Annotated in this window: 57 protein-coding genes and 1 pseudogene (1 of these 58 running past the window's edge); 26 read left to right on the forward strand and 32 right to left on the reverse strand. The window is 68.1% G+C overall.

The features are described 5' to 3' along the window. Positions 1 to 404 precede the first annotated feature (404 nt). The 3 genes and pseudogenes from GIY56_RS11975 to GIY56_RS19000 form a co-directional block, all read left to right on the forward strand. Entirely contained in the window at positions 405 to 2,507 is a 2,103-nt protein-coding gene (locus tag GIY56_RS11975; RefSeq protein WP_154765095.1) for a calcium-binding protein, read from the forward strand. 278 nt (positions 2,508 to 2,785) lie between these two features. Next, positions 2,786 to 3,028 carry a hypothetical protein gene (locus tag GIY56_RS11980; protein ID WP_154765096.1) on the forward strand — a complete coding sequence of 81 codons (243 nt, stop codon included), beginning with the start codon at positions 2,786 to 2,788 and terminating at the stop codon, positions 3,026 to 3,028. A 367-nt stretch (positions 3,029 to 3,395) separates the two neighbouring features. Beyond that, positions 3,396 to 3,524: pseudogene (locus tag GIY56_RS19000) on the forward strand (IS256 family transposase); the annotation flags it as partial. Positions 3,525 to 3,823: 299 nt separating this feature from the next. Here the strand turns inward: GIY56_RS19000 and GIY56_RS11985 are convergent. From GIY56_RS11985 to GIY56_RS11995, 3 genes are all read right to left on the reverse strand, one after another. Next, positions 3,824 to 3,976, reverse strand: coding sequence for a hypothetical protein (locus GIY56_RS11985; RefSeq protein ID WP_154765097.1), 153 nt, complete (start codon positions 3,974 to 3,976; stop codon positions 3,824 to 3,826). Positions 3,977 to 4,050: 74 nt separating this feature from the next. Beyond that, positions 4,051 to 5,247, reverse strand: coding sequence for a Hint domain-containing protein (locus GIY56_RS11990; protein WP_154765098.1), 1,197 nt, complete (start codon positions 5,245 to 5,247; stop codon positions 4,051 to 4,053). Positions 5,248 to 5,311: 64 nt separating this feature from the next. Continuing rightward, positions 5,312 to 6,280 carry an IS3 family transposase gene (locus GIY56_RS11995; protein WP_154765099.1) on the reverse strand — a complete coding sequence of 323 codons (969 nt, stop codon included), beginning with the start codon at positions 6,278 to 6,280 and terminating at the stop codon, positions 5,312 to 5,314. Positions 6,281 to 6,363: 83 nt separating this feature from the next. Here GIY56_RS11995 and GIY56_RS12000 point away from each other — a divergent pair, with 83 nt between their 5' ends. Continuing rightward, positions 6,364 to 6,624 (forward strand): hypothetical protein, encoded by a 261-nt coding sequence (locus GIY56_RS12000; protein ID WP_154765100.1) that lies wholly within the window; start codon positions 6,364 to 6,366, stop codon positions 6,622 to 6,624. 217 nt (positions 6,625 to 6,841) lie between these two features. Here GIY56_RS12000 and GIY56_RS12005 read toward each other — a convergent pair whose 3' ends face one another. From GIY56_RS12005 to GIY56_RS12020, 4 genes are all read right to left on the reverse strand, one after another. Then, positions 6,842 to 7,513 (reverse strand): sugar transferase, encoded by a 672-nt coding sequence (locus tag GIY56_RS12005; protein WP_154765101.1) that lies wholly within the window; start codon positions 7,511 to 7,513, stop codon positions 6,842 to 6,844. A gap of 467 nt (positions 7,514 to 7,980) precedes the next feature. Next, positions 7,981 to 8,856: an NAD(P)H-hydrate dehydratase gene (locus GIY56_RS12010; protein ID WP_154765102.1), complete on the reverse strand. Its 876-nt coding sequence runs from the start codon at positions 8,854 to 8,856 to the stop codon at positions 7,981 to 7,983. Further along, entirely contained in the window at positions 8,853 to 9,614 is a 762-nt protein-coding gene (locus GIY56_RS12015; RefSeq protein ID WP_154765103.1) for a histidine phosphatase family protein, read from the reverse strand. The genes GIY56_RS12010 and GIY56_RS12015 overlap by 4 nt, the downstream gene beginning before the upstream one ends. A 70-nt stretch (positions 9,615 to 9,684) precedes the next feature. Beyond that, positions 9,685 to 9,858: a hypothetical protein gene (locus tag GIY56_RS12020; protein ID WP_154765104.1), complete on the reverse strand. Its 174-nt coding sequence runs from the start codon at positions 9,856 to 9,858 to the stop codon at positions 9,685 to 9,687. Between the two features lie 94 nt (positions 9,859 to 9,952). On the opposite strand from GIY56_RS12020, the gene GIY56_RS12025 reads away from it, so the two are divergent. Beyond that, the gene (locus tag GIY56_RS12025) at positions 9,953 to 10,528 is read left to right on the forward strand and encodes a TetR/AcrR family transcriptional regulator (RefSeq protein ID WP_154765105.1); all 576 of its coding nucleotides are present in this window, start codon (positions 9,953 to 9,955) and stop codon (positions 10,526 to 10,528) included. Positions 10,529 to 10,832: 304 nt separating this feature from the next. Continuing rightward, positions 10,833 to 11,135 (forward strand): Cif family virulence factor, encoded by a 303-nt coding sequence (locus GIY56_RS12030; RefSeq protein WP_230312464.1) that lies wholly within the window; start codon positions 10,833 to 10,835, stop codon positions 11,133 to 11,135. A gap of 103 nt (positions 11,136 to 11,238) precedes the next feature. Here GIY56_RS12030 and GIY56_RS12035 read toward each other — a convergent pair whose 3' ends face one another. The 9 genes from GIY56_RS12035 to GIY56_RS12075 form a co-directional block, all read right to left on the reverse strand. Continuing rightward, on the reverse strand, positions 11,239 to 12,342 hold the full coding sequence (locus tag GIY56_RS12035; RefSeq protein ID WP_154765106.1) for a Fic family protein: 1,104 nt from the start codon (positions 12,340 to 12,342) through the stop codon (positions 11,239 to 11,241). Between the two features lie 62 nt (positions 12,343 to 12,404). Beyond that, positions 12,405 to 13,769, reverse strand: a complete 1,365-nt coding sequence (locus GIY56_RS12040; protein WP_230312466.1) for a Coenzyme F420 hydrogenase/dehydrogenase, beta subunit C-terminal domain — start codon at positions 13,767 to 13,769, stop codon at positions 12,405 to 12,407. After that, positions 13,766 to 14,821, reverse strand: a complete 1,056-nt coding sequence (locus GIY56_RS12045; protein ID WP_154765214.1) for a polysaccharide pyruvyl transferase family protein — start codon at positions 14,819 to 14,821, stop codon at positions 13,766 to 13,768. The genes GIY56_RS12040 and GIY56_RS12045 overlap by 4 nt, the downstream gene beginning before the upstream one ends. A gap of 1 nt (position 14,822) precedes the next feature. Next, positions 14,823 to 15,806, reverse strand: coding sequence for a Gfo/Idh/MocA family protein (locus tag GIY56_RS12050; protein ID WP_328288533.1), 984 nt, complete (start codon positions 15,804 to 15,806; stop codon positions 14,823 to 14,825). Further along, positions 15,803 to 16,768 (reverse strand): MDR/zinc-dependent alcohol dehydrogenase-like family protein, encoded by a 966-nt coding sequence (locus tag GIY56_RS12055; protein ID WP_230312467.1) that lies wholly within the window; start codon positions 16,766 to 16,768, stop codon positions 15,803 to 15,805. Before GIY56_RS12055 ends, GIY56_RS12050 begins: the two co-directional genes overlap by 4 nt. A 32-nt stretch (positions 16,769 to 16,800) precedes the next feature. Continuing rightward, positions 16,801 to 17,925 carry an inositol-3-phosphate synthase gene (locus GIY56_RS12060; RefSeq protein ID WP_230312468.1) on the reverse strand — a complete coding sequence of 375 codons (1,125 nt, stop codon included), beginning with the start codon at positions 17,923 to 17,925 and terminating at the stop codon, positions 16,801 to 16,803. Positions 17,926 to 17,935: 10 nt separating this feature from the next. Beyond that, complete coding sequence (locus GIY56_RS12065; protein ID WP_154765107.1) at positions 17,936 to 18,868, reverse strand: glycosyl hydrolase; 933 nt, start codon at positions 18,866 to 18,868, stop codon at positions 17,936 to 17,938. Beyond that, entirely contained in the window at positions 18,865 to 19,632 is a 768-nt protein-coding gene (locus tag GIY56_RS12070) for a TIGR04290 family methyltransferase (RefSeq protein ID WP_154765108.1), read from the reverse strand. Before GIY56_RS12070 ends, GIY56_RS12065 begins: the two co-directional genes overlap by 4 nt. After that, positions 19,601 to 20,236, reverse strand: coding sequence for a histidine phosphatase family protein (locus GIY56_RS12075; protein WP_154765109.1), 636 nt, complete (start codon positions 20,234 to 20,236; stop codon positions 19,601 to 19,603). The genes GIY56_RS12070 and GIY56_RS12075 overlap by 32 nt, the downstream gene beginning before the upstream one ends. Positions 20,237 to 20,371: 135 nt before the next feature. Between GIY56_RS12075 and GIY56_RS12080 the strand changes: the two genes are divergently transcribed. From GIY56_RS12080 to GIY56_RS12140, 13 genes are all read left to right on the forward strand, one after another. Further along, positions 20,372 to 21,487: an NAD-dependent epimerase/dehydratase family protein gene (locus GIY56_RS12080; RefSeq protein WP_154765110.1), complete on the forward strand. Its 1,116-nt coding sequence runs from the start codon at positions 20,372 to 20,374 to the stop codon at positions 21,485 to 21,487. Then, positions 21,484 to 22,572, forward strand: coding sequence for an SDR family NAD(P)-dependent oxidoreductase (locus GIY56_RS12085; protein WP_154765111.1), 1,089 nt, complete (start codon positions 21,484 to 21,486; stop codon positions 22,570 to 22,572). Before GIY56_RS12080 ends, GIY56_RS12085 begins: the two co-directional genes overlap by 4 nt. Before the next feature lie 11 nt (positions 22,573 to 22,583). Further along, on the forward strand, positions 22,584 to 23,630 hold the full coding sequence (locus tag GIY56_RS12090) for a glycosyltransferase (RefSeq protein ID WP_230312469.1): 1,047 nt from the start codon (positions 22,584 to 22,586) through the stop codon (positions 23,628 to 23,630). Next, positions 23,627 to 24,733 (forward strand): CgeB family protein, encoded by a 1,107-nt coding sequence (locus GIY56_RS12095; RefSeq protein ID WP_154765112.1) that lies wholly within the window; start codon positions 23,627 to 23,629, stop codon positions 24,731 to 24,733. The genes GIY56_RS12090 and GIY56_RS12095 overlap by 4 nt, the downstream gene beginning before the upstream one ends. Further along, positions 24,730 to 25,812: a CgeB family protein gene (locus GIY56_RS19005; protein ID WP_154765113.1), complete on the forward strand. Its 1,083-nt coding sequence runs from the start codon at positions 24,730 to 24,732 to the stop codon at positions 25,810 to 25,812. The genes GIY56_RS12095 and GIY56_RS19005 overlap by 4 nt, the downstream gene beginning before the upstream one ends. Further along, complete coding sequence (locus GIY56_RS12105) at positions 25,809 to 26,894, forward strand: CgeB family protein (RefSeq protein WP_154765114.1); 1,086 nt, start codon at positions 25,809 to 25,811, stop codon at positions 26,892 to 26,894. Before GIY56_RS19005 ends, GIY56_RS12105 begins: the two co-directional genes overlap by 4 nt. 5 nt (positions 26,895 to 26,899) lie before the next feature. Then, positions 26,900 to 27,937, forward strand: coding sequence for a UDP-glucuronic acid decarboxylase family protein (locus GIY56_RS12110; RefSeq protein ID WP_154765115.1), 1,038 nt, complete (start codon positions 26,900 to 26,902; stop codon positions 27,935 to 27,937). 5 nt (positions 27,938 to 27,942) lie between these two features. Continuing rightward, complete coding sequence (locus tag GIY56_RS12115) at positions 27,943 to 28,824, forward strand: glycosyltransferase family protein (RefSeq protein WP_230312470.1); 882 nt, start codon at positions 27,943 to 27,945, stop codon at positions 28,822 to 28,824. Next, positions 28,821 to 29,231, forward strand: coding sequence for a DUF6165 family protein (locus GIY56_RS12120; protein ID WP_154765116.1), 411 nt, complete (start codon positions 28,821 to 28,823; stop codon positions 29,229 to 29,231). The genes GIY56_RS12115 and GIY56_RS12120 overlap by 4 nt, the downstream gene beginning before the upstream one ends. A 124-nt stretch (positions 29,232 to 29,355) precedes the next feature. Next, positions 29,356 to 30,408 (forward strand): quinolinate synthase NadA, encoded by a 1,053-nt coding sequence (nadA, locus tag GIY56_RS12125; protein WP_154765117.1) that lies wholly within the window; start codon positions 29,356 to 29,358, stop codon positions 30,406 to 30,408. A 4-nt stretch (positions 30,409 to 30,412) separates the two neighbouring features. Then, the gene (locus tag GIY56_RS12130) at positions 30,413 to 31,954 is read left to right on the forward strand and encodes an L-aspartate oxidase (protein ID WP_154765118.1); all 1,542 of its coding nucleotides are present in this window, start codon (positions 30,413 to 30,415) and stop codon (positions 31,952 to 31,954) included. After that, positions 31,951 to 32,796, forward strand: coding sequence for a carboxylating nicotinate-nucleotide diphosphorylase (gene nadC, locus GIY56_RS12135; protein ID WP_154765119.1), 846 nt, complete (start codon positions 31,951 to 31,953; stop codon positions 32,794 to 32,796). The genes GIY56_RS12130 and nadC overlap by 4 nt, the downstream gene beginning before the upstream one ends. A gap of 285 nt (positions 32,797 to 33,081) precedes the next feature. Next, positions 33,082 to 33,273 carry a hypothetical protein gene (locus GIY56_RS12140; protein ID WP_154765120.1) on the forward strand — a complete coding sequence of 64 codons (192 nt, stop codon included), beginning with the start codon at positions 33,082 to 33,084 and terminating at the stop codon, positions 33,271 to 33,273. Between the two features lie 14 nt (positions 33,274 to 33,287). Here GIY56_RS12140 and GIY56_RS12145 read toward each other — a convergent pair whose 3' ends face one another. Genes GIY56_RS12145 through GIY56_RS12155 form a run of 3 tightly spaced genes read right to left on the reverse strand, consistent with a single transcriptional unit; the run spans position 33,288 to position 35,662 of the window. Continuing rightward, on the reverse strand, positions 33,288 to 34,631 hold the full coding sequence (locus GIY56_RS12145) for a sensor histidine kinase (protein ID WP_328288534.1): 1,344 nt from the start codon (positions 34,629 to 34,631) through the stop codon (positions 33,288 to 33,290). Further along, on the reverse strand, positions 34,628 to 35,287 hold the full coding sequence (locus GIY56_RS12150; protein ID WP_154765220.1) for a response regulator transcription factor: 660 nt from the start codon (positions 35,285 to 35,287) through the stop codon (positions 34,628 to 34,630). The genes GIY56_RS12145 and GIY56_RS12150 overlap by 4 nt, the downstream gene beginning before the upstream one ends. Positions 35,288 to 35,311: 24 nt before the next feature. Next, entirely contained in the window at positions 35,312 to 35,662 is a 351-nt protein-coding gene (locus tag GIY56_RS12155; RefSeq protein ID WP_196053615.1) for a PepSY domain-containing protein, read from the reverse strand. A 126-nt stretch (positions 35,663 to 35,788) separates the two neighbouring features. Between GIY56_RS12155 and GIY56_RS12160 the strand changes: the two genes are divergently transcribed. The 5 genes from GIY56_RS12160 (at position 35,789) to repC (ending at position 40,307) form a co-directional block, all read left to right on the forward strand. Beyond that, positions 35,789 to 36,034, forward strand: coding sequence for a PepSY domain-containing protein (locus GIY56_RS12160; protein ID WP_154765122.1), 246 nt, complete (start codon positions 35,789 to 35,791; stop codon positions 36,032 to 36,034). Positions 36,035 to 36,062: 28 nt separating this feature from the next. Then, entirely contained in the window at positions 36,063 to 36,671 is a 609-nt protein-coding gene (locus GIY56_RS12165; protein ID WP_154765123.1) for a calcium-binding protein, read from the forward strand. Positions 36,672 to 36,904: 233 nt separating this feature from the next. Next, entirely contained in the window at positions 36,905 to 38,089 is a 1,185-nt protein-coding gene (gene repA / locus GIY56_RS12170) for a plasmid partitioning protein RepA (RefSeq protein WP_154765221.1), read from the forward strand. After that, entirely contained in the window at positions 38,089 to 38,994 is a 906-nt protein-coding gene (repB, locus tag GIY56_RS12175; protein WP_154765124.1) for a plasmid partitioning protein RepB, read from the forward strand. The genes repA and repB overlap by 1 nt, the downstream gene beginning before the upstream one ends. A 182-nt stretch (positions 38,995 to 39,176) precedes the next feature. After that, on the forward strand, positions 39,177 to 40,307 hold the full coding sequence (repC, locus tag GIY56_RS12180; protein ID WP_154765125.1) for a plasmid replication protein RepC: 1,131 nt from the start codon (positions 39,177 to 39,179) through the stop codon (positions 40,305 to 40,307). Positions 40,308 to 40,614: 307 nt separating this feature from the next. Here the strand turns inward: repC and GIY56_RS12185 are convergent, their stop codons facing one another. From GIY56_RS12185 to GIY56_RS12230, 10 genes are all read right to left on the reverse strand, one after another. Then, positions 40,615 to 41,511, reverse strand: a complete 897-nt coding sequence (locus GIY56_RS12185) for an FAD:protein FMN transferase (protein WP_154765126.1) — start codon at positions 41,509 to 41,511, stop codon at positions 40,615 to 40,617. A 3-nt stretch (positions 41,512 to 41,514) separates the two neighbouring features. Further along, entirely contained in the window at positions 41,515 to 42,078 is a 564-nt protein-coding gene (locus GIY56_RS12190; RefSeq protein WP_154765127.1) for a nitrous oxide reductase accessory protein NosL, read from the reverse strand. Next, positions 42,075 to 42,896 (reverse strand): ABC transporter permease, encoded by an 822-nt coding sequence (locus tag GIY56_RS12195; RefSeq protein ID WP_154765128.1) that lies wholly within the window; start codon positions 42,894 to 42,896, stop codon positions 42,075 to 42,077. Before GIY56_RS12195 ends, GIY56_RS12190 begins: the two co-directional genes overlap by 4 nt. Next, positions 42,893 to 43,789 (reverse strand): ABC transporter ATP-binding protein, encoded by an 897-nt coding sequence (locus GIY56_RS12200; protein ID WP_154765129.1) that lies wholly within the window; start codon positions 43,787 to 43,789, stop codon positions 42,893 to 42,895. The genes GIY56_RS12195 and GIY56_RS12200 overlap by 4 nt, the downstream gene beginning before the upstream one ends. After that, entirely contained in the window at positions 43,755 to 45,083 is a 1,329-nt protein-coding gene (locus tag GIY56_RS12205) for a nitrous oxide reductase family maturation protein NosD (protein ID WP_154765130.1), read from the reverse strand. The genes GIY56_RS12200 and GIY56_RS12205 overlap by 35 nt, the downstream gene beginning before the upstream one ends. 2 nt (positions 45,084 to 45,085) lie before the next feature. Next, positions 45,086 to 47,029, reverse strand: coding sequence for a TAT-dependent nitrous-oxide reductase (nosZ, locus tag GIY56_RS12210; RefSeq protein WP_154765131.1), 1,944 nt, complete (start codon positions 47,027 to 47,029; stop codon positions 45,086 to 45,088). A 17-nt stretch (positions 47,030 to 47,046) separates the two neighbouring features. Continuing rightward, a complete protein-coding gene (locus tag GIY56_RS12215) occupies positions 47,047 to 49,263 on the reverse strand; it encodes a NosR/NirI family protein (RefSeq protein WP_154765132.1) in 2,217 nt (738 codons plus the stop codon). Beyond that, entirely contained in the window at positions 49,260 to 49,604 is a 345-nt protein-coding gene (locus tag GIY56_RS12220) for a hypothetical protein (protein WP_154765133.1), read from the reverse strand. The genes GIY56_RS12215 and GIY56_RS12220 overlap by 4 nt, the downstream gene beginning before the upstream one ends. Before the next feature lie 187 nt (positions 49,605 to 49,791). Beyond that, positions 49,792 to 50,340 (reverse strand): cysteine hydrolase family protein, encoded by a 549-nt coding sequence (locus GIY56_RS12225; RefSeq protein ID WP_154765134.1) that lies wholly within the window; start codon positions 50,338 to 50,340, stop codon positions 49,792 to 49,794. Between the two features lie 93 nt (positions 50,341 to 50,433). Then, complete coding sequence (locus tag GIY56_RS12230; protein WP_154765135.1) at positions 50,434 to 50,745, reverse strand: ArsR/SmtB family transcription factor; 312 nt, start codon at positions 50,743 to 50,745, stop codon at positions 50,434 to 50,436. Positions 50,746 to 50,969: 224 nt separating this feature from the next. On the opposite strand from GIY56_RS12230, the gene GIY56_RS12235 reads away from it, so the two are divergent. Continuing rightward, entirely contained in the window at positions 50,970 to 52,817 is a 1,848-nt protein-coding gene (locus GIY56_RS12235; protein ID WP_328288535.1) for a heavy metal translocating P-type ATPase, read from the forward strand. On the opposite strand, the gene GIY56_RS12240 is transcribed toward GIY56_RS12235, so the two are convergent. Together GIY56_RS12240 and GIY56_RS12245 are read right to left on the reverse strand one after the other, a co-directional pair. Further along, positions 52,809 to 53,309 (reverse strand): isoprenylcysteine carboxyl methyltransferase family protein, encoded by a 501-nt coding sequence (locus GIY56_RS12240; protein ID WP_154765137.1) that lies wholly within the window; start codon positions 53,307 to 53,309, stop codon positions 52,809 to 52,811. The genes GIY56_RS12235 and GIY56_RS12240 overlap by 9 nt on opposite strands. After that, the gene (locus GIY56_RS12245; RefSeq protein ID WP_154765138.1) at positions 53,310 to 54,365 is read right to left on the reverse strand and encodes a type III polyketide synthase; all 1,056 of its coding nucleotides are present in this window, start codon (positions 54,363 to 54,365) and stop codon (positions 53,310 to 53,312) included. A 159-nt stretch (positions 54,366 to 54,524) separates the two neighbouring features. Between GIY56_RS12245 and GIY56_RS12250 the strand changes: the two genes are divergently transcribed. Then, on the forward strand, positions 54,525 to 54,686 hold the full coding sequence (locus GIY56_RS12250; protein WP_154765139.1) for a hypothetical protein: 162 nt from the start codon (positions 54,525 to 54,527) through the stop codon (positions 54,684 to 54,686). Here the strand turns inward: GIY56_RS12250 and GIY56_RS12255 are convergent, their stop codons facing one another. Then, positions 54,687 to 55,196: the final stretch of a PQQ-dependent sugar dehydrogenase gene (locus GIY56_RS12255; RefSeq protein WP_154765222.1), read on the reverse strand. 780 nt of this gene lie beyond the right edge of the window; the window shows 510 of its 1,290 coding nt (coding positions 781–1,290); its start codon lies beyond the right edge, outside the window; the stop codon is at positions 54,687 to 54,689. It abuts the gene before it with no gap.

Consider the following 55,196-nt stretch of genomic DNA (forward strand, 5'->3'; position numbering starts at 1 on the left):
CCGGCATCATCGCGCAAGACCCTGCGCCCCGTCTTTGCGGTCGATCAAACAAGGGGGGCTGCGTGATGGCGGGTGGCGCGCTTACACAGCAGTCAAGGTCGTGTTTGGAGTAGCGTCTTCATTTTCCCCACATGCTCGGGCTTTCTGAGTTTCATACCACCCGCATGAAATCCCACCCTACAGCGGGAGCGGAAAAACGGCTGCTCGCTTGCCCCTGCGTTGGCAGAAGGCATGTCTTGCCGACGCGTTCTTACCGTCACTCCGCTCGCGCTTGCGCGCGGTCATGCACTTGGGAAGCAGGCAGCATCGAACATGACGCTGTTTGATGATCCCTTCCATGCTAGCCTCATGCCCGCTGCCCTGTCAGTCTGTTGGGGGAACAGAAGCACGAGGGATTGGGTCGGATGGTCGAATATCGGGTCAATGGTTACCAAGGCAACTGGCAGCGAGAGCCGCATGTCGCCGCGCTGCCTTCCGGCGGTTGGATCATCGTTTATGAAGGCTACTTCAACAATTACGACGACTCGGACCTGAACTTCACCTATGTCGCGGCCCAGCGGTTCAACGCCGATGGCACGCTGCACGGCCCCGAGACGGTCATCAGCGCCATCGACGACACCGCCTCCGGCGATGCCAGCGTGGCGGTCCTGAAAGATGGCGGCTATGTCGTTACATGGACCTTCGCCGACCAGGACGACATCTTCACGAACGGCGCGCGCACCCGGGCGCGGGTGTTCGATGCCGACGGCACCGCACGCTCGCCGGTGATTGCCGCCGATGTGGCTGGCTCCTTTCGGACCATCGCCCCGGATGTCGCGGCTCGGGGGGATGGCGGCTTCACCCTGTCCTGGGGCATCGACTCCTCGGGCGGGCCGACCTTCGACGACGTGAGGGTGCGTCATTACTCGGCCAGCGGGCAGGCCATTACCGGCGACCGGCGGTTGAACACGCAGGAGGCCGCGTTCGACCAGCTCGTCACCCGCGCGGCCACCCTTGCCGATGGCCGCGTCGTCATCGTCTGGGGGTCCGAGGCGACGATCGACGATGGCGGCGCGGGCGACAACGACATCCGCGCCAGCCTGTTCGCGGCGGACGGACGCCTGCTGAACAGCGACTTCCACCTGCTGCGCACTACCGGCAGCGCGGGATACGAGACGAACTCGGGCTATGACGTCACCGCCCTGGCCAATGGCGGCTTCGCGGTCGTGGCCGAGGATTACGCCTTTCGCTACGACGATGCCCTGGACGGCCGCTTCCTGATGCTGGCGACCTTTGACGCGGCCGGCCATCGCGTCACGCTGAGGCAGGCGGTCCACATCCCCTCGCACAGCTTCGAGGACGCCAGCCTGACGCAGCTGGATACCGGCGAGATCATGCTGGCTTGGAGCACCTATGGCCCCGACAGCGGCGACGGTAGGGACGTCTTCGGGCGGCTGTTCTCGGCCGCGGGCACGCCCGTGACCGGCGCGTTCGAGATCGGCACCAACCGCTTCGACTACGACGACCAGGAAACGCCCGAGGTCGCGGCGCTGCGCGGCGGCGGGTTTGTCGTCACCTACACGAGCGACAGCATCGACAATGACGACGACGGCGTCGCCATGCGCGTTTTGGGGCGCGGAACTGCGGGCGACGATGTTCTTGGCGTGGACGTGACCGGAACGCTGGCCGGCCTGGGCGGCAACGACCGCCTGACGGGGACCATGCGGGCCAATGTCCTGGAGGGCGGCGGGGGCAACGACCGGCTGTTCGGGCTTGGCGGCAATGACCGCCTGCGCGGGGGCCTTGGCCATGACGGGGTGGAGGGCGGCGCCGGCAACGACACCCTGGCGGGCGACGATGGCAACGATCTGCTTGCGGGCGGCGCGGGACACGATCTTCTGCAAGGCGGAGGGGGAAACGATGTCCTGAACGGTAGCCTGGGTGTGGATACCGCCGTCTATGCCGGCTCGGTTGTAGTAACGGTGCGGCTGGCTATGACCGCGCAGCAGAAAACCGGGCACGGACTGGACCGGCTGGTCGGCATCGAGAATGTCACCTCCGGCTCAGGCAGGGATGTGCTGGTCGGCAACGGCCTTGCCAACAGCTTGGCCGGAGGGGCGGGGAACGACAACCTCCGGGGTGGCGATGGTGCGGACCGGATCACCGGCGGAACGGGAGCCGATACCTTGTGGGGCAGCCTGTCGGCCTTGAAGGACGGCGACCGCGATACCTTCGTCTTCACCTCCCCTGCAGATGCCCGCACCGGCGCGTCCGGCGCGGACCGCATCATCGGCTTCGAGCGCGGCGTCGACCGCATATCGTTGTCGGCCATCGACGCCGATCCGGGAATGGCCGGGAACCAGGCCTTTGACTGGGGTGGCGCCAAGCCCGTGACCCATGGTGTTTGGGTGACCGCCACCGGATCGACACGCGTGGTCAACATCGACGTCTCGGGCGATGCCCGCGCCGACATGCAGATCTATCTGGCCGGCATGACCGGGTTCAGCGCAGGGGATCTGCTGCTGTGATCCGGCAGGGGCCAGCTCTCGGGCAAGGCGCCGCAACAGGCCTCGATGTCGTGCTTGGGCTGCTGAAAACCTGGCGAAATCTCGACCTCTCCCTCCTCCCCGACCTGGGAGATCGCCCCGGCCTCGACGGCTCGGCCGGGCGGATCCCGTTTCTCCCGGAACGCGTTGCCGTCCGGCCAGCCTGAACCGAACTACCCGGGAACCTGCCCCAGTTAGCAACCGGGGCAGGTTTCGGGCATGATCGTTGCGCTTGTGACGGATGTCTGATTCAACATGGCATGAGCCCGCTTTCGGACGATGGATCTGGGACGCTGCCGCCCAACGCCTTGCGCCGGCTCGTTGTCAATCTGTCGCAGTGGCTTGGCGCCCTCAAGGCGCAGGTGGCCGAACCAGAGGGTCAGCTCGACAGGGCCGAAACGGCCCATGCTGCTTTGCAAGCCGAGACCCAGGATCTGCGCGACGAGAGCGCGCGGCTGAAGAACCTGTCCCGCAGCGGTCGCCGTTCAAACAGTCCTTCATAGAAAAGACGACGAACCGCAACCCCGGCCAAGCCAGGCGGGACACGTCGGCCAAGGGGTCCCAAGCACGATACGGACCGTGTCAGCCGAGAGGGGGTGCTGACGGTCGAGGCTCCAGCAGGATCGCGCTTCAGGGACTCTGAAACTTGCCTGGCCCGCGAACTGGCAATCTCGGCCGAGCTTGTCCGCTACCGGCGCGAACGCTGGCTGACACCCGGAAGCGCGCCGCAGTCGCGCGATGTAAGGAACCTTCCTCGATACAGGCTACTTAGATTGGCCCAGCGAGACGCACGTCATTACAAAGGCATTTTTCATGTCAGCGTAAAGATCTTGATCGCTGTTGTTTGACCTCGGACGTTAACATCGCCCAGAGGAGGCCGCCACCAAGCTGATCTTCCTGGCCATCTGCAACTTCGAGAAGCGCGGCCGTACCGTCCGGGACTGGGTTGCCGCCCGCAATCAACTGGCCATGATGTTTGCAGGACGCTTCGACGCTTGACCGTATCTGAAAACCGCATGGGTCCGATCAGATACACAGAGCTTCAGATACTCCCATAACTTGGGTCGCATAAGCGGCCTCGACCACGGCGAAGCCTGCGTCCGCTGTACGTCGGATCACCGACCTGCTGCAGACCGCGGACGTGCAGTAACCTGAGATCCCCATCACCCATTTCCAGCCATATCCCTGTCAAGAGACTGGAACTGTAATTCAATCCGCCGGCATGTGCGCGCTGCTTGGCGCTCAGAGGACTGGCGGCAATGGACAATGAACCGTTGCGATTACTGCGGGAAGTTGCGTCATGCTAGGATCGGCATGGTATTGCAGTTTACCGTTCCGGCGGATGGTGTGTGCTTGACCTCGCCCGTCTCCACAATGACGCGGCGGTTGGTCATACCGATCAGCACCCGCAGCCGGTCAGCCACTGTATCGAACCCGGCGAGTACCGGCATGACAGCCAGTTGGTAGCAAAGTGCACCAAAAACATTCACTTGTGGATCACTTCTGGGCGGAAATCTACGCCCACCTATAGCGAAAGAAGATCCTTTTCATTCTTCATATGCCGTCGGACCAGTTCCTTTTGCAGCATACGCGATGGAATTGTATGTGCTGGGGTTCCAGAAGAACCGATTTCACGAACCTCCGGAAAAAGTGACACAAATTCTTCCCGCTGCGCCTTGCTTAGTGTCTTTTGGGTTTCAAAGTTCATCAAGAAGCTTTCGGTTGGTGCACCTTCAGCAAATATCACCTCGTGTCTTTTGAAGACGAGGTGAAAATATTCTACGCTCTCGACAGCGTTCTCGACATGAACTCCTGGCAACTCGGTTAATCTTATTGCAGCAACGAGAGCGGTCGCTGATCCGAACATGCGTCTGACGATATCGGACTTTACGGCCATGCGGTGTTGGCGTGACACAACCAAATCTCTTTTGGGCAACCCCGAGCCCAATGCTCCAGCAGTGATCCGTATCGGATAAAGCTTTGCGTTCTTTCGAAGCTCATTTGCTCCTATGATCCGGCTCATCGTTAAGACAAGCTCTTGAAAGCCATTATCCTGAGTCAGCACTTTGCAGCCTGATTTCAAGTTCTCGATGGGCACATCACCGCAGTCCGTAGTGATCAACGTTCCACGGACGAAACAAGTCACAGGGGATGGTACCAAGTCACCGGCATCCCTCATGGTGTCGATGTCAGAGTTCCATCTCAGGTCACCCACAAGGCCGCCAGCAGCGAGCCTGGAGAAGTCTATAACCATGGTCGTATAAAGATCTCCGACGGCTGGACTTCCCGTCAGGTTTACAATCCCTGAATAAGTTACCGTCAAGTTACCGGTAATTTCTTCATACTCTGGAGCCAATCTGAAAGGATAGCCACTCAACGAACTGGGCGTAGAATTTCCAACCGGATGATCATCACTGTCTAAATTCGTATCGAATACGGAACTTGCAGGCTGCAAGTCAATTTGAAGTGACTTCAGAAGTTTGGTTGTAGATAAATCATGCCAATCAAAACCGAAGGACATGTCGATGTTTGTGCCGGTAGCTCCGCCAAAGGTGTATGGGTCCAATGCACGCCATGTCAGGATTTCGGTAGAGCCGTCAGCATATGTGGCCGTGATCGCAGCACCGTCTAAATCGACTCCGCGCGAGGTCGTATCGTTCCGAATGCCACTGACGGTTTCGTGTGGGTTCTCGTCCAGCCTGACAATATCAATTGAGGGCATTCAATAATTACCTTCTACAATTTCCATTACAACCAACCAACTTCGATTGCAAATTTATGTATTTTTACAAACATATCCTAGCGCAACTTGCCAACCTTATGCACTGCCACAAACTTACCGGGTTAAGACCCTCATGTGGCCTGATTTTACACATGACCGGAACCTCTCGCAATAGGATTGTCAGATTTCCACTCAGAACTGAGCCGGATATGAACCCCTTGGGCTGGACCACATTACGCCATCTGAACCAAGCCGCCTTTTGGGCGAACAGGGTGTCGAATTCCTCGGGGGTTCGATAGCCGAGGGCTGAGTGCAGTCTTTTCGCGTTGTAGAGCTGCTTGATGAACATCGGCAAGCGGGCGGCCACATCGGCAAAGGTCTCGTATCCGGCCCGGTAGACCTCCTCGACCTTCAGGGTCTTCATGAAGCTCTCGGCATTCGCATTGTGATAGGCGTTACCGGCGCTGCTCATCGAGCCGCGCAAGCCTGCAGCCTCAAGAACATCACGAGAGGCGTATTGGCAGCCGCGGTCGGCATGATGGATACAGCCCCTGGGAGGGTTTCTGCTCATGACCGCCGCGTGCACGGCAGCAAGCGCCAGTTCCGTGTCCAGGTGCCGCGACAGCGCATGGTCTATGACCTTGCGGCTGCAGGCATCCAGAATGATGGCCAGGTAGCAAAGGTCCGTGGCGACACGGATATAGGTGAAGTCCGCGACCGAGACCTGGTCCGGCCGATCGGGAATGATGTTGCGATACAGGTTGGGGAAGATCGGGCCGTCCTGTCGGCTGTCGGTGGTGCGCACGAAGCGCCTGCGGGGCTTGATGCCCAGTCCCGCCTCTCGCATGACCCGCGCTACCTTCTTGTGGTTGATCCCAAGTCCCCGGCGCCGAAGCTCGTGGGTCACGCGCCGATAGCCATAGCAGGGCAGCTCATCCTGAATGTCTTCGATGATGGCGGCAAGTTCGGCGTCCGTCAGCGTTCCATGCTTCCCGGTCAAACGATAGTGATACGTGCTGCGCGGCAGGGTCATGGCCTTGCACCCCGTCTGACGGAGCAGCCTGCGGGCCACTGATCGCGAAGGTTTCTCGCTGCCGTTCGCGCCCAGGCTCCGCGATGTTTTTTGGCAAGATCCGGATCCATCGTGAACTGACCCACCTTCCGCTCAAGCGCGGCGATCCGGGCTTCATGCTCGGCGATGACGCTTTCTTCGGCTTCCTCGTCATTCAGCTCGCCCCGGTCAAGACTTCGGTCAGCCACAGCTGGATGAGGTTGGCGGAGAGGCTGTGGCTGCGTTGCGCATCGCGCCGCCCCAGTACGCCGGCGCGGATGTCCTGGCAGAGTTGCAGCTTGAATGGCGCGGAATGCCGGCGGTAGGAACTGCGTGTTGTCATGGGCCTTCTCCGATCAAGACCCGTCCAGCGTATCAGTTTGTCAGGGTCCTGTGGTCCAGCCCATGGGGTTCACTCCACTTGTTGGTCAACGTTGAAGCAGCTTGGCTTGATGCTTGGGTCAGACTGATTTGAAAATCGCCGGTTAGGGGGCGAGCTACTCCTGAAGATCTGGCCCCTGGTGAGACTTTCGTTGTTCATGGCTAGAGGCCAGTCGCCCCCATGACAACGCCGACAGTGCGCCAGATAACCAAGGCATCAGTGCGCAAGCTGATCGATCGCTCGTAATCATCATCGTACCTGGCCCGAGATGCGAAGGTAGACTGGTTGCGTTCCGACACCTGCCATAGGCCGGTGAGGCCCGGCCGCAGTCCATAGTAGCTGGAACCCGGATACATGGCCTGCTGTTCAGGAAGCATCGGACGGGGACCGACCAGGCTCATGTGACCGATCAGGACGTTCCAAAGCTGAGGAAGCTCATCCAACGAGCTTTTGCGCAGGAAACGACCGAACCGCGTAATGCGTGGATCGTGGCGCAGTTTCTGGGTTTCATCCCATTCGGCGCGCGCCTCGGGATTGGTGTCGAAATGGTCCTGCAGCCGATCGTCGGCATCGACCACCATGCTGCGGAGCTTCCACATCCGGTAGCGGTGCCCATCACGACCAACCCGCTCCTGCGAGTAAAAGGGACTGCCGCCATTAATAACAACCACCAGTGCCAGCACCAGAACAAGTGGCAAGACTATCGGTAATGCCATCAGCACCAAAAGGATATCAAGCGAACGCTTGAAAGAGTCGCGATAAAGCCTGTGAAGTGGGTCAAAGAAGAAGACATGGGCCGGTATTTCGGCCAAGAACCGCTGCTGAAAAAACATGACAAATCACTCGTTACAAACCAAATTCTTTAAAGTCTTAAGTAAGCTTTCGAAATCAGCAGACTTCGGTGGGTTCTCAACTCTTGACGTTTAAGCTGCTACATCGTTCAACTAGCGCATGATCTTTCCGGAAGGAATTTGGCTTTTCGGACAGCTATCCAAATGGGCAAGTTTGACTTTGCGCCATGTCGGCAAATCGTAAGCGCGACGCCGGCCCCCCCCTGCCATTGCTAAGCTGAACCGGCCATTGTTCGTATGGGTCGGTTTGAAGGCTTGCGATTTTGCAAGAGACAAAGAAGTGGGCGTCCATCTGGACAGCTCCTGTAAGGCTCGGTTTCCCGGCTGTCCAGCAGCCATTCGGCGACGAGATGATAGCGCCCTTGCCGCGTGCCTCGGATCGACAGATAGGTGGCCCGCACCGCTTCGCGGTTGTCGGCGGTGCCTTTAGAAAGAGCACGACCTTGTAATTAGATCCCGCGCATCAAGCTTGGCGTCTCGGCGGGAAGCTGCCGCGCCAGAAACCCCATCGGCCCGTGACGCTCGGACAATCTGCGGCCCGCCTCGCCGTGCAGCCAGACGCCCCAGCAGGCGGCTTCCCAAGGCCCAAGGCCCCGCGCGCTCAGCCCGGCGATGATCCCGGTCAGCACATCCCCGAAACCGCCGGTGGCAAGTCCCGCGCCGCCGCCGCCGTAAAGCGCGGTTTCGCCCTGTGGGTTCGCCAGCATCGTCGTCGGCCCCTTCAGCAGCACCACGGCGCCCAGATCCCTTGCCAGTCTCACAACCATCTTTGCACGGTTTTTCGTCACCACATCCCGGTCTTCGCCGGTCAGCGCCGCCATCTCTCCGGCATGAGGCGTCAGAATCAGGCGGCCCGTCATCCGGCGCAGCAGCGGCAGGCGGTCATGGCCGGCGGCCACCGCCGCCGCGTCGAGGATCACGCGGCACTCCTCGGCCCGTGGCAGGACCGCGTCAAGGACCCGCCCCGCCGCATCGGCGGACCCCATCGCCGGGCCGATCGCCAAGCAATCGCAATGGTCCAGCAGTTGTTCCACCGGGCCGGTGCCCGCGATTTCGCCGGTCTCGTCCGTGGGCAGGGCGAACATCCCCGCCTCGGGCAGCAGCACGCCCAGCGGGATCGCCAGCATGTCCGGCACGGCCAGTTGCACCTTGCCGGCGCCCGATTGAAACGCCGCCTCGGCGGTGAGGCGCATTCCCCCCGGCACCCGCGCCGAGCCGCCGATCAGCACCACGCGACCGCGCGCGTTCTTGTCCACATCCTCATGGACCGGCAGCGGATGCGCCCGCAGCCATGCCGCGTCCAGCGTGATCGGCGCCCCGCTCATCGGCTGCCTGCAATGGCGTCGGGGTTGGAGGTGACCGGCGTCTTGTCGGCCACCATCGGCGCGATGACGTTGTAGCGCAGCAACTTCATTTCGCCGTCGCCTTCGGCGGTTTCGGCAAAGCAGTATTCCGTGATAGAACAGTTCGCCACGTCCCCCTCCGCGTCAATCGCCAGGATTTCCTCTTCGGTCAACCCTTCGATGATATAGCGCAGGCACAGGACCACGACCTGATGGGCAACGATCATGACCCGACAGCCGCCATGATGAAGCCCAATGGTGTCAAGCAGCGAGCGCAGGCGGAAAATCACGTCGCACCAACTCTCGCCGCCGGGTGGGCGATGGTAGAACTTGCCAAGGAGCAAGCGCAGCTCAGCCTGCTGCGGTTCTTCCTCGCGCACGCCCATGGTCGTCAGCCCGTCAAGGATACCGAACTCCTTCTCGCGCAGGCGCTCATCAAGGCGCAGGCCCAGGGTTCCCCGGCAACCGCCGGCTTTCCGGAATATTTCGGCAGTCTGTCGCGCGCGCAGATAAGGAGAACACATCAAGACATTGGGTCGCATGCCCTCTTCCCCTTCGGCAAACCATCGACCCAGTGCGCGCGATTGGTCACGGCCCAAGGCCGAAAGCGGGATGTCCACGTCGCGGGCGCTCAGGTCGATGCGACGTTGTCCAGCCTCATGCGCCTTGTCGCGAGCGACATTGCCTGCACTTTGCCCGTGGCGTACCAGCCACAGCCGTTCCGGCCATCTCGGCGTCATGGTCCTACCTGCCCCCGCACGATGTCCCCCGCATGGTATCGCGGGCCAACGAGTAAAGGCGGGTAACGGTTCAATCGCCTGATACTAAATCATCCTTGGTGTCAGCTTTATCTACAAAGTCCTGCACCTGCTGAACCGCCAGGGTCTTTTCGCTTCCTCGACTGTCTTGCGTCCGAGCATAACCAGGGAAGGCATGAAACCTGAAGAGTATCCCCATTGATTCATAAGTCCGCGGAGCAGTCATGTCGTGTTCCTCTTATCGGTTGTCATTCGTAAGACTCGGGTCTTGTAACTGGATGATGATTCTGACAAGACATTTGTCTCATGAGGTGGCCGTGATGCAGCGGGAAGATCAGAAGAAGAAAACACGGGCGGCCTTGCTGGACGCGGCACGCACCCTCCTGATGCGCGGCGAGGCCCTGACGGTCACGGCAGCGGCGCACGAGGCAGGCATCTCGAAGGCCTCGGCCTACCGCTATTTCTCGGATCCTGTGCTGCTGGCAGCCGAGGCGGGCCTGCATCTGAAGGCGGCATCCTATGAGGACATCGTCGGAGATGCTGCCGCCCTGCGTGACCGGCTGGTTGCCATCAGTCTTTACTTCTTCGACCTGGCCGTGGCGAACGAGACGGCCTTCCGCACCTATCTTGGCCTGAACCTGCAGGCGACGGCGCAATCGCCCGACGGCAGAACACCGTGTCGTGGGACCCGCCGCATCCAAGCCTTCATGCGCGCCCTGGAAAGCGAAACAGACATCCGCCCCGAACAGGCACGCTCCCTTGCTGCCGCCCTTGGCATGGCGACCGGGGCCGAGGCCATGATCGCGCTGTTCGACATGGCAGGCCTGTCCGCAGAGGAGGCACGCGCGCTTGTGGCAGAAACAGCCCAGGCAATCTGCGACCGGATGCTGCCGTAGATATCCAAGGCCTTTCTTGCTCGGAACCGCAACAATTCATCTGCGTGCGGATCACACGAGAGTTTTCGGAGAGGTTGCTGGATAGGAGCGGCGGGCATCGCACGAATTCGAAAACAAGGGCAGATCGGCAGCAACTTCACTGTGGAGCAGGCGGCAAAATAGGAGCATCTGCTCGAACCGCCCGATAAATAATCGCAATCAAACGACCGTTTCCTTGCGTGTTCCATGAATGTATGAGGGTGCCGTTGCGGACCAACCCTCTGCGCCCGCGAAGCCCCGAAAATCGACAGCCTGGGAAAGAGTCATGGTCATATCCTTGACCTCGATGACTGCGGTGCTGTGCGCCTTTGCAGCCACCTCGGCGGCTGCGGATCCCGCCGATGATGTCAGGACAGCCTGTTCGGCACGGGATGCGAAGGCTGTCGCGGCCCTTGACGGGCAGGACGCGCTCTTTCTGCCTGCCGGGCGTGACGTGATCCAGGGACCCGAGGCGATCGAGGCGTTCTTCAGCGGGCCTTTCGACATGGGCGTCACGGGGCGCAAGCTGGAATTGATCGAAGCGCGGGGCGACGACACCAGGGGCAAGGACGCCCAGGGCGCAGGCTAGCCATGGGGCGTCGTGGCGATCCATGTGTTCCAGAAGGGGGCGGATGGCGGCCCTGGGCTGTCGGTGCATACGTTCACCTAACGGGCAGGGCGCGTCGCAGGGCCTAGTCCAGCCTCAACGCATAGCGCGTGTGGCGGCGTTCGCCCCGCCGGGACAGGGCGCCCTTTTCCACCAGATCCTGCAGGTCGCGCGTGGCGGTCGCGCGCGAGGTGCGGGTGATCGCAAGATAGTTCTCGGCGCTGAGACCGCCGGTGAAGCCGTCCGGGCCTTCGCGGAACAGGCGGGCGATCACCTTGTCCTGCCGGGGGTTGAGCCGCCCGCGGAAACGGTCGTGGAAGCGGGCCTTGGCGATCAGGAAACCCACGCGCGCCAGGGTGGTCTGCTGGGCGGCCAGGATCGTCTTGCCGAAATGCACAAGCCAGCCGGTCGCGTCCAGGGTCTTCTGGTGGCGTTCCAACGCGTCGTAATAGGCCTTGCGGTTGCGCTGGATCTGGTGCGCCAGGGCGATCAGGCTGGGCTGGCCGACGCTTTGGGCCAGCGACTTCTCGGCCAGGGCGCGGCCCAGGCGGCCGTTGCCGTCCTCGAAGGGGTGGATGGATTCGAACCACAGGTGCCCCAGGGCCGCGCGCGTCACGGCGGGCAGCGGGGTCGCGGCACCGGGCGCGGTGCGGTTGAACCAGGCGATGAAGCGGTCCATCTCAAAGGGCACGCGGGCCGAGGGGGGCGCCTCGAAATCGACCACCTGGCGGTCGGGGCGGCCCGAGACGATCTGCATGGCGTCCGCGTGCCGCCGGTATCCGCCGACGGTTTCCAGCACGGGGTCATGGGCCAGCAGGAAGCGGTGCCAGCGGAACAGCGTCTCGTGGTCCAAGGGCGCGGCCCAGGTCGAATAGACATCGACCATCATCCCCGCCACCCCCCGTTCGCGCGGCCGGGCCAAGGGTTCGTCCGGGGCCAGTCCGAACTGGCGGCGCAGCGAGGACTGGACGCTGAGCCGGTCCAGCATCTCGCCCTCGATGGCGCTGGTGCGGACGGCCTCGTCGCTCAGCAGGTCGATGCGCAGCCAGTCGCGGTCGGCGTCGTCCACATGGCGCACGGCCCCGACGATCTCGCCCGAGGCGAGCAGGAAGCGGCGTTCCAGCGGCTCCATCGCTGCCGCGTCATAGGCGAAGTCAGGCCAGCGCGGCGAGGTCCAGTTCCAGGGCATGAGGCATTGGGCTTTCTTCCATGCCTCAAGGGTAGCCTTTTCATGAGCCATGGCAAGGATGCCTATCGCTCGGGGCCGCCCCGCTGCATCATCCGTTCCACCCGGTCGAACAGCGGCGCGAGCCTGCCGCGATGATAGGTCAGCCCCTCATAGACCACATAGGCCCGCCGCGCCCAGCCAAGATAGCTCCCCGGGCGGCCGGTCAGGGATGCCAGACGCGCCATGCGGTGAGAGTTGCGGCTGATCGCGGCACGGGTGCGATAGACCAGCTTGCGCCGCCAGCCGATGCCGGTCGCGTCCGCGGCCACGCGCTTCACGGGCCGGATGCCACGCCTCGTCCAGGTCAGGCGGTAGGCCAGCCCCTCGCGCCGCTGGCGAAAGCCCGCCGCCTGGGTGTCGGCCACGAAATCGGCGTCGACGGGGTGCAGGTCAAGCCGGCCCTGGGCCACGCCCTCGTCGATCAGGCGCTGGATCAGGGGGGCGCGGACCACCACGACGTTGGTGCCCCGCCCGTCCGACGAATAGGGTTCGACCCAGGCATCGCCGAAGCTGACATCGGCGGTTTCCGCCACCACGTCGTCGCAGAAATCGCAGGCGCTGTTCTGGAAATAACCCGCGCCCCAATCGCCGTCCGCCAGGTGGAACCATTCGTTCTGCACCGTCGCGCCGTCGTCCAGCGTCAGATGCGCGGTGTACCAGTTGGCGGGGCGGTTCGCGTCCTTCAGCCGGTATTCGACGGCGCGCACCCGGTCCGGGTCCGCGCCCAGTTGCCAGGCGAAGCTTTCGACGAAGCGCGCGCTTTTCATGTGGCCGCAGAACAGGCCCAGCATGTGGGTGATGCGTTCGGCCAGGACGGGATCCTGCGCGCGGGCCAGATGCACGGCCTTGATGAAGCAGGGGATGCCCACCACCGCATAGCGCCCGGGCGTGGCGCGGACCTGGTCCAGAACCTCGGCCAGGTGGACAGGGTGATAGCGCGACCGCGCGCCCGCCAGCAGGTCTTCCTGCGACCGGCTGATGCGATAGCCGAAGAAGGGCTGGCCGGGTTCGCCGGGATGGACGTGCAGCACGCCGTCGATGTGCCCCCGCCCCATCAGTTCGGCGGCGACCCATGTGACCATGCCGCCGGAGCTGCCGCGCTTTCGGAAGGGCGGTTCGGACGCGGCGCCGACATGGCACGAGATGTGGCGGCCAAGGCGGGCGTCCCGGTGCGGCGCGTCGGGAAATCGGGCGGCGGCGATCTGGTCTTCGTTGGCAGACTCAGGCGAGAAGGGGCAGAGCTTGGTGAACCCCTCGCTGCGGCGGTGCGTGGCGGGACCGGTGGGCTTCAACTGGCCGTAGCCGTCCCATTTCATCGTCGAGGTGCAGACTCCGCAGCCGATGCAAAGACCGGACCCGACGATCTGCGCGGGGCTGAGCGCGCTCATGCCCGCCCCGCCAGCGCCGCGTCCAGCCAGGCCGCCGATTGCGCGCGCAGGTCTGCGATGCGCGCCTGGACGCTATTCGAGATGGGTTGGGTCAGCAGCGCGCTTACCTCGAACGGATCGCGGTCCTCGAAGGTCAGGTGGCGTTCGGCCCCCAGCAGCGCGGTCAGGTCGCGCACCTTGGTCCAGCGGTAATCCGAAGGCGCGCAGGCCAAGGGCTTGCCGTTCACCAGCGCGAAGCAGCAGCCGTGGAAATAGGTCGTGGCGACCGCCCGCGCCCCCGCCATCAGAGCCGCGAAATCCCCCGGCCCGGCGTCTAGGCGCTGCTCGTCCGCCCAGTCGTTGCGATAGCCGACGCTGACCGTGCGCAGGCCCCGGGCGCGCGCCGCATCCTGCACCCGCGTGGCGAACCAGTCGGGAATGTGGTGGCCATAGACCAGGACATAGGGGGCCTCGTCCGCAGGCGCGACCTGCGGCGGGTTCAGCAGCACCGGGTCAAGCACCAAGACCGGCGCGCGGCCCGTGGCCCTCGCCACGATCCCCCGGCTGTTGTCGTCGCGGACCGAGATCGCGTTCAGCGCGCGCAGGCGCTCCGCCCAATGCGGCTCGACGAAATCGGCGGCATAGTTGCCGAAGCTGGCCGCATAGGTCACGACGCGCGGGGCCGGGATCCCCTCGCCCCAGAAGATCGGCTTGCCGCCATACCAAGGGTGGGACAGGTTCAGCACCTCGTCGCTGCCGATCACCGCCAGATCGACGGGCGGCATGGCGGCGGGATCGTCCAGATCAAAAGGCGCGGACAAGGGCAGCGCGTCGAAGGCGGCGATGAACTTGCGCAGCTTGCGGCCGTATCGCGCCACGTCCGCGCGCGAGGACCGATCCGGCGTCAGCGGCTGGAAGGCATAGCGCCATTCGCGCGAGGTCACGGCGCGCGAATGGTGGTCCAGCAGCACGGCGTGGTGGCCGCGCGCGGCGATGGCTTCGACAAGGCAGCGGGCCTGCCAATAGCTGCCGTAATTGATGCAGCGGTGGAAGGTCAGGACTCCGACCCGCATCCTATCGGCCATAGATCCGGTCGATCACCCGCGCGACCGTTTCCAGATGCCGCGCGTCAGGGTCAAACCGCGCCCCCGATGCCAGCCGCGCCAGCCAGTCCACGGCGGCGCGCCCGCCCCAGTCGTCGGGCGGCTCGGAAAGGGGTTCGGCGCGGATATGGTGATGCCGTTCGGCCCGCAGGTCGTAGAAGGATCCGTTCACGTTGCGCAAGCTGGCCCCGCCCTGGGTGCCGAAGAACTCGGCGGCGATCACGGCCTCTCGCCCCGCCTGCAACCCCCAGGAACAGGCCAGCCGCACCACCGTGCCGCCCGCAAGATCCAGCGTGGCCACGGCATAGTCCTCGACCTGCCGCGCAGGATCGGCCAGCGGCGCGCCCTTGGCGTAAAGGCGGCTTTCGACGCCCGTGACCTCGGGCCAGCCCAGCGACCACAGCGCCAGGTCGATCAGGTGGACGCCCAGGTCCACCACGCAGCCGCCGCCCGACAGCGCGGGGTCGTAAAACCACGGCTTGTCCGGTCCCCAGGCATTGTGGAAGGTCACATCCACGCCGAAGACATGGCCCAAGGCGCGCCCCTCCAGCAGCGGGCGGATCGCCCCCATGGCGGCGGTGTGGCGATAGGACAGGTCCACGCCCAGCAGCCGGTCGGCGCGGCGCGCGGCCTCGACGACCTCCGCCACCTCGGGTCCGGTGCGGCCCAGAGGCTTCTGGCAGAAGACCGCCTTGCCCGCCTCCAGCGCCCTGATCGACTGTTCGGCATGGGCGGCACTTGGGGTGGCGATCACCACGGCGTCGATATCCTCGCGCAGCAGCGCGTCCAGCCCATCCACGCGCCGCGCGGCGGGGGCGAGCGCCAGCGCCTGCGCCGCGCCCGCGTCGTCCGGTTCGGCCACCGCCACGATTTCCGCCAGCCCGGTCGCCGCCAGAGCGGCCATCCGGTGCCGCCCGATCCAGCCGGTGCCCAGGAACCCGAGGCGCGGCGTCACAGGGCCACCCAGGCCTTGACGAAGCCGCCGGGCTTGTCGCGGGTCGCCGTCAGCGCCTCGCCCAACCGGTCCAGCGGATAGGTGCCGGTCAGCAGCGGTCCCAGGTCCAGCCGCCCGGATGCCAGCGCATCCACTGCCGCGCGCAGGCCCGCGATGCGCACGCCGGCGTCGCGTTCATGGGCGCTGGCGATGTCGATGCCCTTCCAGTTCCACATCTGCATGTTCACCTGCCGCGGCCCGTCCTGGTGATAGCCCGCGATCACCAGACGCCCCCCCTCGGCCACCAGTTCCCCGGCCAGATCCAGCGGCCATTGCTTGCCCACGCATTCGATCACGCGTTCTGCCATGCGGCCATCCGTCAGGCGACGCACGTCCTCGATGATGCGCCAGTGGTCGTCCATGGGGATCGTCTCGGCCGCGCCCATCCGGCGGGCGAGATCCAGCGTCTCGGCCCGGCGGGACACGGCGATGACACGCGCCCCCGCATCCGTCGCCAGCCGCGTCAGGATCGCGCCCAGGAAACCGATGCCGACGATCGCCACCGTCTGGCCTGCGCGGATGTCGGACCGCGCGAAGATGTTCATCGCGCAGGCCACGGGTTCGCCCGGGACCGGCATCCCGTCCAAAACGCCAGGCAGCGGCACCACCATGCTCGCGGGGGCCAGGTCGTATTCGGCATAGGACCGTTCCGTCAGCGCGGTCACGCGGTCCCCCACCGACAACCCCTCGACCCCTTCGCCCAAGGCGGTGATGCGCCCCCAGGCCTCATGCCCCATGCCGCCCGGCGCGCCGGGCCAGGTGGACCAGGGCTGGCCTTCCCAGGGTTCGACGTTGGACGCGCAGACGCCGCAGCCTTCCAGGCGGATCAGCACCTCGCCCGGGGCGGGCACGGGCACGGGCACAAGGGCCAGGGAAAACCGCTGCGGTCCTTCAAGAACCGCCGCGCGCATGGTGGGGGTCATGGGGATGGGTCCGTCACGAGATCAGGAAGCCGTCACGACAGCGGGGCCGCGACGGCCCGGCCGTCGGCAATGAAGGCCTCGACGGCCTCATAGGCCTCGTCGTCGGTCATCTGCTCGGGCGGGTGCTTGCAGAAATAGGCGGCGGGCGCGATCACCGGCCCGGCGAGGCCCCGGTCGCGCGCGATGGCGGCGCAGCGGATCATGTCGATGGCGACGCCCGCGGAATTGGGGCTGTCCTCGACCGACAGGCGCAGTTCCAGGTTCATGGGGACGCCGCCGAACAGTTCGCCCTCCATCCGCAGGAAGCAGACCTTGTTGTCGTTCTGCCAGGCCACGTAATCGGACGGGCCGATATGGATGTTGTCGTCCGTCATGCGTTCGGCGGCGACCGATTGCACGGCCTCGGTCTTGGAGATCTTCTTCTTTTCCAGCCGCTTGTGGTTCGCCATGTTCAAGAAGTCGGTGTTGCCGCCGGTGTTGAGCTGATAGGTCCGGCACAGCTTGACGCCGCGCTTGTGGAACAGGTCGGTCAGCACCCGGTGCACGATGGTCGCGCCAAGCTGGGCCTTGATGTCGTCGCCGATGATCGGCACGCCCGCCTTGTGGAAGCGGTCGGCCCAGACCGGATCCGAGGCGATGAAGACCGGGATGTTGTTGACGAAGGCCACGCCCGCCTCCAGCGCGCATTCGGCATAGAATTCCGTGGCCTTCTGGCTGCCCACGGGCAGATAGTTCATCAGCACGTCCACGCCCGCGTCGCGCAGCGCGGCCACCACATCGGCGCGCGAGGGTTCCGCCGCGTCGGCCGTCACGAAGGTCCGCGCGTCGGGATAGTCGGCCATGTGTTCGGCCACGCCGTCGAGGATCCGGCCCATGCGGACCACGGCGCCGGTGTCGGGCACGTCGGGGGCGAAGACGGCGGTGCAGTTCGGCAGGGCGAAGATCGCCTGCGCCACGTCGCGGCCCACCTTGCGGGCGTCGATGTCCCAGGCGGCGACCACCCGGATGTCCTCGGGGCGATAGCCCGCCAGACTGTGGTGCATCAGCCCGGTGGCATCGTTGCGCCCGGTATAGTGCGTCAGTCCCTGCACCAGCGAGCTGGCGCAGTTGCCGACGCCGATGATGGCGATGTTGATCGGCATGTGGGCGTCTTTCATGTCAGGGCCTTCACGTCAGGGCCGGCTGGAACGCCGCCGGCGTTGTCTCAACCCGGCCGGGCGCATATCGTTCGATCATGGCCGCGCAGAAATCGGCGAACTGCTGCGGATCGTGCGGCGGGCTGGTGTGATGGGCGCCGGGGCCAAGATGTTCGGGCGTGAAGCAGAAGGTCACGGTTGTGTCGAAATCGGCCAGCGCCTCCATCTGCCGGTCGAACCAGCCGAGCGCGTCGGGGCGAAAGCTGTCGGCCCAGGACAGGCCCGTGCGCAGGTGCCGCACGCCCAGCCGTTTCATCCAGGCCACCGCGTCGTCCAGGCGCGGATCCTGGTAATGGAACCATTGCATCAGCCCCATGCCGGCGGCGTGGGGGGCATAGGCGTCCAGCGCGGGCTTCGGCGTGCCGTCGGCGCGGATCAGGCCCATGTAGAAATGGCGGTAATAGGACGACCCCTCGGCTTCTCGGTGGCGGGTGGTCGCGCCCCATTCCTGCGGCAGGTCGTAGAGCGAATACCAGAAGATGCGCGGCACGCGGCCCACCAGCAGTTCCGCCGTCTTCTGGACGCCGAAGACCTGCACTTCCTCGGCGCCGAACGATCCAACGCCCACTTCCGTCACCCAGACGGGCTTGTCCGTGACGGCCTCGATCTCGGCCACCTTGGCGGGCCATTCGTGGATCTGCCACAGGTTCCAGTCCAGCGGAAATCCGTGGACGGCCACCACATCCACATGATCCAGCGCGCCGTGGCCTTCCATCCGCTGCACCCACAGGGGGTCGATCGGCGACATGCCGCCCAGCACGCGGGTCAGGCCGGGGTTCACGCCCTTGATCGCCTGCCCCGCCAGCGTGACGCACTGGGCAAAGCGCGACCAGTCCGGGTCGAGTTCTGGGTCCCAGTGGGACTTGTTGTTCGGCTCGTTCCAGATCATCGCGGCTTCGATCATCGCGCGGCGTCTCCTTGGCTGGGATAGACCGCGTGCGGTCCGTATTGGGCGAAAGGCACCGGGGCGGTGCGGCACAGGTAAACCTCGTCTGCGGGACCGGATTCGATGGCAAAGCCCGCGGCGCGCAGCATCGCCTCGACGCCCGCGCGGTTCGGCACCCACCAGTTGGTCCAGTCATGCGCCCATTTCCGTTCGATGAAGGCCATGCGAGGCCAGTCGGGATCCTGGAACTGGGCGTCCTCGGAAAACTCGTAATCGGCGGCGGGCGCGGCCACGCTGTCGGGACCGCGCGTCAGCGTCTGGAACAGCATCAGGTCGCCCGCCACATGCGCGCGGATCAGATCCAGCGCCAGCAGCGGGTGGCGCAGGTGGTAAAGCACCCCCATGAAGATCACCAGGTCGAAGCGTTCGCCCAGGGCCGCCACGTCATAGACGCCCATCTGCCGGAACTCGACCCCGTCCATGTCCAGCACCTGACCCGCAAAGCGGGCCTGCGCCAGATAGCGGGCGTCGGTGTCGATGCCCAGCACGCGGGCGGCGCCCCTGCGGCGCATCTCGAAGCTGTAGAAGCCCGCGTTGCAGCCGATGTCCAGGACAGTCCTGCCGGTCAGATCCGTGGGCAGCAGATGCGCGAAGCGGGCGAACTTGTCGGCGGGATAATCGCCCAGGAAATGCGCGGGCGCGGTGCGGACGCCGCACAGGTCGAGGTTCTGGAACCACGGGCCAAGCCGTTCAGCTTCCTGTGCAATCCGCGCTGCGTTCATCGTCCGTCCGCTGGTCGTTTCCATTAAGGGTTAGGACATGGAAAGAACCTTGTCCATGCGCCATCACCCAACTGATGGACGCGGGCGCGATCTCGAACCGCAGGATGTTGTCCAGCGGCAGGCCAAGCGCATGGGCCAGCACCCCCCGGATCACGTCGCAATGGCTGACGCAGAGGACCGGCCCGCCCCCCTGCGCGGCCAGCCCGTCCAGATGCGCCACGGCGCGGGCCACGGCGGCCGCCATCGTCTCGCCCCCCGGCGTGGGGGCGGTGCCGCGCGCGGCGTTCCAGTGCTGCCAGGCCGGGTCCGCGTCCAGGTCGGCAAAGCGCGCGCCGGACCAGGCGCCGAAGTCGATCTCGTCCAGGGCCTCGGCTGGCACGGGAGCCAGTCCCAGGCCTTGGCCCAGGATCGCGGCGGTCTCGACCGTGCGGCGGCGGGGGCTGGTGGCGATGGCGGTGACGCCCCGCCCCGCCAGCCGCCGTGCCAGGGCCGCCGTCTCGTCCCGACCCGCCGGATTCAGCGCAATGTCGCGCGTCCGCCCGCTGAGCCAGGTGCCCAGGTCGTCATGCGAACCGTGCCGGACAAGCCCGATCAGCACGCTCATGCGGCAGCCCGGACAGGCTGCGGCCCTGTCAAGCAACAAAGATGATGATGATGAGGGAACAAAACTTGCATGGGCGCTTTTACATCACAACACTGATACCGTTGCAAATTCTGAAACAACAGAACGGGGGACAGATTGGAAAAGGTTCTGATCACGGGCGGCGCGGGCTTCATCGGACGCTTCGTCACCGACGAATTGCTGCGGCGCGGCCATCAGGTCCGCGTGCTGGACGCGCTGATCCCGCAGGTCCACGGGGACGGCGCGGGCCGCCCCGACGCGCTGAACGCCGAGGCCGAGTTCATCCACGGCGACGTGCGCGACGGGGACGCCGTGACCCGCGCGCTGCAAGGCGTGGACAGCGTGATCCACCTGGCCGCCGAGGTCGGCGTGGGCCAGTCGATGTACGAGGTCGAACGCTACACATCCACGAACGACGTGGGCACCGCCGTCCTGTTCGAGAAGCTGATCGACAACCCCGTGCGCCGGGTCGTCACGGCATCGTCCATGTCGATCTATGGCGAGGGGCTGTATCGCGACGCGGACGGCGGAACGGTGGAAGACGCCGAGCGCGTGGGCATCCGCGACGGGCTGAAGCAATGGGATCCGGTCGATGCGCAGGGCCGTCCGCTGACCCCGGTCGCCACGCCGGAATGGAAGCGCCCGAACCTCGCGTCCATCTATGCGCTGAACAAGTTCGTGCAGGAACGCACCACCCACATCATGACCGCCCCCTACGGGATCGAGGGCGTATGCCTGCGCCTGTTCAACGTCTTTGGTCCCGGTCAGGCGCTGTCCAATCCCTATACCGGGGTGCTGGCGATCTTCGCCTCGCGCTATCTGAACGGCCAGGCGCCGATGATCTTCGAGGATGGCGAGCAGCGGCGCGATTTCGTCCACGTGTCCGACGTGGCCCGCGCCTTTGCCGAGGCGCTGTCGCTGCCCCAGGCGGCGGGCGGGACGTTCAACATCGGGTCCGGCCACGACCGGTCCGTGACCGAGGTCGCGCAGGAACTGGGCCGCGCCATGGGCCGCAATGCGCTGGAGCCGCAGATCGTCGGCAAGGCCCGCATCGGCGACATCCGCCATTGCTTCTGCGACACCACGCTTGCGGCGGAAACGCTGGGCTTCCGCGCCGACACCGATTTCCGCGAAGGGTTGGCGGAACTGGCCGAATGGGTGGCCAGCCAGACCGCCGTGGACCGCGTGGAACAGGCGCGGGCGGAACTGGACAAGCGCGGGCTGGTGGCATGACGGGGCGAACCGACGCAACCGCCGATCCGCGCCCGGTGCTGGTCACGGGGGGCGCGGGCTTCATCGGCTCGAACCTCGCCGACCGGCTGGCGGCGGACGGGCACCGGGTCATCGTCTATGACGCGCTGAGCCGCCCGGGGGTGGAACGCAACCTGTCCTGGCTGCAAGCGCGCCATGGCGACCGGATCACCCACATCCACGCCGACATCCGCGACGCCGCCCGCATGACAACGGCGGCGCAACAGGCGAAGGTGGTCTTTCACCTCGCCGCCCAGGTCGCCGTGACCACCAGCATGGTCGAGCCGGTCGAGGACATGACGATCAACCTGATCGGCACGATGAACCTGCTCGAGGCGCTCCGCGCCAAGGCCGACAACACGCCGCTGATCTTCGCGTCCACGAATAAAGTTTACGGCGACCTGGCCGATCTCGACTTCGCGCTGGAAGGCGAGGCCTATCGCCCGACCGACGCCCAGGTCTGCGCCCACGGGATCGGAGAAGCCCGCCCGCTGGATTTCCACACCCCCTACGGCTGTTCCAAGGGCGCGGCGGACCAGTATGTGCTGGATTATGCCCGCAGCTTCGGCGTGCCGACCTGCGTGCTGCGCATGTCCTGCATCTACGGCCAGCGCCAGATGGGGACCGAGGATCAGGGGTGGGTCGCCCATTTCCTGATCCGCGCGCTGAAAGGCCAGGGCATCACGCTTTACGGCGACGGCTGCCAGGTCCGCGACATCCTGGACGTGTCGAACGCGGTCGAGGCCTATCTGGCCGCCTGGGCGCGGATCGAGCAGGTGTCGGGCCGGGTCTTCAACCTGGGCGGCGGTCCTGCGAACGCGGTCAGCCTGCGGCAGTTGCTGGACTTCGTGGGCCGGATCCTCGACCGCCCGGTAGAGATCGCCTATTCCGACTGGCGCGCGGGCGACCAGCGGTATTTCGTGGCCGATACCCGCGCGGCGGAACAGGCCCTGGACCTGTCGCCCAAGGTCGATTGGCAGGACGGCGTGACCCGGCTGGCGCAATGGCTGGCGGCCGAGGGCGGGATCAACCTGCCCATCGGCCAGCCGCTGGCGAAATCCGCATGATGCGGGTGCTGATGACCACCGACGCCGTCGGCGGCGTCTGGCAATACGCGCTGGAACTGGCCGCCGCGCTGGAGGCCGAGGTGGTGCTGGCCGTGCTTGGTCCCGCGCCCGACGCCGACCAGCGGGCGGCGGCGCAGGCGGCGGGCGTGCGGCTGGTGGACACCGGCCTGCCGCTGGATTGGCTGAGCGATAGCCCCGCCCCGGTGCTGGCGGCGGGTGAAGCGGTGGCACGGCTGGCGCGCGACATGGGCGCGGATCTGGTGCATCTGAACGCGCCCGCGCTGGCCGTGGCGCGTTATGACATGCCGGTCGTCGCGGTGAACCACGGCTGCCTGGGCACCTGGTGGGACGCGGCGCGCGGCGGGGCGGTGGACCCCGCGCTGGCTTGGCTGCCCGACCTGGTGGGCCAGGGCCTGCGCGCGGCGGATCGCGTGGTGGCCCCCACCCGCGCCTATGCCGAGGCCGTGGCCCGCCGCTATGGCCTGCCCGTCACGCCGCTGGCGGTCCACAACGGCCGGACGCCGATGCCCCTGCCCGATGCGCAGCCCTTCCATGGCGCGCTGACGATCGGGCGGCTGTGGGACGAGGCCAAGGACACCGCCACGCTGGATGCCGCCGCCGCCCTGCTGGACGCGCCCCTTGTCGCCATCGGCGCCACCCGCGCGCCCCATGGCGCGACGGTCGCGCCCGCGCATCTGCAAGCCACCGGGCCGCTGCCACCCGAAATCATCGCCCATTGGCTGGCCCGCCGCCCTGTCTTCGTCAGCGCCGCCCGGTTCGAGCCGTTCGGCCTGGCCGTGCTGGAAGCAGCCCAGGCCGGCTGCCCGCTGGTGCTGTCGGACATTCCGACCTTCCGCGAACTGTGGGAAGGCGCGGCCCGTTTCGTCGCCCCCGGCGATGCGCAGGGCTTTGCCGATGCCATCGCCGCCGCCCTGGCCGATCCCGCGCCCGGCGAGGCCGCCCGCCAGCGCGCCGCCCTTTATACCCCCGCCGCGATGGCCGCCCGGATGGCCGGGATCCATCGCGACGCGCTTTCGACACGGACCCAAGCCGCATGAAGATCGTCTATTTCACCCATTCGCTGCAAAGCTGCTGGAACCACGGCAACGCCCATTTCCTGCGCGGCGTGCTGCGGGAACTGGCCGCAGCGGGCCACCATGTCCGCGCCCTGGAACCGCAGGGCGCCTGGAGCCTGGAAAACCTGCTGCGCGACCATGGCGAGGCGGGGCTGGAGCCGTTCCGCCGGAACTATCCCGACCTGTCGGTCAAAACCTACGACCCCGCCGCCGATCCGGTGGATCTCGCGGGCGATGCCGACCTGGTGATCGTCCACGAATGGAACGACCCGGCGCTGGCCGCGACCCTGGGCCGGGCGCGCAAGGGGGCCGCGCGTTTCAAACTGCTGTTCCACGACACCCACCACCGCGCCGTCAGCGACCCCGAGGCGATCCGTGCCTTCGACCTGTCCGGCTTCGACGGCGTGCTGGCCTTCGGCGAGACGCTGAGCGCGGTGTATCGCCGCTGGGGTTGGGGCGACCGCGTCTGGACCTGGCACGAGGCCGCCGACACCCGCCTGTTCCACCCGCCCGCGCAGGAAGGCGCACGCGACGGCCTCGTCTGGATCGGCAACTGGGGCGACGGCGAACGGACCGAGGAGCTGGAAACCTTCCTGTTCCGCCCGGCGCAACAGGCGGGCCTGCCGCTGGACATCTACGGCGTCCGCTACCCCGCCGAAGCCTTGGCGACGCTGGACCGCTACGGCGTCCGCTATCACGGCTGGGCGCCCAACGCCGCGGCACCGGAGATCTTCGCGCGCCACATGGCGACGGTCCACGTCCCCCGGCGCTTCTATACCACGATGCTGCCCGGCATCCCCACCATCCGCGTCTTCGAGGCGCTGGCCTGCGGCATCCCGCTGGTATCCGCGCCATGGCAGGACAGCGAAACCCTGTTCCGCCCCGGCGACTTCCTGTTCGCCCGCGACGGCGCGGAAATGACCGCCCGCCTGCGCGAGTTGTCGAACGACCCCGCCCTGCGCGCCTCGCTGGCGGCGCACGGGTTGGAAACCATCCGCGCCCGCCACACCTGCGCCCATCGCGCGGGGGAACTGTTGTCCATCGCCGGAACGCTCGGCCTGAACCAAGGAGCCTCTGCGGCATGAAGATCGCATTCTACGGATCCAGCCTGCTGTCGTCCTATTGGAACGGGGCGGCCACCTATTACCGGGGCATCCTGGGGGAACTCGCCAAGCGCGGCTACCAGATCACCTTCTATGAACCCGATGCTTTCGACCGGCAGAAGCACCGCGACATCGACCCGCCCGACTGGTGCCGCTCGGTCGTCTATCCCGCCACCGAAGACGCCATGCGGGGCGTCCTGGCCGAGGCGGGGGATGCCGACATCGTGGTCAAGGCCAACGGCGTCGGCGTCTTCGACCGGGAACTGCTGGAGGGCGTCATCGCGCAGGCCCGGCCCGGCGCGCTGAAGATCTTCTGGGACGTGGACGCCGCCGCCACCCTGGACGAGATGCGCGCCGACCCCGGCCATCCCGTGCGGCAGGCGCTGCCGGGTCTCGACATGGTGCTGACCTATGGCGGCGGTCCCCCGGTGGTGGACGCCTATCGCGGCTTTGGCGCGAAGCTGTGCGAGCCGGTCTACAACGCGCTGGACCCCGCCACGCACCACCCCGCGCCTGCGGACCCACGCTTCGCATCCGACCTGGCCTTCCTGGGCAACCGCCTGCCCGACCGAGAGGCGCGGGTCGAGGAGTTCTTCCTGAAGCCCGCCGCGATGCTGGCAAACCGCAGCTTCCTGATCGGCGGCAATGGCTGGGACAGCAAGCCCATGCCCGCCAACGTCCGCCACCTGGGCCATGTCTATACGCATGAACACAATGCCTTCAACTGCACGCCCCTGGCGGTGCTGAACGTCGCCCGGGACAGCATGGCCCATGTGGGCTTTTCCCCCGCCACCCGCGTCTTCGAGGCGGCGGGCGCGGCCGCCTGCCTCATCACCGACGCGTGGGAGGGGATCGAGCAGTTCCTGACCCCCGACCGCGAGGTTCTGGTCGCCCGCGACGGACAGGACGTGGCCGATCATCTGGCGGCGCTGACGCCGGAACGGGCGCGCGAAATCGGCCAGGCCGCGCTGGCGCGGGTCAAGGCGGAACACACCTATGCCCTGCGCGGCGCGCAGGTGGACGCGCTGCTGCGTGCGCAGGCCAGGGGGATGGCGGCATGAAGCTGGTCGTCCTGGGCCTGTCGCTGTCGTCGTCCTGGGGCAATGGCCATGCCACCACCTTCCGCGCGCTGCTGAAATCCTTTGCCCGGCGCGGGCACGAGGTCCTGTTTTTGGAACGCGACGTGCCCTGGTATGCCAGCCAGCGGGATCTCATCGACCCCGACTGGTGCCGGTTGGAACTCTATGCCGACCTGCCCGCGCTGGACCGCTGGCGGGATCAGATCGCGGGGGCGGATGCGGTGATCGTCGGCAGCTATGTCCCCGAAGGGGTCGAGGTCGCGCGCCGGGTGCAGTCCTGGGCGCGGGGCGTCACCGGTTTCTACGACATCGACACGCCGGTGACGCTGGCCAAGCTGGAACGGGGCGATTTCGAATATCTCTCGCCCGCCGTCATCCCCGGCTTCGACGTTTACCTGTCCTTCACCGGCGGCCCGACGCTGCGCCATATCGAAAGCCGCTATCGCTCGCCCATGGCGCGGGCGCTGTATTGTTCCGTCGATCTGGACCTTTACGGCCCACGCGATGTGCCCGTGCGATGGGATCTGTCCTATCTGGGCACCTACAGCGACGACCGCCAGCCCACGCTGGACCGGCTGCTGCTGGAACCCGCCCGCCAGCGCCCGGATCTGCGCTTCGTCGTGGCCGGGCCGCAATATCCCGCCACCATCGACTGGCCCGCGAACGTCGAACGGATCGAGCATTGCCCGCCCGCCGACCACGCGGCCTTCTATTCCGCCAGCCGCTTCACGCTGAACGTCACGCGCGCCGACATGATCCGGGCGGGCTTCTCGCCATCCGTGCGCCTGTTCGAGGCCGGGGCCTGCGCCACGCCCATCATCTCGGACCGCTGGGACGGGATCGAGACGCTGTTCCGCCCGGGCGCGGAAATCGTGCTGGCAGACGGTGCCGCAGACGTGTTGGCCGCGCTGGACAGCGACGCCGGCGCCATGGGCCGGGCGGCGCGCGCCCGGATCGACGCCGCCCATTCGTCCGACCATCGCGCGACCGAGCTGGAAGCCCATCTGGCCGAGGCCGCGCATCACAAGGCCGGGACCCGTCCCGTCGAAACAGCAGGGGGATAAGCAGCATGAGGAAGCAGACCAACCCGGATCACGGGCCGCGCGGAACCGTGCAGCCGCTGGCGCTGAACGTCGTCGCGGGCGGCGCGGGCTTCATCGGATCGCACCTGTGCCGCGCGCTTCTGGACCGGGGGGATTCGGTCCTCTGCCTCGACACCCTGCAAACGGCGCGCCCCTCGAACCTGCGGGCGCTGGAAGGGCAGCCCCGCTTCCGCTTCATCCGCCACGACATCAGCCAGCCCCTGCCGCCCGAGGTGCTGCGCCTGGCCCCGCGCATCACCCGGGTCTGGAACCTGGCCTGCCCCGCCTCGCCGCCGCATTACCAGCGCGACCCGGAACACACGATGCTGACCAACGTGGTGGGCACCAACCACCTGCTGCGACTGGCGGAAACGGCCAAGGCGCGCTTCCTGCTGACCTCGACCAGCGAGGTTTACGGCGACCCCGAGATCCACCCCCAGGCCGAGGATTACCGCGGCAACGTCAGCTGCACCGGTCCCCGCGCCTGCTATGACGAGGGCAAGCGCGCCGCCGAGGCCCTGGCCTTCGATTACGCCCGCGCGGGCCGGGCGCAGGTGCGGGTCGCGCGCATCTTCAACACCTATGGGCCGAACATGGACCCGAGCGACGGGCGCGTGGTGTCGAACCTGATCTGCCAGGCGCTGCGCGGGGACGAGCTGACCGTCTGTGGCGACGGCAGCCAGACGCGCTCCTTCTGCTATGTCTCGGACATGGTGGCGGGGCTGATGGCGCTGATGGAAGCCGAGATCGACGGAACCGAACCCGTGAACCTGGGCAACCCGGCCGAATTGACGGTGAACGAATTGCTGGGCCATGTCATCGCCCTGACCGGCACCCGCGCGCCCGTGGTCCACCGCCCGCTGCCGGTGGACGACCCGCGCCGCCGCCGCCCCGACATCAGCCGCGCCCGCGCCCTGCTGGACTGGGCGCCCCGGGTCGCGCTAGCCGAGGGGCTGGAGGCGACCTGCGCCTGGTTCGCCGAGGAACTGGCATCTGAGCCCGCCGCCGCCGGAGCCGCCGGTTAGCCGCCATGAGCGACCCCTGGACCTGTGCCATGCGGCGCGGCGATTTCCCGGCGGCCTGGGCCATCGCGGCCCGCGCCATGGCCGCGCGCGACCCCGCGACGCGCGACGATCCCGCCCTGCCCTATCACCTGCGTTGGGTGTGGGACGGGCGGCCCTTCGACGGGCGGGATGTTCTGGTGCGCTGCTATCACGGGCTTGGCGACACGCTGATGTTTTCGCGCTTCCTGCCGCTGCTGGCGGGTCGCGCGGCCCGCGTCACGGTCGAGATGCAGCCGCATCTGCTGCCGCTGTTCCGGGGCTTTCCCGGCATCGACCGGCTGGTCCCCTTCGACGTGGCCCGCCCCCTGCCGCCGCAGGATTGCGACCTGGAGATCATGGAACTGTCCCTGGCCCTGCGCGCCGCCCCCGGGGACGCGCCCCTGCCCGCGCTGCCCGTCGCGCCCGCGCCCCTGCCGCCCGGCACGGTGGCGCTGTGCTGGGGCGCGGGCGATTGGGATGCGGGCCGGTCGGTGCCCCCCGCGATGTTCGCCCCCTTCTGCCAGGGTCCCGCGCTGTCGCTGATGCCGGGACCATGCGCGCTGCCGGTGCTGAACCCGCAGGGATGCCCGCTGGACATCCTGCGGACCGCCGAACTGGTCGCGGGCGCGGCGCTGGTCGTCACGGTAGACACGATGATCGCCCATCTGGCGGGGATGCTGGGCCGTCCCGTGTGGCTGCTGGTCAAGCACGACCCCGACTGGCGCTGGCCGGTCCAGGGCACGCGGACGCCCTGGTATCCGACCATGCGCGTCTGGCGCCAGCCCGCGCCGGGCGATTGGGCCGCCATCATCGACCAAGCCGCCGCCGCGCTGCCCCGCCTGCAGCCTGCCGAAGGGGATGCGCCATGACCCGGGATCCCTGCCCCGCCCCCCTGGCGCCCGTGTCCTGGGGCGAGCTTCTGGACAAGATCACCATCCTGGAGATCAAGGCGGACCGCATCCGTGACCCCGCCGCCCGCGCCAATGTGGGGCGGGAACTTGAGCTTTTGCGCGCCGTCGCGGCCCCGGTCCTGCCGCAGCCGGACCTTGCGCCGCTGGTGGACGGCCTGCGCCGCGTGAACCGCGCGCTGTGGGACATCGAGGACGCCATCCGCGCCCACGAGGCCGCCGCCCAGTTCGACGCGGACTTCATCGCCCTGGCGCGGTCTGTCTATCTGACGAACGACGAACGGGCCGCGCTGAAGCGCCGGATCAACGCCCTGCTGCGGTCCGACCTGGTCGAGGAGAAATGCCACGCCGCAAGCCGGACCCGCTGAGCGGGCGGCAGGCAATTTCCGAAAACCTGCCGAACCCGGTTGCCGCAGCGTCACTGAATCGTTAGGACGCGTCCAGCCATCATCATTCGGGGCCGCGCCACGGGCGCCGCCGGAGGAGCCGATCTTGCTGGACGTGACGACCATCCGCGCCGAGCTGGCGGCGCATTATGACCTGGCGCCCTCGGTCGATCTGGCCCGCGACATGGCCGATGTCCATGCCCGGATGGACCGGGTGATGCCCTTTCCCGACTGGGCCATCGCCGCGCCCTATGTGGCGGCGATCAACCGGCTGAAGGCGGAACGGGGCGCGGTGGTGCTGGCGCACAACTACATGACGCCCGACATCTATCACGGCATCGCCGACGTGGTGGGCGACAGCCTGCAACTGGCGATCGAGGCCACGCGGGTCGATGCCGACATCATCGTGCAATGCGGCGTGCATTTCATGGCCGAGACCTCGAAGATCCTCAACCCCGCCAAGACCGTGCTGATGCCCGACATGGAGGCGGGCTGTTCCCTGGCCGAAAGCATCACCGCCGAGGGGGTGGCCGCGATGCGCGCGCAATACCCCGGCGCGGCGGTGGTCAGCTATGTCAACACCACCGCGGCGGTGAAGGCCGCGTCCGACATCTGCTGCACCTCGTCCAACGCGGCGCAGATCGTGGCGGCGATGCCGGGCGACACGGTCATCATGACGCCCGACAAGTGGCTGGCCCAGAACGTCGCGGCCCAGGTGCCGCACAAGCGCATCGTCTGGTGGGACGGGGCCTGCATCGTCCACGAACGCTTCACGCCCGGGGATCTGCGCGACTTCCGGGGCTGGTATCCGGGGCTGAAGATCATCGCCCATCCCGAATGTCCCCCCGACGTGGTGGCCGAGGCCGATTTCGCAGGCTCGACCGCGCATATCATCGACTGGGTGGGCCGCGAACGGCCTTCGCAGGCCATGCTGGTCACGGAATGTTCCATGGCCGCGAACATCGCGGACGCCCACCCCGAGGTGGAGTTCCTGGGACCATGCAACATGTGCCCCCACATGAAGAAGATCACGCTGGAAAAGGTGCTGTGGTCGCTGCATTCCATGACCGGCCAGGTCGAGGTGGACCCAAGCGTCGCCGCCCCCGCGCGGCGGGCGGTGCAGCGGATGATCGACCTGTCGCGGCAACTGGCGGCCTGACGCGATGATCCGCACCGACCGCGTGGTGATCGTCGGCGCGGGGCTGGCCGCGCTTTATGCGGCGCTGGTGCTGGCGCCGCGCCCGGTGCTGATGATCTCGCCCGATCCCTTGGGCCAGGGGGCCAGTTCGGCCTGGGCGCAGGGCGGCGTGGCGGCGGCGATGGATCCCGCAGACAGCGCCGCGGCTCATGCCGCAGACACGCTGCGGGCGGGCGCGGGCACGGTCGATCCCGCCGTGGCCCGAATGGTCACGGCCGAGGCGCGCGACCACATCCTGACCCTGACGACGCTGGGCACGCCCTTCGACCGGGACGCGGTCGGCGGCTATGTCCTGTCGCGGGAAGCCGCGCACGGCATGGCCCGCGTGGTGCGCGTCCGGGGCGACCAGGCGGGGGCCGAGATCATGCGCGCGCTGGTGGCCGCCGTGCGGGCCGCGCCCTCGGTCCAGGTGGCGGAAGGCTGGGTGGCGACAGGGCTTTTGACGCGCGGCGACCGGGTGACGGGGGTCCGGCTGGCGCTGGCATCGGGGTCGGTTCCGGTGACGCTGGCGGCCCCGGCGGTGCTGGTGGCGGGCGGGGGTTCGGGCGGGCTGTATGCCGTCACGACCAACCCGCCGCGCATCCGGGGCGAGGGGATCGGCATGGCCGCCCGCGCCGGCGCGGTGATCGCGGATGCGGAATTCGTGCAGTTCCACCCGACCGCCATCGCCTGCGGCGCCGACCCCGCGCCCCTGGCGACCGAGGCGCTGCGGGGCGAGGGCGCGCGGCTGGTCGATGCCGAAGGCCACCGCTTCATGGCCGCGCTGCACCCCGATGCGGATCTTGCCCCGCGCGACATCGTGGCGCGCGGCGTTTATGCCGAAACGCGGGCGGGCCGCAGCCCCGCGCTGGATTGCCGCGCGCTTGGCGCCCGCATCGCGGCGGACTTTCCCGCCGTGGCGGCGGCCTGCGCGCGGGCCGGGATCGACCCGGCGCGCCAGCCGATCCCGGTGGCGGCGGCGGCGCATTACCACATGGGCGGCATCGCCACCGACACCGACGGGCGCAGCAGCCTGCCCGGTCTCTGGGCCTGCGGCGAGGCGGCCTCGACCGGGTTGCACGGGGCGAACCGGCTGGCGTCGAACGGGCTGCTGGAGGCGCTGGTCTTTGCCCGCCGCGCGGCCCTGTCGATCGGGCGCGACGGCCCGCCTGCCGCCCCGGTGGCCTTGCCCCGCCCGGTCCCCGCGCCGCCCCCCGACCCCGCGCTGGTCGCGCAGTTGCGCCGGGCCATGACCGCGGGCGCGGGCGTGCTGCGCGACGCCGGGGGGCTGACGGACACCCTGCGCATCATCGCCGCCGTTGAATCCGCGCAGCCCGATTGCCCCCGGCTTGCCAACATGACGGCCACCGCCACGCTGATCTGCGCCGCCGCCCTTGCCCGGCGCGAAAGCCGGGGCGCGCATTGCCGCACCGATTTCCCCGACGCGCTGCCGGTGGCCCGCCGCAGCCGCATGACCCTGGCAGAGGCCCTGGCCCTGCGCCCCGCCCCCCAGCCGGAGCCGACATGACCCCGCCCCTGCCCGACCTGATCCTGGAACCCCTGGTCCGCGCCGCCCTGCTGGAGGATCTGGGCGCGAACGGCGACATCACCACCCGCACGGTGATCCCGCCGGGCACGCGCATGGAGGCCGCCATCCGCGCGCGCGACGGCGGCACGGCATCCGGGATGCAGCTTGCCGCCCTGGCCTTCCGCCTGATCGACCCCGCCCTGCGGCTGGAGGTGCTGGTTTCCGACGGTTCCGCCTTCGCCCCCGGCGACACGCTGGCCCGGATCTCCGGGGACGCGGGCGCGATCCTGTCGGCGGAACGCGTGGCGCTGAACCTTGCGGGCCGCCTGTCGGGCATCGCCACCCTGACGGCCGCCTTCGTGGCCGAGACGCGCGGGACCAAAACCCGCATCACCTGCACCCGCAAGACCACGCCCGGCCTGCGGCTGGTCGAAAAGCAGGCGGTGCTGCATGGCGGCGGCTTCAACCACCGGGTATCCCTGTCGGACGCGATCCTGATCAAGGACAACCACATCGCCGCGGCAGGCGGCATCCGCCCGGTCCTGCAAGCCGTCAAGGCCCGCGCATCCCACATGATGCGGGTCGAGATCGAGGTGGACCGCCTGGACCAGCTGGCCGAGGTGCTGGACGAAGGCGGCGCCGACGTGGTGCTGCTGGACAACATGGACTGCGAAACCCTGCGCCAGGCGGTCGCCATGGCGGGGGGGCGCGTGGTGCTGGAGGCCTCGGGCAACATGCGCCTGGCGCGCATCGCCGACGTGGCGGCGACCGGGGTGGATTACATCTCGGTCGGGGCGCTGACCCATTCGGTGCCGGTGCTGGACCTGGGCCTGGATGCGTGACGCGCCGTGCCCCGCGATCACCGGCAAGGTTCCCGCCGTCTGGCCGGCCGGCCGGGCCTGACCCCCTGCCCGAAAGGACAGCTTTCCCTTGACGTAAAGAGCAGACATAAGGGGACCACCAGCCGGGCGGCGCGGTTATATGTCCTTTTTGCGAGTGTGCGCCGCCCGGCTGGCTGTCCCCTTTCCCGCCATCCATCCCCGAAACGATCCACAGAAATTGTGGACAACCGCGCCGTTATGGCCGAAGTCTTTCGGCGGATGCCAGCTTCGGAAAGGTCAGGAACCGTGGACGAATATTGCCTGTGCTTGCGCGACAATCCGCATTTCCGGCTGACCCGGGACGGCCAGGGCTTTGACGCCCATGCCGAGCCGATGGTCTTCGCGACCTATGACGAGGCTTATGACTATACGCTGCGGCACAACACCAGCCCGCAGCTGGAAGGCGTGTCGGTCGAGATCGTCAAGTCGGACGCCTAAGGGGGGATGCGCCGCTAGGCCAGGGCGGGCAGGGTCAGTTCGGCCTCGAACCCCGGGTCGAGGTTGCGCAGGCGCAGCGTGCCGCCGACGGCGCCCGCGATGTCGGCGGCGATGGCCAGGCCCAGGCCGGTGCCGCCGTCGCGTTCGTCAAGGCGCAACCCGCGCCCCGGCAGCAGGTCCAGCAGCCCCGGCGCGGCGCCCGGACCGTCGTCGCGCACCCGGATCACCGCCTGGTCCCCCGCCCGGACGCAGGCGACCGCAACGCCCGAGCGGGCATGGCGGACGGCGTTCTCGGCCAGGGCGCCCAGGGCCTCGGCCAGATCGGCGCGGTCCAGCCGGACCCGGATGCCCGCCGCGCCCTCGACCTCGATGCGCAGCGCCTCGCCGCGGGGCGTGCGGCGCAGGACGGCGGCCACGGACCGGGCGACATCAAGGGCGTCGCAGCAGGCGCGGGCCGCGTCGCTGGCCAGCCGCGCCCGGGCCAGTTCGCGGTCCACATGGGCGTGCATGGTCCGGGCGATCTCCTCGATGCCCGCGGCCGCGTCGGGGGATCCCTGGTCCCGCAGCCGCGCCGCCTCGCCCATCAGGGCCTGCAGCGGCGTCTTCAGCCCGTGCGCCAGGTCGCCCGCGCGCAGCCGCGCCCGCTCGACCTCGGCCTGCCGGTTTTCCAGAAGGGCGTCGATCTGCCGGGCCAGCGGCAGGACCTCGGCGGGGACCTCGGCGCCGATCCGGCGTTCGCGGTCCCGGCCCAGGGCCGCCACGCGATGCTCGATGGCGGACAGGGGGCGCAGGGCCACGCTGACGGCGACGGCCAGGGTCGTCACCAGCGCCAGGCCCAGAAGCGCAAGATAGGGGGCAAGATCGCGCAGGAAACCGGCGCGCGCCCGGTCCAGGTCGGCCCGGTCCATGGTGACGGCGATGCGCAGCGGCAGGTCGCCCCCGGGCGTGGCCACGGTGATGCGGCGCACCAGCGCCAGCAGCGGCTGATCCAGCGGTCCCGTCAGCTCGCCCTGCCATGTCTCGCCCGTGGCGGGGGGCAGGACCAGCACGTGATCCCACAGGGAACGGGACCGCAGCCGGGCGCCGGGGGCCTCGATCTGCCAGTAATGGCCGGAAAAGGGCCGCCGGTACAGCGGATCGCGCGGCGGCGCGGGCATGACAAGCGCGCCATCCGCGCCGATCTCGGCGGCCGAGGCCAGGTGTTCCAGGCGGTCCGACAATTCGCCCGCCGCCACCCGTTCCACATGCCGGTCGAACAGCAGGGCCAGGCCCCCGGCGGCCAGCAAAAGCGCCAGCGCCACGCTGAACGCCCCCGTCACCAGCAGGCGCAGCCGGATGGATCCGCGCCGCGCCCTCACCCGCCTGCCAGCAGATAGCCGAAGCCGCGCCGCGTCTCGATCACGCCCGGTCCCAGCTTGCGGCGCAGCCGCGCCACCAGGGCCTCCAGGGCGTTCTGCTCGCGCCCGTCGTCGTCGCCGTGCAGATGCTCCAGCAGTTCATGGGGCGGCACGGGGCGGTCGCGGTTCAGCGCCAGATAGGCCAGGCAGCGGAATTCCAGCGGCGTCAGCGCGACGGGGCGGCCGTGCAGCGTGGCCGTCTGGCGCGTCAGGTCCAAGGCCAGCGCGCCCGCCACCTCGACCGGCGCGGCGCGACCCGCGGCGCGGCGCACCAGGGCGCGGACGCGGGCCGCCAGCTCTTCGGGGCGGAAGGGCTTGGGCAGGTAATCGTCGGCACCCGCGTCGATGCCCTCGACCCGCTCGATCCAGGTGCCGCGCGCGCTGAGGATCAGGACCGGGGTGGTCACGCCCTCGGCCCGCCAGCGTTTCAGGACCGCCAGCCCGTCCATTTTCGGCAGGCCCAGGTCCAGCACGATGGCCCCGTAATCCTCGGTGCCGCCCTTGAACCAGGCGGTTTCGCCGTCGGTGGCCAGGTCGCTGCGAAAGCCCAGGGCGTCCAGGGTGGCCGTCAGGTCGGCGGCGATGCGGGGGTCGTCCTCGACGATCAGGACGCGCATGGGCAGGACGCGCATGGGGTGCCTTCAGTCATCGTCCTCGGGGTCCTCGTCGCTGACCTCGGTGATCTCGCCCGTGCGGGCGTCCATGTCCACCTCGATCAGCCGTCCTTCGGGGGTCAGCATCTCGAATTCGTATTCCTCGATGCGCCCGGCGGGATCAAGGTCGATCTCGATGTCCAGCACCTCGCCGGGATGGGCGGCCAGAAGGCGCGGCATCAGCGCGGACAAGGGCAGGATCTCGCCGCGCGCCACCGCCGCCAGCGCCAGGTCGCTGTCGGCGTCGATCTCGGAGGCGTCGCGCGCGGGCCGGTCCTGCGCCCAGGGGGCCGGACCGGACGCGATCAGCAGGACAAGGGCGAGGATCGGGATGCGCATGGGGTCCATCCTGGCGCAAGCCGCCTGACAATTGCCTGACAAGGCCGGTCAGCGCCGCATCAGGCGGGATGTGCGACAAGTGATTCGTCCCGGCGGCCCCACGGCAGCCCAGCAAAGGAGCGACGCATGAAGCCACTGATCCCCGTTCTTGTCCTGGCCCTCGGTCCCGTCGGCCCTGCCCTGGCGCAGGACGCGGCGCGGCCCTTGTCGGCGATCATCGCGGACCTTGAGGCGCAGGGCTATCGCATCGCCGACATCGACGTGGACCGCGCGTCCATCGACGTGGACGCCACGGCGCCGGACGGACGGCGCGTGGATCTGCGCGTCGATTCCGGCTCGGGGGCGATCCTTGCCGAAACCCGCGACGACTGACACCGAAACCTGACGAAAGGATGAAGACATGCCCATTTTCCGTGGCACCAACGGCATCAACACCCTGAACGGATCCGGCCTGGCGGACCGGCTGTTCGGCCTGGGCGGCAACGACCTGCTGTATGGCCGGGCCGGCAACGACGATCTTGAAGGCGGCGACGGCAACGACCGCCTGTGGGGCGGCATCGGCCATGACGAGCTGGAAGGCGGCAGCGGCAACGACTGGCTGTACGGCGAATCCGGCAACGACGAGCTTGAAGGGGGCCGTGGCAACGACCGCCTGTGGGGCGGCATCGGCAACGACGACCTCGAGGGCGGCACGGGCAACGACGTGCTGTCGGGCGGCGAGGGCCGCGATCACCTGGAAGGCGGGGCGGGCAACGACATCCTGGCCGGCGGCCTGGGGGCCGACGTGTTCGAGTTCGAACGGGGCGACGGCCGCGACCGCATCACCGATTTCCAGAACGGCATCGACCGCATCGAGCTGGACGACTTCGGCAGCGCCCAGGTGCGCCAGATCATCGCGGGCGCCCGGCAGGACGGCGCCGACCTGGTGCTGACCCTGTCGCCGGGCACCACGGTGGTGCTGGAGGATTTCCAGAAGGCCGACCTGGGCTTTTCGGATTTCAGCTTCTAGGAACGCCGATCAGGGCGGAAAGGCGGCTGCGCCTTTCCTTGCCGGGCAGGGACCATGCAGGGTCCCTGCCCTTTTCGTTGCGCGTGGCCCGCCGCCAAGGAAAAGGCCGCCGGAAAAGACCCTTGCCAGAATCGCAAAACACCACAATAAATTACGCAGGAAACTGAATATGACGGCTTGAAGCGTAACCACGCCAGGGCCGACCGGCACGAGAGGATGGCAGCATGGGCATTATGCAGCCGAAGACACGCATCGACAAGCTGGTGGGCGCCCATGCCGCGGCCTTGTCCGAGCGGCTCCATGCGCATCGCGAACAGCTTTTTCCCCCCGACGCCCGGCGGGAACTGCGCAAGTTCACCTCGGGCGAGGTGGCGGACCTGCTGGGCGTGAAGGACGCCTATCTGCGCAAGCTGGACCTGGAGGGCAAGGGTCCCTCGCCCGAGACGCGGGCCGGGGGGCGGCGCTATTACACGCCCGCCGACATCCAGGCGCTGCGCGAAGTCCTTGAAAAGGGGACGAAAACGCCCGGCACCTATCTGCCGGGGCGGCGCGGGCAGGATCATCTTCAGGTCATCACGGTGATCAATTTCAAGGGCGGCTCGGGCAAGACCACCACCGCCGCCCATCTGGCGCAGAAGCTGGCGCTGGACGGATACCGGGTGCTGGCCATCGACCTCGATCCGCAGGCCAGCCTGTCGGCCCTGCACGGGGTGCAGCCCGAACTGGACCTGCCCGATGGCGGGACCATCTATGATTCGATCCGGTATGACGATCCGGTGCCGCTGCGCAGCGTGATCCAGCACACCTATTTCACAAATCTCGACCTGATTCCCGGCAACCTGGACCTGATGGAATTCGAACACGCAACACCCATGGCGTTGCGCGAACGGTCGGGCAACTATTTCTTTACCAGGATCGGCGATGTTCTGGCCGAGGTCGAGGACGACTACGACGTGATCGTGATCGACTGTCCGCCGCAGCTGGGATTCCTGACCATGTCCGCCCTGTCGGCGGCGACTGCCATTCTTGTCACCGTGCATCCGCAGATGCTGGACGTGATGTCGATGTGCCAGTTCCTGCTGATGACATCGAACCTGCTGGCGGTCGTCGCCGATGCCGGGGGCAACATGGACTATGACTGGATGCGCTATGTCGTGACGCGCTATGAACCCGGCGACGGGCCGCAGAACCAGATGGTCAGCTTCATGCGGTCCATGTTCGGCGACCATGTCCTGAACCACCCGGTGCTGAAATCCACCGCCATCTCGGACGCGGGGATCACCAAGCAGACGCTGTACGAGGTCGAAAAGTCCCAGTTCACGCGCGCCACCTATGAACGCGCGATGGAAAGCCTGAATGCCGTCAACGGCGAGATCGAGGGGCTGATACAGGCGGCCTGGGGCCGCAAGGGGGTGTGATGGCACGCAAGGATCTGCTCAAGAACCTGATGGCGGCGCCGCCGGGCGACGAACCCCGCCCCCCCCTGCCCCGGTCCGAGCGCGGCGCCATCGGCGCGGTGTCCAAATCCATCAGCGAGCTGAAGAACCGCGCCATCATCGAGGTTCCGGCCGACCTGATCGACCATGCGGGCCTGGACGACCGGCTGGACGAGGACCCCCAGGGGATCGAGGCGCTGATGGCCTCGATCAAGGATTACGGCCAGCAGGTGCCGGTGCTGCTGCGCCATTCGCCCAACGCCGAGGGGCGCTATGACGTGGTCTTCGGCCGCCGCCGGGTCGCGGCGATGCGCAGGCTGGGCCTGCCGGTCAAGGCGATGGTCCGCAGCCTGAACGACCGCGAGCTGGTGGTGGCGCAGGGCCAGGAAAACTCGGCCCGCAAGGACCTGAGCTTCATCGAGAAGGCCAACTTTGCCCGGCAGATGGTCGCGGCGGGCTATGAACGCAGGTTGATCTGCGATGCGCTGTCGATCGACAAGACGGTGATCTCGCGCATGTTGTCGGTGATCGACGCGCTGCCGGACGCGCTGATCCGGGCGATCGGCGCCGCCCCCTCGGCGGGCCGGGACCGCTGGCTGGCCCTGGCGCAAAAGGCCGAGGGGCGCAAGGTCGAGGATCTGGTGCCCCTGGCGCAGGGCGCCGACTCGGACGCGCGCTTCGCGGCCGTCCTGGCGGCGGTCAGCGCCCCCCCTGCGCGTCCGGCGTCCCGGCCCTTGCTGGCCGCCGACGGCAGGACACTGGGCCAGGTCCGCCGGGGCAGGACGAAAACGGTGATCGAGCTTGAGGCCGGGGACCCCGCCTTTGCGGACTGGCTGGCCGATCACATGGCAGAGGTTCACCGTGATTGGCTGAAAAGCCGCCAGTGACGGGCGTTCAACACCGAAACCAACCAAGGAGGCACAGGACGGCAAAAGAAAAGCCCCCCAGGACATGACATCCCAAAGGGCCGTTCTCTCGATCTAGCACCTCGAAGATAGCGGCTAAAGTTGACAGCTGTCAACACCGTCGGTTCCGGCGAAGGCAATTCCTTTGCCTTGTGAGATCACGAATGAGGCATATTTCCACGACGCCGTCCGGGCGGCGGTCGCCTGCGGCTGGCCTGCTGGCCGGCCAAGCCCTGGCGGCGGGCACCGTTTCGGTCCCTGCCGGCACCGACAAATGGACGATCCTGCAAGACCTGACCGAAGGGCGCGAAGCCTTTGGCCTGACGGACCGCAACCTGTCGGTGCTGTCGGCGCTGCTGTCCTTTCATCCGGCGCGCGACCTGGCGGACGGCGCCCTGACGGTGTTTCCGTCGAATTCCAGCCTGTCCGCCCGGCTGCACGGAATGCCGGAAAGCACGCTGCGGCGCCACCTTGCGGCCCTGGTAGAGGCAGGATTGATCCGCCGCCAGGACAGTCCGAACGGCAAGCGATACGCGACCCGCGACGGGCGGGGCCGGATTGACCGGGTGTTCGGCTTCGACCTTGGCCCGCTGCTGCGTCGGGTGGCCGAGATCCGGGAGGCGGCGGAGGCCGCCCGCGAGACGGCGCGCCTGATGCGCCGGGCGCGGCAAACCGTGGTCCTGCTGCTGCGCGACATCGCCAGCCGGCCCGGCATGGACCAGCCCCCCGCCGAAGCGACCGCGCCCCGCCACGCCAGATTGGCCGAGCTGCGGCTGCGGCTGCGGCGCAAGCTGGGGCTTGCGGACCTGTCCGCCCTGGAAGCGGCCCTGCGGCAGGTGCTGGCCGAAACCGGCGCGGCCGAGGAAAGATCGCCCGGAATGAGCGGCAATGACGCCCGAAATGAGCGGCACCAACATAATGCAGACTCTGATCATCCTGAATCTGAATTGGCCATGAAGCAGGAAGACGGGGACAAACTGCCGTTGCCCATCGTGCTGAAAGCGGCGCCCGACATCAGCCAATACGCCGCGGAACCGCTGCGCGACTGGAAGGACCTGACCCGCCTGGCAGAGTTCGTGCGCCCGATGATGGGCATCACCGCCGAAACCTGGCTGTCGGCGCGGCAAAGCCTTGGGGACAGGACCGCAAGCATCACGCTGGCCTGCATCCTGCAACGCTTCACCCGGATCCGGAACCCGGGGGCCTATCTGCGCCGACTGTCGCTGACCCCGGATTTTCGCCCGGGACCCATGGTCATGGCGCTTCTGCGCGGCGCCGGGATGGCAAGGGGATGAAGTTGACAGCTGTCAACCGCGCGGCGGGGCAGGGGAGTCGTTGGGAAACACGGCGGGTGGAGACCGCGTGATGCAGGTAGTGGTTGGCGGACTGTTCATGCCTTGGAACAAAAGGGTGCAGGGCAGTCGGATGGGCTGATTGTGTGGGTGTGGTAGTCGATTCGCCTATATGCCCAGGAATTTTGAGCCGATGAACCACATTTCTATCCCGAGGCTCCATCAAAGGCCTATTCCTCATACAGCCCTGCACGCTTTCGTCACGAAAGCCCAGGCGACATGAGCCTGGCCCCACCAAGGCGCGCCTGTTTCAGGCGGGACGCGCGTTCTCCAGCCGGGCCGCGGGGAAGGCGGCGATGAGGGCCTCCAGCGCGGCGCGGTCGGGGGTCAGGCAGGCGGCGGTGGACAGGGCATCGGCCAGCGCCGCGCTTGGGGCCGACACCGACACGGAGGCCCAGGGCGAGGTCGCCGGCCCTCCGGTGCGCGGATCGAGGATATGCCCGTCCCGCCCGCTCGCGTCAAAGCACGTCCCGCGCGGGGCCGAGGTCGCCAGCGCGCGGGACGACAGGGCCACGCGGCCGCCGCCGTCGATGCGCACCGGCCAGGGACGGACGCCCAGGGCGCGCATCTCTCCGGTGTCGATCAGGATGTCGGTCAATCCTTCGGCCTCCAGCAGCGCCGCCACGCGGTCGGCGACATGGCCCTGGCCGATGCCGTTCAGCGTCAGCGCCATGCCGGGGCGCAGGGTGATGGCCTGCGGCGACAGGGCCACGTCGCTCCACCCCCCATGCGCCAGCGCGGCGCGGCGTTCGGCGGGCGTGGGGCGGCAATTCTGCACCGCAGCCTCGGCCCACAGCGCCCACAAGGGTTGCAACGTCACGTCGAAGGCCCCGCCGCTGGCGCGATGCACGGCGCCTGACAGCGACAGGCAGTCCAGCAGCTCGAAAGGGGGCGTGTCCAGCCGGCCCGTGCGGTTCAGCCGCGACAGGGCGCTGTCCGCGCGATACAGCGACAGGATGTCCTCCAGCCGGTCGATCTCGGCCAGGCAGCGGGCGGTGATCGCGGGGGCGTCCGGGTGGTCCAACCGGATCGAGGCGCGCGCGCCAAGCGCCTGGCCGGTCCAGTGGCGGGGCGCGGCCCGAAGCGCGCCGGGCAGGCAGGCGGCGGTGGCCGAGATGGTCAGGAAACGGCGGCGGGTCAGGGGCATGGCTTATCCCTCGGGGCGCGACAAGGCGCGCAGGCGGTTCTCAAAATCGGCGTCCGGGGTGTCGGGCGCGGTCTCCTCGGGCGTCAGGACCAGGTCGTCGGGGATCTCGGACAGGCGCATCACGGTGCCGCCTTCCCGGGCGGCAAAGGCGTCCGCCGCAGCGCGGGTGCCGAAGGGCACGGCCTCGGGCGCGCCCATGCCGCCTTCCCGCGCCGATCCCAGGACGAAGAAGGCGTCGTCCGCGTCGATCCAGTTGCCTCGGCCCGGAACCTCCCACGTGGCCCCATTCGCGGCCATGTCGTTGACTTGCATGGCTAAAATCGGGTGGCTTTGTTCGGGCAGGCGCCCGTAGGCGATGGCGTCGCGGACCTGGCTGAAGAACAGGGGCGTGCCCGGCATCCCCTCCAGATGCACCTGCGCCTTGGGACCGGGATGTTCCAGCAGGTTCATCTGGCAGAAATGGCCCAGCGTCTCGGCGGTCAGTTCGACGGGCGTGATGTCCTGGGCGGCCTCCTGCTTGCAGGCGGCGAGGGTCAGGCACAGGGCCAGGATCAGGATGCGATTCATGGCGTGACCTTTCGGAAGGCGGCGATGGCCAGCGCCAAGGCCAGCAGGGGCCACAGCGCCACCGACAGCGCCGATTGCCACAAGGGGATGGCCGATGCCGCCCCGCCCATGCCGCCCGCGGCGGCGCTGGCCTGGGCGGCGGCCAGGTTGAACAGGCGGAAGGCGTCGGCGGGGTTCGCCAGCAGCGCCACGGGCAGCGCCCGCGTGGTCAGCGCGCCGCCGCCGTCCGACACGATCAGCGCCAGCAGCACCAGGTCGTAAAGCACCACCGCCCCCAGCCACAGCCCGACCGCCAGACCCGCCGCGCCGGACGGACGCCGCGCCAGCGCCGACAGCGCATAGCCCGCGCCCAGGAAGGTCGCGCCCAGCAGCACCGAACTCCAGACCAGCCGGCCAAGCGCGGGCAGGCCTGCCACCGAGGCCGGATCGGCCCAGAAGGCCGCCAGCGCCGCCGCCCCATAGCCCGCAGCGACCGCCAGCGTCAGGATCGCCAGATGCGCCCCCAGCTTGCCCGCGAGGATTTCCGCGCGGCTGACGGGATAGGTCAGCAGCAGGGGCAGGGTGCCGCGCTCGACTTCGCCCGCGACGGCATCGAAGCTCATCAGCAGGGCGATCAGCGGGACCAGATAGACCGCCAGCGAAGTCAGCGAGGCCACGATCACCGACAGCCGGTCGGCGCCGATGTCGCCCGTGGGCGCGGCGCCTGCGGCGGCCAGCACCAGGGCGAAGACCACCATCAGCAGGACGGCGATGGCGACCCAGCGGTTGCGCCCCGCGATGCGGAACTCGACAACGGCGGTGGACCAGATGCGGTTCATTGCCCGTCCCTTTGGCTGAAATGGGAATAGATGTCTTCCAGGCTGGGCGGGATCACCTCGAGATCGGCCACCTGCGGCAGTCCGGTGATCCGCGCCAGCACGGCCAGCTTGTCGCCCTGGGCGCAATCCATGTGCAGCCGCCCGTCGCCATTGGCCCGCGCCATCGGCAGGGCGGCGGCCAGCGCGGCATCTTGCCCCGCAGCCGGGGCCACGCTGATCGCGACGGGCAGGGCGGCGGCGCGGCGCAGATCGGCCAGCGAGCCTTCGGCCATCAGGCGGCCTTTCGACAGGATCAGGATGCGGTCGGTGCGCGCCTCGACCTCGGTCAGGGCGTGCGAGGACAGCAGGATCGCCGTGCCGCCCGCCGCCAACCCGTCCAGCAGGGCATAGAAGTCACGCCGCGATACCGGATCAAGCCCCGAGGTCGGCTCGTCCAGGACCAGCAGGCGCGGCTGGCCGATCAGCGCCTGCGCCAGGCCCACGCGCTGCCGCATCCCCTTGGAATAGGTGCCGATGCGGCGTTTGGCGGCATCCGCCAGCCCCACGCGGGCCAGCAGGTCCAGCGCCTGCGCGGGGCGTTCGCCGCGCAGGGACAGGTAGTGGCGGATCTGCTCCTCGCCCGTCAGGGCCGGGTGGAAGGCCGCGTTTTCGGGCAGATAGGCCACCTGGGCGCGGGCCGCAGCCGAACCGGGGGCCGCGCCGCAGACCGTGACCTGGCCCGCGTCGAAGGGGATCAGGCCCAGGACGATCTTCATCATCGTCGATTTGCCCGCGCCGTTATGGCCCAGAAGCGCCACCCGCTGCCCGGGTTCGACCGACAGGGACACGTCGCGCAATGCCTCGACCCCGGCAAAGCGTTTAGTGAGATGCGAGATCGTCAGGGTCGATGTCATCGTAATTTCCTTTGGCCCAGCGTCCCGCCACCTCGGCCTCCTGGGCCTTGATGTCAGTGGGGACGGGGATGGTCAGGGGGCGCATCAGCGGATGGCTGTCGGTGACGCCGCCGGGCAGGGTGGCGGGAAAGCTCGACTGGCTCCACCGGACCAGCTGCACGGCGGGCGATCCTGTCAGCAGGGCGGCGGCCGGTTGCGACCACAGGATATGGTCGATCAGGTCGTTGGGGCGATAGCTGCCGTCGGCCACCCCGTCGCCGTTCAGGTCATAGGCCGGGTGGTCGGACCAGAAGTTGCCGCGGCCCTCGTGGCTCCATTCCATGAAGCGGGTGCCCACGTATTTCACCTGCTCGCGGTTGGCGATGAAGGCGTTGCCGGTCAGGACGTTCCGTTCGGACCCGGCGGTGAAGTGGATGCCGATGCCACAGTCCTGGAAGCGGTTGTCCCAGATCAGGTTCTTGTGCGCGTTGTAGATGAACAGGCATTTCTTCGTCCCGCCCCGGATCAGGTTGCCCGTCACGTCGGCATTGTTGGCATAGTTCAGCATAAGCCCATGTTCCCGGTCGCCCAGGCTGAGGTTGCGCAGGATCTTGGCCCGGTCGGAGAACATGATGGCGAAGCCCAGGTGGTTGCCGATGCTGATGTTGCCGGACACCTCGGTGTTGCGGGTATACATGAAATGCACGGCAAAGCGCAGGTCGCGCATGATGTTGTTGCGGTAAATGCTGCTGGCGCTGGCATTGGAAAAGATGCCGTCGCGGCCATAGCGGATCACGTTGCCGTCCAGAAGCGTGCCGGGGCTGTTCCAGACATAGATGCCGTTGCCGCGCGCGTTCATGTGCGGATCCTGCCGCCCGGTGATGCGGTTGCGGACCACCTGCGCATCCCGCCCGCCATGCACGTCGATGCCGTGCATGTTGCCGGTCAGGGTCAGCCCCTCGACCCGCGCGCGGTCGGCGCCTTTCAGGATCTTCACGCCCGCGTCCAGATCCTCGTTCTTGCCGCCGGATCCGGTGACGGTGAAGCCGCGCAGGGCCACGTCGGGCGCGGCGACGGTGATGACGGTGCCCTGGTCCCCGCCGTCCACCACGGCCCCTTCCAGGCCGGTGATGGTCAGGGGTTTGTCGATGGCGACGGGGCCGGGATAGACCCCGTCCTTCAGCATCAGCACATCGCCAGGGGCGGCCCCGGCGATGGCTTGCGCCAGGCTGCCCGGTCCCGGCGCGATCTGACGCTCTGCCGCAAGCGCGGGCAAGGCGAACAGCAGGCCAAGGATCAGGGCAAGCCCGCGCATGGTCAGGCGGCCTTCGGTTCGACGAACATGCGGCCGCGCATCTCCATGTGCAGGGCGTGGCAGAACCACTGGCAGTAATACCAGTAAACGCCCGGCGCGCCCGCCACGAAGGTGACGGAACTGGTCATCTGCGGCCCGATCTCCATCGCGACGCTGTGGTTGCCCATGGTGAAGCCGTGGGTCAGGTCGTCGATCTCGTCCAGGTTGGTGATGACCACCGTGACCTCGTCGCCTTCCTTGACGCTGAAGCTTTCCAGCGAAAAGTTCGGCGCCACGCTGGTCATGTAGACGCGGACCTTGTCGCCGTCGCGCACCACCGTGTCGGCCCAGTCGTCGATGTTGACGCCGTCGGCCTCGGCCTGCCTGCGGGTTTCGGCCCACATGGGATCGTTGCGGTCCCAGACCGACTTGATGCCCGACATGATCGACGGATGCACCGCGATCGCGTCATGGGGTTCGGCAAAGTTCGGGCCGTCATGGACCAGCACCATCCTGTCGCCCGAGATGTCGATCAGCTGGTCGTTTTCCGGCTTCAAGGGACCCACGTTCAGGAAGCGGTCCTTGGAAAACTTGCACAAACAGACCATCCAGTCGTTCTGCGCGTCCAGCGTCTCGCCCATCACGGTCTTGAGGTGGCCGGGCTGATACTGCACGTCGATCTTGTCCTTGATCGGATCGACCTGCTCGCCGGCATGGGCGCGGATGGCGTCGGCGATGTTCCACTTGACGACCTGGCTGTCCAGGAACAGCGTGGTATAGGCGTTGCCGCGCCCGTCGAAGGCGGTGTGAAGCGGCCCGAGGCCCAGTTCCGGTTCGGCCACCACCACGCTGCGCGGATCGGCGTTTTCCGTGAACAGGGTGTCGAACCTGGTCACGTCCAGCACCGTCACCGTGGGCGACAGCTTGCCGCCGATGCACAGGTGCACCTTGTCGGGCGCCATGTTGCAGCCGTGGGGGTTGTTGGCCACGGGGATATAGCGGGTGAACTGGCTGTTCGCCTCCTTGCGCCCGTCCAGGACCTTGACGCCGTTCACCTCCTCATACCGGCCCTCGGCCACGGCCTTCTCGATTTCCGCGATGTTGAAGACGACGACGTGGTCCATCTCGGATTCGGTCATCTCGGCCAGGGTCATCCCCATTTCCGAGTTGTACGAGGTCGAGAAGGCCCATTTGCCTTCGTAATCCGCATCGCAGTTGTCCAGGTTGCCGGACACCTGCACCTGCCAGGCCACGTCCCACTTGTCGGCGTCCACGGCGGTGAAGATGTTCACATAGGTGGACACGTCCTCCATGGTCGAGCCGTCGTTGATCAGCGGCGCCTCGTCCTCGCCGTTGCAGAAGACATAGTTGGTCCGGGGCCATTTCTGCGGGCGAAGCCCGTGGATGCTTTTCGCGTTCGGCACCTCCAGGATCGCGTCGGCCTTCATCACGTCGCAGCGCACGCGGGCCACGCGGGTATTGGCCTTGTCGTTCATGAACAGGTAGCGGCCGTCGTACTTGCCCTCGGTAAAGGACATGTGGACGTGGTGCAGATCGCCGTTGTCGGGGATGCGCTTGTTGTTGGCGGCCAGGATCTTGCGGGTCTTGTCGGTCATCGACCGTTCCAGGATGCGCAGCGATTCGTTGGTCTGCCCCCAGCCGGTGGCCGAGCAGCGGTTGAACACCGGCACGCGCATCAGCTCGCGCATGGACGGCACGCCCAGGATCCGCATCTCGCCCGTCTGGCCGGACGACCAGAAGCCGTAATAGGTATCAAGCTGCCCCGGCGCCACGGTGCCGGTGCCTTCGGCCGCCCGTGCCGCGCCCGCCGTCGCGGCGGTGACGCCCGCCGCCCCGCCCAGGCCAAGCGCCAGCCGCCCGCCGAATGCGGTGGCCGCCGCAGCACCCCCCGCCGTCGCGCCCAGCAGCATCCGGCGGCTGAGGCCCTTCCTTTCGTTGAGGTCCATCGTCATCTCCTTCGGTTTCAGATCAGGGGTTCGGTGACGCGGCCCGCATTGGGATGGCCCGCAGGGGGCCGTCCCAGGTCCGGGACCGCGCTTGCCGCCAGCTTGTCGCGCCGCTTCACCCTTTTGATGACGACGGGACAGACCTTGGGCGAGTGATACAGCACCTGGCAATGCAGGCAGTCGATGCATTCGTTCGGATTGATCTCTCCGGTCGGATGGATCGCCTGAACGGGGCATTCATGGGCGCAGATCTGGCAGGGATTGCCGCATTCGTGGTAACGCTTCAGCCAGTCGAACATGCGGATCCGCGCGGGGATCGCCAAGGCCGCGCCCAGCGGGCACAGGTATCGGCAATAGAAGCGTTCGACGAACAGCCCCGCCACCAGCAGCGCCACGGCATAGGCGACGAACGGCCAGGCGCGCACGAATTTCAGGATGATCGCGGTCTTGAAGGGTTCGACCTCGGCCAGGTGCTCGGCCTGTTCCACGCTCATCAGGCTAACGCCGAACAGGCCCAGGAAGATCATGTATTTCAGCGGCCACAGCCGTTCGTGCAGGCCCCAGGGTAGGGTCCATTGCGGAATGCGCAGCTTGCGCGCGACCTGGTTGGTCAGTTCCTGGAGCGCGCCGAACGGGCACAGCCAGCCGCAATAGGCCCCGCGTCCCCAGAACAGCAGGGCGGCGGCCACCGCGAACCACAGGATGAAGGTCAGCGGATCCAGCAGGAAGGCCTGCCAGCTGAAACCGGTCATCACCGACCCGGTCAGCGCCATGATGTTGACGACCGACAGTTGCGCGTTGAACATCCAGCCCAGCACGATCAGCGTGGCCGCCAGATAGACCATGCGGAAGACGTAAAAGCGGCGTTCGTTCCTGACCGCGAAATGCTGGAAGAAGAACACCCCCGTCAGCAGCGCCAGCATGACCCCCAGCACGGCGATCCTGGCCTGCGAGTCTTGCCAGATGCGTTTCCACAATTCGGCCTGGGCCTGGCTTTCCTCTTGCGCCACGGGGGCGGCTTCGGGCGCGGGGGCCGGGGCGGCGATGGGGCGCAGGTAGTGCGACGGCAGTTCATAGGCCAGGTCGAAGGTCTGGAAGACCTTCTCGATCGGCCCGACATTGCGCTGCACCAGCAGCTCGATCCGGAAGGGTTTCGTCGGGTCGAAGCCGGTGCCCGCCGGGATGCGGAACAGGTCCGTTTCCGCGAACTCGGGCGCGCCGGGGGCGGCGATGCCGTTCAGGCGGCGGTGGTCGCGGTCGCGGAAGCGCACCGACACGTCGTCCTGGATCAGCACGATCCGGTCGAAGATGCCGCCGCGCACATAGCCCGACCCCTTGAAGCTGTAGAGACCCTGGCCGAAGACCGCGATGGCCTGGTCGCCCTCGGCCAGCCAGGTGCGCAGGTTCGCGTCCGCCGCATCGCCCAGGATGGCGCGGCCGATGGCGGGGACCGAGACAAGCGCCACCTGCATGTCGATGAAGGTGGTCCCGGGCGGTTCGGTCAGCGCGCGCTGCGCCGCGCGGGGGTCGGGGTTGGCGGCGAAACCGGCGTTCACCTGGCCCACGTCCAGCGACAGGCGGCGCAGCGTGCCGTCGCCCTCCATCGCTTGCCAGTCGGCGGGGGCCTGTGCCGCCGGGTCGATCTCATAACGCGGGCCGGTCGATGCAACCTCGGGGGCCAGCCCGCCCAGGCCAAGCGCGCGGGCGACCTTCAGCCCCGACCGGATCACGGAATCGTCGATCACCATCACCGTGACCGTCGCGCCGGATATGATGTCCACGTCATGCGTGGTGCCGCCCGACTGCGCCTCGGCCACCAGATCGAGGCCCTTGTAGCCCTCGACCAGGGCGCGGACCTTGGCCTCGGGGATGCCGATCAGGACGATGGGTTCGGAATGCTTGACCAGCCGCACGCCCGCGATTTTCGCGTCCGCGTCCACGGCGATCAGCGTGTGGATCGGCTTGCCGGAATAGCCCGTGGTGCCCACGAAATCCGAGGTGACGAAGGCCCAGGCGACCGTTTCCCCGCCCTTCAGGACCGGGGCCACCGCCAGGTCGTCGCGGATCGGGCCAAAACCCTCGGCCCCCGGGACAAGATCGGATGCGGTCTGGTCGGGCAGCAACTGGGCCAGCACCGTCTGCGCGGTGGCGGGCAGGGGGACCAGCATCGCCAGACAGGCCAGGACCAGCAGGACCGGCAGCAGCAGCCGAGGGGGAAGGCGAAGAAGGGTCATGGGGTCGGCCCGGGGGAGGAAGGCGGGGGACCGCGCGACAGGGGACCGGGCGCCTTGCGGGACAGGACGGCGGCGGTGATCGGCCGGAGATGGAAAGCGGGACGCCAGTCCGCCGGGCGCGCAGGACCATCCGCCTGCGCCAGGACGGCGGGCAGCGGCGGCGTGCAGGCCGGGCAATCGCGGCAGTCCTGCGGGGCGGGACCGGTGCCGGGATCGGCCAGCACGGTCTTCATCGCGCCCTCGCTGCACAGGACGACCGCCATCGCGCCTGCCCGGGGCGCGAATCCCGGGCCACCCGCCAGCAGCATCAGCACCGGCAGGATTGCCAGGCAAAGCCGCATAAGAAGGGGACGGGGCGCGCGTTCCATGGGCTTCCCATAGGCCACAGGGCGGGGGGCTTCCTTGCGTTGCAACAAACAGCGCACTCGTTGCACAAAAAGAAGTCAACTGCATGACGTGCAATCCGTCAACCGTTCGCTGACGAAGAGGCACCCCCGCCCCATTCGGCGGCCCGGAAACGCCCGGGGATCAGCCGCGCAGGTAGCTGTCGGTATCCGTCACCGTCGCATAGGCAAAGCCCAGGGCCGACATCATCGCCGCATGGACCGCAGCCGCGGGCACGGTGGTGCCGTTCCATTCCAGGTCGCGCGTGGCGCAGGCATCCTCGACCACCGTGGTCCTGAAGCCGTGATCGCTGGCCGCGCGGACGGCCGCGTCGATGCACATGTGGCTCATGGCGCCGACAACGACGACTTCCTCGATCCCGTCGCTGTCCAGCACCTGCTTCAGGTCGGTCCGCAGGAAGGGGTTGGGATGGTTCTTCACCACGACCGTCTCGCCCTCATGCGGGGCGACGATGGCGTTGATGTCGGTCCCGTCGGATCCGGGGGTGAAGAACGGCGCGTCCTGGCCGGGAAAGACGTGCTGGACATGGATCACCCGGTCGCCATTCCGGCGGGCGGTCTCGATCACGCGGGCGGCGTTGGCGGCGGCCTCCTCGATGCCTTCGAGTTCGTGTTTCCCGCCCGGGAAATAGTCGTTCTGGATGTCGATGACCACGACGGCGCGCTTGCCCATGGTGTTTCCTCCCTTGCTGTTGCTGTTGCCGAAGGGTCCAGGATAGCCGCGCGGGCGGCATCGGCCTATCGGCAATAACGGCGGGGCGCGGCCTTACCCGTCCTTGCAGAAGGCCTCGGACAGCGCGGCCATCAGGACGGCAAGGCCGGGGTCGCCGATGCGATAGAAGATGGTCCGGCTTTCGCGGCGCGTGTCCACCATGCCGGCATCGCGCAGCTTGGCCAGGTGCTGGCTCAGCGCCGACTGGCTCAGGCCCACGGCCTGTTGCAGCGCCCCGACCGAGCGTTCGCCCCGGACCAGTTCGCACAGGATCAGCAGGCGCTTGGCATTGGCAAGCAGCGCCAGACGCCCGGCCACGTGGCCGGCGCGCCGTTGCAGGGCTTCGGATGCCTTGTCCAGGTCCATCACAGCGGGCGTGCCTTGCCGACACCTGCCCGATATGTAGGCAGCCGGAATCCGCGGAACAAGCGGGCGCGATGTCGCAGGGGACCGCGCCAAGGACGCCCGCAAGGACGGCGCGCCCCTGCGGCAAGAGGGGGACTCGACGGCGGTTTTCTTCTGCGGAATGGTGCGCAGGCGCGCGCCCGGGGAACGCCGGACGCGGTTTTCAGGCGGTGAAAGGACAGGTCGTGAACCAGAACCGGGCGGGCCGCCTCAAGACGCTTCTTCTGGCGGTCGCGCTGGCGGGGCTGGCCGGGGGCCTGGTCCTTCGGGCCGGGGGCTTGCCGGATCTGGCGCGCGCCGCCTGGCTGGCCGGGGCGCTGCCGGTGCTGGCCGCCCTGCTGGCCGAGATCGGGCGCAGCCTTTCGCGGCGCGAGGTGGGTCTCGACATCGTCGCGGCCCTGTCGATGTCGGCGGCGATCCTGCTGGGTGAAACCCTGGCCGCCGCCATCGTGGCCCTGATGTATTCCGGCGGCACCTTCCTGGAAGGCTTTGCCGAGGGCCGGGCCCGGCGCGAGATGCGCGACCTTCTGTCCCGCGTGCCCCGCACCGCGACCCGTCACAGCCATGGCCGGCTGGAGGAGGTGGCCCTGGAGGCCATCGCGCCCGGCGACCGGCTGCTGATCCGGCAGGGCGACGTGGTGCCGGTGGACGGGCAGGTCGCCTCGGCCACGGCGTTCCTGGACAGCTCGGCCCTGACGGGGGAATCCCTGCCGGTCCGCCTGGGGCAGGGGGCCGAGGCGCTGAGCGGGGCGACCAATGCCGGGGACGCCTTCGACCTGGTGGCGCTGCGCGAGGCCCGGGACAGCACCTATGCCGGGATCGTCCGCCTGGTCGAGGAAGCGCAGCGGTCCAAGGCGCCCCTGTCGCGGCTGGCCGACCGCTGGTCGCTGGGCTTTTTGGCGGTCACGGTCGCCATCGCAGGGGCCGCCTGGTGGTTCACCGGCGATCCGGTCCGGGCGGTGGCCGTGCTGGTGGTGGCGACGCCCTGTCCGCTGATCCTGGCCGTGCCCGTGGCGCTGGTCGCGGGCCTGTCGCGGGCCGCGCATTTCGGCGTGCTGGTCAAGGGCGCCGGGCCGCTGGAGGCGATGGCGCGGGTCCGCACGCTGATCCTGGACAAGACCGGCACCCTGACCGACGGACGCCCGCAGATCGTCCGGATCGAGGCTAGGTGCGGCATGGCACCCGACGACGTGCTGCGCCTGGCCGCCGCGCTGGACCAGCTGTCCAAGCATCCGGTGGCGCAGGCCATCGTCCAGGCCGCGCGCGACCGCGACCTGCCCTTGCCCCTCCCCCGCGACGTGGCCGAGACCCCGGGCGAGGGGGTGGCGGGCATCCTCGACGGCCACCGGGTCGCGGTCGGGGGCCAGGGCTTTGTCGCGGGCCGTCTTGACGGGGCGGCGGGCGATCCCCCGGACGCATCGCCGGGTGCGGTGACGGTCGCCGTGGGGGTGGACGGCCGCATGGCCGGGCATCTGGTGATGTCGGACCCGCTGCGCGAGGGCGCGGCCGGGATGCTCGCGCGCCTGCGCGGGCAGGGCATCGCCCGGATCCTGCTGGCCACGGGCGACCGGGACGACGTGGCCCGGCGCGTCACCGAAGGGCTTGGCCTTGACGGCATCCGCGCGGGGCTGACGCCCGACGGCAAGGTGCTGCTGGTCCTGGCCGAGCGCAAGAACGGCCCGGTGATGATGGTGGGCGACGGCGTGAACGACGCGCCCGCCCTGGCCGCCGCCGATGTGGGCGTCGCCATGGGCGCGCGCGGCGCCGCCGCCAGCGCCGAGGCCGCCGATGTCGTGCTGCTGGTGGACCGCATCGACCGCATCGCCATGGGGGTCGAGATCGCGCGCCGTGCGCGCGGGATCGCGCTGCAAAGCGTGGCCGCCGGGATCGGCTTGTCGGTCGCGGGCATGATCGCCGCCGCCTTGGGATACCTGACCCCCGTCCAGGGCGCGCTGATCCAGGAAGGGATCGACGTGGCCGTGATCCTCAACGCGCTGCGGGCTCTGCGCATCACGCCCGCCGGCTCAGCGTGAGGGGGCAAGCGCCCGCGCCTCGGCCCGGATGCGGATCGCCAGCACCGCCGCGTTCAGGGCGCTGAAGACCACCGCGACGGGCCACAGGCCCAGCACCAGGGGCGCGACCGCGATCTCGGCCACCACGACCGCATAGTTGGGATGGGCCATCCAGCGATAGGGGCCGCGCCGGACCAGCGGCTCGTCCAGGACGATGATGCGCGTGGTCCAGCGGGACCCGAGGCTGGCCAGCACCCACAACCGGCACAGTTGCAGGACGGCAAAGACCGCCAGCCAGCCGGGATCGACGGGGCGGGACCAGCCCCCCATGCAGATCGCCAGCAGCCAGGCCGCGTGCAGCGCCACGATCAGCGGATAATGGCCCGCGCCATGTTCGACGGCCCCGCGCGCCAGCAGCCGGCGGGTGTTGCGGCGCGCCAGCACCAGTTCGCCCCCGCGTTGCAGCAGCAGGAAGGCGATGAAGGCCAGGGCCGCGGGGTGGACCTCGGCCATTCACGCCACCCGGATCGGCAGGATCGACAGCGTGAAGCCCGGTCCCAAAGCCATGGCCAGCAGGTCGCCTCGTTGGCCCGATTGCAGCACGGCCTCCAGCACGAACAGCACGGTGGGCGCGGACATGTTGCCGCAGCGGGCCAGCACCTGCCGTTCGGCGTCCAGCGTGCCCGGGGCCAGGTCCAGCGTGCTTTCCAGCGCGGTGATCACCTTGGCCCCGCCCGGATGGCAGACATGGCGGTCCACCGTTCGGTCAGGGACCATCGCGTCCAGGGCGGCGCGCAACTCGGCCTCGGCAAAGGCGGGGATGGAGCGGTCGAAGACCACGCCCAGGCCGGTTTCCTCGACCGTCCAGCCCATGATGCCCAGGGTGTCGGGCCACATGTGCTGGCGGCCCGGGCCGATCTCGGGCTTGTCCCCGTCGCCCTCATGCCCGGCCCGCAGCACGGCGGCCGCCGCCCCGTCGCCGAACAGCGCGGTGGCGATGATGTCGGCCTTGGTCAGCCGGTCCAGGCGGAACAGCAGGGTGCAGGTCTCGACCGCGACCATCAGGACCACCGCGCCGGGCCGGGCGACTGCCAGATCGCGCGCGATGGCCAGGCCCGACACGCCCCCCGCGCAGCCAAGCCCGAACACGGGCACGCGCATCACGTCCGTGCGAAAGCCCATGGTCCCGGCGGTCAGGGCTTCAAGCGTCGGCGTGACGATCCCGGTCGAGGAGACCGTGACCACCACATCGACCTGCCCGGCGGTCAGCCCCGCTTGGGTTAGCGCCAACCCCGCCGCCTCGCAAAACAGCCGGGAGGCCCCCGCCGCATAGGCCCGGGTCCGGTCGGTCCAGCCATGGGGCTGGCGGAACCAGTCCAGGGGGACGACCGAATGGCGCGTGTCGATGCCCGCGTTTTCAAAAGCCGGGGCGAGGCGGTCGAACTGGGCGAAGCGCTGCCCCAGCAGGGCGCGGGATTCCCGGATGACATCCTCCTGGACCAGCACCTCGGGCGGGACCGCCGTGGCCAGGGACAACAGCCGCGGGGGGCCAAGGGTCTGCGTGGTCATGTCATGGCACCCGTGCGGCATGGATCGACAGGAACGCCCGCCGGTCCCGAAACGCCCCCGCGCGCCGCGCACGTTTCGGTGACGGGATCCCGCGCCGCCCGGGGGAACAACCCCGCCCCCGGGACGGTTGATCCCTGCAACCCGGCACAGGAGGCCATGATGCGTGACGCGGAAAAGGACATGGACCTGGACAAGGACCAGACCACGCGGCCTTCGCTGCGCAAGGGGGACGGGCCGATCCCGCCCTCGGGCAGCGCGCGCCAGCCTGTCCACGACCCCCGGACCACCCCCGCCCCGGCCAGCGACGACCCGACCGAGTAGTCAGGTCCCGCTGACGCGCCACACGACGTTGCCCACGTCGTCGGCCACCAGCAGCGAGCGCCCGTCCGCCCCCACCGCGACCCCCACGGGACGGCCGAAGGCGTGGCGTTCGTCGTCCGACAGAAAGCCCCACAGCAGGTCGCGCGGCGGGCCTGCCGGGCGGCCCTTGTCAAACGGCACGAAGACCACCCGATAGCCGCTCAGCGTCGAGCGGTTCCAGGACCCGTGCTGGCCGATCACCATGCCCTCGCCAAAGCCCGGCAGCGTGCCCGCCGGCATCCAGCACAGGCCCAGGGACGCGGTATGCCCGCCAAGCGCGTAGTCGGGCGTGATCGCGCGGGCCACCAGGTCGGGCCTTTGTTCCACGCGGTCGTCCACCGTCTGGCCCCAGTAGCAGTAGGGCCAGCCGTAAAAGCCGCCCTCCTGCACCGATGTCAGGTAATCCGGCGGGGTCTCGTCGCCCAGGCCGTCGCGTTCGTTCACCACCGTCCACAGCACGTTCGTCGCGGG

It is taken from the genome of Paracoccus lichenicola (genome assembly GCF_009708075.1).
GTDB lineage: Bacteria > Pseudomonadota > Alphaproteobacteria > Rhodobacterales > Rhodobacteraceae > Paracoccus > Paracoccus lichenicola.

Bases quoted from the DNA above. Each gene is read 5' to 3' on its own strand.
- GIY56_RS12105 (WP_154765114.1), top strand. From the start codon at position 25,809: ATGAAGCTGGTCGTCCTGGGCCTGTCGCTGTCGTCGTCCTGGGGCAAT.
- GIY56_RS12160 (WP_154765122.1), top strand. From the start codon at position 35,789: ATGAAGCCACTGATCCCCGTTCTTGTCCTGGCCCTCGGTCCCGTCGGC.
- GIY56_RS12015 (WP_154765103.1), bottom strand. From the start codon at position 9,614: ATGACGCCGAGATGGCCGGAACGGCTGTGGCTGGTACGCCACGGGCAA.
- GIY56_RS12045 (WP_154765214.1), bottom strand. From the start codon at position 14,821: ATGCGGGTCGGAGTCCTGACCTTCCACCGCTGCATCAATTACGGCAGC.
- GIY56_RS12155 (WP_196053615.1), bottom strand. From the start codon at position 35,662: ATGCGCATCCCGATCCTCGCCCTTGTCCTGCTGATCGCGTCCGGTCCG.
- GIY56_RS12020 (WP_154765104.1), bottom strand. From the start codon at position 9,858: ATGACTGCTCCGCGGACTTATGAATCAATGGGGATACTCTTCAGGTTT.
- GIY56_RS12195 (WP_154765128.1), bottom strand. From the start codon at position 42,896: ATGAACCGCATCTGGTCCACCGCCGTTGTCGAGTTCCGCATCGCGGGG.
- GIY56_RS12185 (WP_154765126.1), bottom strand. From the start codon at position 41,511: ATGCCCCTGACCCGCCGCCGTTTCCTGACCATCTCGGCCACCGCCGCC.
- GIY56_RS12110 (WP_154765115.1), top strand. From the start codon at position 26,900: ATGAGGAAGCAGACCAACCCGGATCACGGGCCGCGCGGAACCGTGCAG.
- GIY56_RS12205 (WP_154765130.1), bottom strand. From the start codon at position 45,083: ATGCGCGGGCTTGCCCTGATCCTTGGCCTGCTGTTCGCCTTGCCCGCG.
- GIY56_RS12010 (WP_154765102.1), bottom strand. From the start codon at position 8,856: ATGAGCGGGGCGCCGATCACGCTGGACGCGGCATGGCTGCGGGCGCAT.
- repB (WP_154765124.1), top strand. From the start codon at position 38,089: ATGGCACGCAAGGATCTGCTCAAGAACCTGATGGCGGCGCCGCCGGGC.
- GIY56_RS12130 (WP_154765118.1), top strand. From the start codon at position 30,413: ATGATCCGCACCGACCGCGTGGTGATCGTCGGCGCGGGGCTGGCCGCG.
- GIY56_RS12190 (WP_154765127.1), bottom strand. From the start codon at position 42,078: ATGAATCGCATCCTGATCCTGGCCCTGTGCCTGACCCTCGCCGCCTGC.
- GIY56_RS12225 (WP_154765134.1), bottom strand. From the start codon at position 50,340: ATGGGCAAGCGCGCCGTCGTGGTCATCGACATCCAGAACGACTATTTC.
- GIY56_RS12215 (WP_154765132.1), bottom strand. From the start codon at position 49,263: ATGACCCTTCTTCGCCTTCCCCCTCGGCTGCTGCTGCCGGTCCTGCTG.
- GIY56_RS11975 (WP_154765095.1), top strand. From the start codon at position 405: ATGGTCGAATATCGGGTCAATGGTTACCAAGGCAACTGGCAGCGAGAG.
- nadC (WP_154765119.1), top strand. From the start codon at position 31,951: ATGACCCCGCCCCTGCCCGACCTGATCCTGGAACCCCTGGTCCGCGCC.
- GIY56_RS12120 (WP_154765116.1), top strand. From the start codon at position 28,821: ATGACCCGGGATCCCTGCCCCGCCCCCCTGGCGCCCGTGTCCTGGGGC.
- GIY56_RS12245 (WP_154765138.1), bottom strand. From the start codon at position 54,365: ATGACCACGCAGACCCTTGGCCCCCCGCGGCTGTTGTCCCTGGCCACG.
- GIY56_RS11980 (WP_154765096.1), top strand. From the start codon at position 2,786: ATGAGCCCGCTTTCGGACGATGGATCTGGGACGCTGCCGCCCAACGCC.
- GIY56_RS12230 (WP_154765135.1), bottom strand. From the start codon at position 50,745: ATGGACCTGGACAAGGCATCCGAAGCCCTGCAACGGCGCGCCGGCCAC.
- nosZ (WP_154765131.1), bottom strand. From the start codon at position 47,029: ATGGACCTCAACGAAAGGAAGGGCCTCAGCCGCCGGATGCTGCTGGGC.
- GIY56_RS12070 (WP_154765108.1), bottom strand. From the start codon at position 19,632: ATGAACGCAGCGCGGATTGCACAGGAAGCTGAACGGCTTGGCCCGTGG.
- GIY56_RS11995 (WP_154765099.1), bottom strand. From the start codon at position 6,280: ATGACCCTGCCGCGCAGCACGTATCACTATCGTTTGACCGGGAAGCAT.
- GIY56_RS12000 (WP_154765100.1), top strand. From the start codon at position 6,364: ATGTTTTTTGGCAAGATCCGGATCCATCGTGAACTGACCCACCTTCCG.
- GIY56_RS12220 (WP_154765133.1), bottom strand. From the start codon at position 49,604: ATGCGGCTTTGCCTGGCAATCCTGCCGGTGCTGATGCTGCTGGCGGGT.
- GIY56_RS12165 (WP_154765123.1), top strand. From the start codon at position 36,063: ATGCCCATTTTCCGTGGCACCAACGGCATCAACACCCTGAACGGATCC.
- GIY56_RS12060 (WP_230312468.1), bottom strand. From the start codon at position 17,925: ATGAAAGACGCCCACATGCCGATCAACATCGCCATCATCGGCGTCGGC.
- GIY56_RS12055 (WP_230312467.1), bottom strand. From the start codon at position 16,768: ATGACCCCCACCATGCGCGCGGCGGTTCTTGAAGGACCGCAGCGGTTT.
- repA (WP_154765221.1), top strand. From the start codon at position 36,905: ATGCAGCCGAAGACACGCATCGACAAGCTGGTGGGCGCCCATGCCGCG.
- GIY56_RS12150 (WP_154765220.1), bottom strand. From the start codon at position 35,287: ATGCGCGTCCTGATCGTCGAGGACGACCCCCGCATCGCCGCCGACCTG.
- GIY56_RS12085 (WP_154765111.1), top strand. From the start codon at position 21,484: ATGACGGGGCGAACCGACGCAACCGCCGATCCGCGCCCGGTGCTGGTC.
- GIY56_RS12250 (WP_154765139.1), top strand. From the start codon at position 54,525: ATGCGTGACGCGGAAAAGGACATGGACCTGGACAAGGACCAGACCACG.
- GIY56_RS12115 (WP_230312470.1), top strand. From the start codon at position 27,943: ATGAGCGACCCCTGGACCTGTGCCATGCGGCGCGGCGATTTCCCGGCG.
- GIY56_RS19005 (WP_154765113.1), top strand. From the start codon at position 24,730: ATGAAGATCGCATTCTACGGATCCAGCCTGCTGTCGTCCTATTGGAAC.
- GIY56_RS12090 (WP_230312469.1), top strand. From the start codon at position 22,584: ATGACCACCGACGCCGTCGGCGGCGTCTGGCAATACGCGCTGGAACTG.
- GIY56_RS12095 (WP_154765112.1), top strand. From the start codon at position 23,627: ATGAAGATCGTCTATTTCACCCATTCGCTGCAAAGCTGCTGGAACCAC.
- GIY56_RS12030 (WP_230312464.1), top strand. From the start codon at position 10,833: ATGGTCATATCCTTGACCTCGATGACTGCGGTGCTGTGCGCCTTTGCA.
- GIY56_RS12025 (WP_154765105.1), top strand. From the start codon at position 9,953: ATGCAGCGGGAAGATCAGAAGAAGAAAACACGGGCGGCCTTGCTGGAC.
- GIY56_RS12240 (WP_154765137.1), bottom strand. From the start codon at position 53,309: ATGGCCGAGGTCCACCCCGCGGCCCTGGCCTTCATCGCCTTCCTGCTG.
- repC (WP_154765125.1), top strand. From the start codon at position 39,177: ATGAGGCATATTTCCACGACGCCGTCCGGGCGGCGGTCGCCTGCGGCT.
- GIY56_RS12035 (WP_154765106.1), bottom strand. From the start codon at position 12,342: ATGCCCTGGAACTGGACCTCGCCGCGCTGGCCTGACTTCGCCTATGAC.
- GIY56_RS12065 (WP_154765107.1), bottom strand. From the start codon at position 18,868: ATGATCGAAGCCGCGATGATCTGGAACGAGCCGAACAACAAGTCCCAC.
- GIY56_RS11985 (WP_154765097.1), bottom strand. From the start codon at position 3,976: ATGCCGGTACTCGCCGGGTTCGATACAGTGGCTGACCGGCTGCGGGTG.
- GIY56_RS12075 (WP_154765109.1), bottom strand. From the start codon at position 20,236: ATGAGCGTGCTGATCGGGCTTGTCCGGCACGGTTCGCATGACGACCTG.
- GIY56_RS12200 (WP_154765129.1), bottom strand. From the start codon at position 43,789: ATGACATCGACCCTGACGATCTCGCATCTCACTAAACGCTTTGCCGGG.
- GIY56_RS11990 (WP_154765098.1), bottom strand. From the start codon at position 5,247: ATGCCCTCAATTGATATTGTCAGGCTGGACGAGAACCCACACGAAACC.
- GIY56_RS12005 (WP_154765101.1), bottom strand. From the start codon at position 7,513: ATGTTTTTTCAGCAGCGGTTCTTGGCCGAAATACCGGCCCATGTCTTC.
- GIY56_RS12040 (WP_230312466.1), bottom strand. From the start codon at position 13,769: ATGAGCGCGCTCAGCCCCGCGCAGATCGTCGGGTCCGGTCTTTGCATC.